The 56,628-nt window shown below is 67.8% G+C and carries 56 protein-coding genes, 1 tRNA gene and 2 pseudogenes (2 of these 59 running past the window's edge); 18 read left to right on the top strand and 41 right to left on the bottom strand.

The genetic code is table 11. From position 1 onward, the window contains the following. The 15 genes from PUW82_RS00890 to PUW82_RS00960 all read right to left on the bottom strand — a co-directional run. Positions 1-1,469 carry the 5' portion of a heavy metal translocating P-type ATPase gene (locus PUW82_RS00890; RefSeq protein WP_114587691.1) on the bottom strand. 451 nt of this gene lie to the left of the window's left edge, so only the first 1,469 of its 1,920 coding nucleotides appear in the window; the start codon lies at positions 1,467-1,469; its stop codon lies beyond the left edge, outside the window. Then, entirely contained in the window at positions 1,466-1,825 is a 360-nt protein-coding gene (gene cmtR / locus PUW82_RS00895; protein WP_114587692.1) for a Cd(II)/Pb(II)-sensing metalloregulatory transcriptional regulator CmtR, read from the bottom strand. The genes PUW82_RS00890 and cmtR (PUW82_RS00895) overlap by 4 nt, the downstream gene beginning before the upstream one ends. Positions 1,826-1,948: 123 nt before the next feature. Beyond that, complete coding sequence (ccsB, locus tag PUW82_RS00900; RefSeq protein ID WP_228176922.1) at positions 1,949-2,959, bottom strand: c-type cytochrome biogenesis protein CcsB; 1,011 nt, start codon at positions 2,957-2,959, stop codon at positions 1,949-1,951. 80 nt (positions 2,960-3,039) lie between these two features. Then, positions 3,040-3,222: a M23 family metallopeptidase gene (locus PUW82_RS00905; protein ID WP_274179338.1), complete on the bottom strand. Its 183-nt coding sequence runs from the start codon at positions 3,220-3,222 to the stop codon at positions 3,040-3,042. 91 nt (positions 3,223-3,313) lie between these two features. Then, positions 3,314-4,936: an apolipoprotein N-acyltransferase gene (lnt, locus tag PUW82_RS00910; RefSeq protein WP_274179339.1), complete on the bottom strand. Its 1,623-nt coding sequence runs from the start codon at positions 4,934-4,936 to the stop codon at positions 3,314-3,316. A 3-nt stretch (positions 4,937-4,939) separates the two neighbouring features. Further along, positions 4,940-5,278, bottom strand: coding sequence for a cytochrome c oxidase assembly protein (locus tag PUW82_RS00915; protein WP_274179340.1), 339 nt, complete (start codon positions 5,276-5,278; stop codon positions 4,940-4,942). After that, positions 5,211-5,465: a hypothetical protein gene (locus tag PUW82_RS00920; protein WP_274179341.1), complete on the bottom strand. Its 255-nt coding sequence runs from the start codon at positions 5,463-5,465 to the stop codon at positions 5,211-5,213. The genes PUW82_RS00915 and PUW82_RS00920 overlap by 68 nt, the downstream gene beginning before the upstream one ends. Before the next feature lie 120 nt (positions 5,466-5,585). Next, positions 5,586-7,274: a cytochrome c biogenesis protein ResB gene (gene resB, locus PUW82_RS00925; RefSeq protein WP_210006391.1), complete on the bottom strand. Its 1,689-nt coding sequence runs from the start codon at positions 7,272-7,274 to the stop codon at positions 5,586-5,588. Continuing rightward, complete coding sequence (locus tag PUW82_RS00930) at positions 7,255-8,019, bottom strand: cytochrome c biogenesis CcdA family protein (protein WP_210006392.1); 765 nt, start codon at positions 8,017-8,019, stop codon at positions 7,255-7,257. Before PUW82_RS00930 ends, resB (PUW82_RS00925) begins: the two co-directional genes overlap by 20 nt. After that, entirely contained in the window at positions 8,016-8,618 is a 603-nt protein-coding gene (locus PUW82_RS00935; RefSeq protein WP_274220486.1) for a TlpA family protein disulfide reductase, read from the bottom strand. The genes PUW82_RS00930 and PUW82_RS00935 overlap by 4 nt, the downstream gene beginning before the upstream one ends. A gap of 58 nt (positions 8,619-8,676) precedes the next feature. Further along, positions 8,677-9,339 (bottom strand): DsbA family protein, encoded by a 663-nt coding sequence (locus PUW82_RS00940; RefSeq protein WP_274220487.1) that lies wholly within the window; start codon positions 9,337-9,339, stop codon positions 8,677-8,679. Positions 9,340-9,428: 89 nt separating this feature from the next. Continuing rightward, a complete protein-coding gene (locus tag PUW82_RS00945; RefSeq protein WP_210006395.1) occupies positions 9,429-9,881 on the bottom strand; it encodes a hypothetical protein in 453 nt (150 codons plus the stop codon). Positions 9,882-10,151: 270 nt separating this feature from the next. Beyond that, a complete protein-coding gene (locus PUW82_RS00950) occupies positions 10,152-10,436 on the bottom strand; it encodes a hypothetical protein (RefSeq protein WP_210006396.1) in 285 nt (94 codons plus the stop codon). A 240-nt stretch (positions 10,437-10,676) separates the two neighbouring features. After that, the gene (locus PUW82_RS00955) at positions 10,677-11,702 is read right to left on the bottom strand and encodes an arsenic resistance protein (protein WP_274224799.1); all 1,026 of its coding nucleotides are present in this window, start codon (positions 11,700-11,702) and stop codon (positions 10,677-10,679) included. Next, entirely contained in the window at positions 11,663-12,106 is a 444-nt protein-coding gene (locus PUW82_RS00960) for a MerR family transcriptional regulator (RefSeq protein ID WP_274220489.1), read from the bottom strand. The genes PUW82_RS00955 and PUW82_RS00960 overlap by 40 nt, the downstream gene beginning before the upstream one ends. Before the next feature lie 463 nt (positions 12,107-12,569). Between PUW82_RS00960 and PUW82_RS00965 the strand changes: the two genes are divergently transcribed. The 3 genes from PUW82_RS00965 to PUW82_RS00975 all read left to right on the top strand — a co-directional run bounded on the left by PUW82_RS00965 (position 12,570) and on the right by PUW82_RS00975 (position 16,808). Continuing rightward, positions 12,570-13,394 carry a PRD domain-containing protein gene (locus PUW82_RS00965; RefSeq protein WP_274220490.1) on the top strand — a complete coding sequence of 275 codons (825 nt, stop codon included), beginning with the start codon at positions 12,570-12,572 and terminating at the stop codon, positions 13,392-13,394. Positions 13,395-13,461: 67 nt separating this feature from the next. Further along, on the top strand, positions 13,462-15,348 hold the full coding sequence (locus tag PUW82_RS00970) for a beta-glucoside-specific PTS transporter subunit IIABC (protein ID WP_274220491.1): 1,887 nt from the start codon (positions 13,462-13,464) through the stop codon (positions 15,346-15,348). After that, on the top strand, positions 15,345-16,808 hold the full coding sequence (locus PUW82_RS00975) for a glycoside hydrolase family 1 protein (protein ID WP_274220492.1): 1,464 nt from the start codon (positions 15,345-15,347) through the stop codon (positions 16,806-16,808). Before PUW82_RS00970 ends, PUW82_RS00975 begins: the two co-directional genes overlap by 4 nt. Before the next feature lie 232 nt (positions 16,809-17,040). On the opposite strand, the gene PUW82_RS00980 is transcribed toward PUW82_RS00975, so the two are convergent. Continuing rightward, complete coding sequence (locus PUW82_RS00980; RefSeq protein WP_274220493.1) at positions 17,041-17,625, bottom strand: TetR/AcrR family transcriptional regulator; 585 nt, start codon at positions 17,623-17,625, stop codon at positions 17,041-17,043. 136 nt (positions 17,626-17,761) lie between these two features. Here PUW82_RS00980 and PUW82_RS00985 point away from each other — a divergent pair, with 136 nt between their 5' ends. The 9 genes and pseudogenes from PUW82_RS00985 to PUW82_RS01025 all read left to right on the top strand — a co-directional run bounded on the left by PUW82_RS00985 (position 17,762) and on the right by PUW82_RS01025 (position 27,169). Then, positions 17,762-19,279: an MFS transporter gene (locus PUW82_RS00985; RefSeq protein WP_274220494.1), complete on the top strand. Its 1,518-nt coding sequence runs from the start codon at positions 17,762-17,764 to the stop codon at positions 19,277-19,279. 18 nt (positions 19,280-19,297) lie between these two features. Next, the gene (locus PUW82_RS00990; protein ID WP_274220495.1) at positions 19,298-20,440 is read left to right on the top strand and encodes an FAD-dependent oxidoreductase; all 1,143 of its coding nucleotides are present in this window, start codon (positions 19,298-19,300) and stop codon (positions 20,438-20,440) included. 10 nt (positions 20,441-20,450) lie between these two features. Further along, positions 20,451-21,131 (top strand): hypothetical protein, encoded by a 681-nt coding sequence (locus PUW82_RS00995; RefSeq protein ID WP_274220496.1) that lies wholly within the window; start codon positions 20,451-20,453, stop codon positions 21,129-21,131. Beyond that, positions 21,128-21,670 (top strand): hypothetical protein, encoded by a 543-nt coding sequence (locus PUW82_RS01000; protein WP_274220497.1) that lies wholly within the window; start codon positions 21,128-21,130, stop codon positions 21,668-21,670. The genes PUW82_RS00995 and PUW82_RS01000 overlap by 4 nt, the downstream gene beginning before the upstream one ends. A gap of 41 nt (positions 21,671-21,711) precedes the next feature. Continuing rightward, a complete protein-coding gene (locus tag PUW82_RS01005; protein WP_274220498.1) occupies positions 21,712-23,061 on the top strand; it encodes a flavin monoamine oxidase family protein in 1,350 nt (449 codons plus the stop codon). Positions 23,062-23,069: 8 nt separating this feature from the next. Beyond that, the gene (locus tag PUW82_RS01010; RefSeq protein WP_274220499.1) at positions 23,070-23,411 is read left to right on the top strand and encodes a hypothetical protein; all 342 of its coding nucleotides are present in this window, start codon (positions 23,070-23,072) and stop codon (positions 23,409-23,411) included. Positions 23,412-23,481: 70 nt separating this feature from the next. Beyond that, positions 23,482-24,591, top strand: a complete 1,110-nt coding sequence (locus tag PUW82_RS01015; protein ID WP_274220500.1) for an AI-2E family transporter — start codon at positions 23,482-23,484, stop codon at positions 24,589-24,591. Positions 24,592-24,745: 154 nt separating this feature from the next. Next, complete coding sequence (gene cmtR, locus PUW82_RS01020; RefSeq protein ID WP_269268778.1) at positions 24,746-25,081, top strand: Cd(II)/Pb(II)-sensing metalloregulatory transcriptional regulator CmtR; 336 nt, start codon at positions 24,746-24,748, stop codon at positions 25,079-25,081. A gap of 206 nt (positions 25,082-25,287) precedes the next feature. Next, positions 25,288-27,169: pseudogene (locus PUW82_RS01025) on the top strand (heavy metal translocating P-type ATPase). 182 nt (positions 27,170-27,351) lie between these two features. On the opposite strand, the gene PUW82_RS01030 reads toward PUW82_RS01025, so the two are convergent. The 21 genes and pseudogenes from PUW82_RS01030 to PUW82_RS01130 all read right to left on the bottom strand — a co-directional run bounded on the left by PUW82_RS01030 (position 27,352) and on the right by PUW82_RS01130 (position 45,846). Beyond that, positions 27,352-27,942: a vitamin K epoxide reductase family protein gene (locus PUW82_RS01030; RefSeq protein ID WP_114587693.1), complete on the bottom strand. Its 591-nt coding sequence runs from the start codon at positions 27,940-27,942 to the stop codon at positions 27,352-27,354. A gap of 105 nt (positions 27,943-28,047) precedes the next feature. Continuing rightward, the gene (locus PUW82_RS01035) at positions 28,048-28,986 is read right to left on the bottom strand and encodes a cation diffusion facilitator family transporter (RefSeq protein WP_114587694.1); all 939 of its coding nucleotides are present in this window, start codon (positions 28,984-28,986) and stop codon (positions 28,048-28,050) included. Then, positions 28,986-29,372, bottom strand: coding sequence for an ArsR/SmtB family transcription factor (locus tag PUW82_RS01040; RefSeq protein WP_210006400.1), 387 nt, complete (start codon positions 29,370-29,372; stop codon positions 28,986-28,988). Before PUW82_RS01040 ends, PUW82_RS01035 begins: the two co-directional genes overlap by 1 nt. Positions 29,373-29,544: 172 nt before the next feature. Beyond that, positions 29,545-31,470, bottom strand: a complete 1,926-nt coding sequence (locus tag PUW82_RS01045; protein WP_274221724.1) for a bifunctional copper resistance protein CopD/cytochrome c oxidase assembly protein — start codon at positions 31,468-31,470, stop codon at positions 29,545-29,547. Between the two features lie 85 nt (positions 31,471-31,555). Next, the gene (gene ccsB, locus PUW82_RS01050; RefSeq protein WP_274220501.1) at positions 31,556-32,557 is read right to left on the bottom strand and encodes a c-type cytochrome biogenesis protein CcsB; all 1,002 of its coding nucleotides are present in this window, start codon (positions 32,555-32,557) and stop codon (positions 31,556-31,558) included. A 176-nt stretch (positions 32,558-32,733) separates the two neighbouring features. Further along, the gene (gene lnt / locus PUW82_RS01055; protein ID WP_269268796.1) at positions 32,734-34,341 is read right to left on the bottom strand and encodes an apolipoprotein N-acyltransferase; all 1,608 of its coding nucleotides are present in this window, start codon (positions 34,339-34,341) and stop codon (positions 32,734-32,736) included. 54 nt (positions 34,342-34,395) lie between these two features. Beyond that, positions 34,396-35,334 carry a cytochrome c oxidase assembly protein gene (locus PUW82_RS01060; protein WP_274220502.1) on the bottom strand — a complete coding sequence of 313 codons (939 nt, stop codon included), beginning with the start codon at positions 35,332-35,334 and terminating at the stop codon, positions 34,396-34,398. Beyond that, a complete protein-coding gene (resB, locus tag PUW82_RS01065; protein ID WP_114587697.1) occupies positions 35,331-37,010 on the bottom strand; it encodes a cytochrome c biogenesis protein ResB in 1,680 nt (559 codons plus the stop codon). Before resB (PUW82_RS01065) ends, PUW82_RS01060 begins: the two co-directional genes overlap by 4 nt. After that, a complete protein-coding gene (locus tag PUW82_RS01070) occupies positions 36,991-37,764 on the bottom strand; it encodes a cytochrome c biogenesis CcdA family protein (protein ID WP_114587698.1) in 774 nt (257 codons plus the stop codon). Before PUW82_RS01070 ends, resB (PUW82_RS01065) begins: the two co-directional genes overlap by 20 nt. Continuing rightward, positions 37,761-38,357, bottom strand: coding sequence for a TlpA family protein disulfide reductase (locus PUW82_RS01075; protein ID WP_114587699.1), 597 nt, complete (start codon positions 38,355-38,357; stop codon positions 37,761-37,763). The genes PUW82_RS01070 and PUW82_RS01075 overlap by 4 nt, the downstream gene beginning before the upstream one ends. After that, complete coding sequence (locus PUW82_RS01080; RefSeq protein ID WP_114587711.1) at positions 38,354-38,671, bottom strand: DUF6804 family protein; 318 nt, start codon at positions 38,669-38,671, stop codon at positions 38,354-38,356. The genes PUW82_RS01075 and PUW82_RS01080 overlap by 4 nt, the downstream gene beginning before the upstream one ends. 14 nt (positions 38,672-38,685) lie before the next feature. Further along, a complete protein-coding gene (locus PUW82_RS01085) occupies positions 38,686-39,168 on the bottom strand; it encodes a signal peptidase II (protein WP_274220503.1) in 483 nt (160 codons plus the stop codon). A gap of 64 nt (positions 39,169-39,232) precedes the next feature. After that, positions 39,233-39,385 carry a TFIIB-type zinc ribbon-containing protein gene (locus PUW82_RS01090; protein WP_210006405.1) on the bottom strand — a complete coding sequence of 51 codons (153 nt, stop codon included), beginning with the start codon at positions 39,383-39,385 and terminating at the stop codon, positions 39,233-39,235. Positions 39,386-39,427: 42 nt separating this feature from the next. Continuing rightward, a complete protein-coding gene (locus tag PUW82_RS01095; RefSeq protein ID WP_274220504.1) occupies positions 39,428-40,144 on the bottom strand; it encodes a copper resistance CopC family protein in 717 nt (238 codons plus the stop codon). A gap of 13 nt (positions 40,145-40,157) precedes the next feature. Beyond that, a complete protein-coding gene (locus PUW82_RS01100; protein ID WP_240309648.1) occupies positions 40,158-41,150 on the bottom strand; it encodes a flavin-containing monooxygenase in 993 nt (330 codons plus the stop codon). A gap of 26 nt (positions 41,151-41,176) precedes the next feature. Beyond that, positions 41,177-41,845: a DsbA family protein gene (locus PUW82_RS01105; protein WP_114587702.1), complete on the bottom strand. Its 669-nt coding sequence runs from the start codon at positions 41,843-41,845 to the stop codon at positions 41,177-41,179. A gap of 88 nt (positions 41,846-41,933) precedes the next feature. Further along, on the bottom strand, positions 41,934-42,380 hold the full coding sequence (locus PUW82_RS01110) for a hypothetical protein (protein ID WP_162815388.1): 447 nt from the start codon (positions 42,378-42,380) through the stop codon (positions 41,934-41,936). A 208-nt stretch (positions 42,381-42,588) separates the two neighbouring features. After that, positions 42,589-44,469: an alkaline phosphatase gene (gene phoA / locus PUW82_RS01115; protein ID WP_269268770.1), complete on the bottom strand. Its 1,881-nt coding sequence runs from the start codon at positions 44,467-44,469 to the stop codon at positions 42,589-42,591. Positions 44,470-44,823: 354 nt separating this feature from the next. Then, positions 44,824-45,126 (bottom strand): annotated as a pseudogene (locus PUW82_RS01120) (Dyp-type peroxidase); the annotation flags it as partial. Positions 45,127-45,438: 312 nt separating this feature from the next. After that, positions 45,439-45,645 carry a hypothetical protein gene (locus tag PUW82_RS01125; RefSeq protein WP_274220505.1) on the bottom strand — a complete coding sequence of 69 codons (207 nt, stop codon included), beginning with the start codon at positions 45,643-45,645 and terminating at the stop codon, positions 45,439-45,441. A gap of 110 nt (positions 45,646-45,755) precedes the next feature. After that, positions 45,756-45,846 (bottom strand) — tRNA-Ser (locus PUW82_RS01130). Positions 45,847-45,917: 71 nt separating this feature from the next. Here PUW82_RS01130 and PUW82_RS01135 point away from each other — a divergent pair. Continuing rightward, the gene (locus PUW82_RS01135; RefSeq protein ID WP_274220506.1) at positions 45,918-47,291 is read left to right on the top strand and encodes an MFS transporter; all 1,374 of its coding nucleotides are present in this window, start codon (positions 45,918-45,920) and stop codon (positions 47,289-47,291) included. Between the two features lie 38 nt (positions 47,292-47,329). Here the strand turns inward: PUW82_RS01135 and PUW82_RS01140 are convergent, their stop codons facing one another. Then, on the bottom strand, positions 47,330-48,181 hold the full coding sequence (locus tag PUW82_RS01140) for a helix-turn-helix transcriptional regulator (RefSeq protein ID WP_274220507.1): 852 nt from the start codon (positions 48,179-48,181) through the stop codon (positions 47,330-47,332). Between the two features lie 100 nt (positions 48,182-48,281). Between PUW82_RS01140 and PUW82_RS01145 the strand changes: the two genes are divergently transcribed. From PUW82_RS01145 to radA, 3 genes are all read left to right on the top strand, one after another. Further along, on the top strand, positions 48,282-49,049 hold the full coding sequence (locus PUW82_RS01145) for an SDR family oxidoreductase (RefSeq protein ID WP_274220508.1): 768 nt from the start codon (positions 48,282-48,284) through the stop codon (positions 49,047-49,049). Positions 49,050-49,138: 89 nt separating this feature from the next. After that, entirely contained in the window at positions 49,139-50,095 is a 957-nt protein-coding gene (locus PUW82_RS01150) for an L-lactate dehydrogenase (RefSeq protein ID WP_274220509.1), read from the top strand. A gap of 116 nt (positions 50,096-50,211) precedes the next feature. Then, positions 50,212-51,579 (top strand): DNA repair protein RadA, encoded by a 1,368-nt coding sequence (radA, locus tag PUW82_RS01155; RefSeq protein ID WP_274220510.1) that lies wholly within the window; start codon positions 50,212-50,214, stop codon positions 51,577-51,579. Between the two features lie 69 nt (positions 51,580-51,648). On the opposite strand, the gene PUW82_RS01160 is transcribed toward radA, so the two are convergent. The 3 genes from PUW82_RS01160 to PUW82_RS01170 form a co-directional block, all read right to left on the bottom strand. After that, positions 51,649-52,056: a dehydrogenase gene (locus PUW82_RS01160; RefSeq protein ID WP_274220511.1), complete on the bottom strand. Its 408-nt coding sequence runs from the start codon at positions 52,054-52,056 to the stop codon at positions 51,649-51,651. 278 nt (positions 52,057-52,334) lie between these two features. Beyond that, positions 52,335-53,009, bottom strand: a complete 675-nt coding sequence (locus PUW82_RS01165) for a hypothetical protein (protein WP_274220512.1) — start codon at positions 53,007-53,009, stop codon at positions 52,335-52,337. Between the two features lie 45 nt (positions 53,010-53,054). Beyond that, positions 53,055-53,567, bottom strand: a complete 513-nt coding sequence (locus PUW82_RS01170) for an amino-acid N-acetyltransferase (RefSeq protein WP_274220513.1) — start codon at positions 53,565-53,567, stop codon at positions 53,055-53,057. Between the two features lie 99 nt (positions 53,568-53,666). Here PUW82_RS01170 and PUW82_RS01175 point away from each other — a divergent pair, with 99 nt between their 5' ends. Both PUW82_RS01175 and PUW82_RS01180 read left to right on the top strand, forming a co-directional pair. Then, positions 53,667-56,165 (top strand): circularly permuted type 2 ATP-grasp protein, encoded by a 2,499-nt coding sequence (locus PUW82_RS01175; protein WP_274220514.1) that lies wholly within the window; start codon positions 53,667-53,669, stop codon positions 56,163-56,165. Next, on the top strand, positions 56,162-56,628 hold the 5' portion of the coding sequence (locus PUW82_RS01180) for a transglutaminase family protein (RefSeq protein ID WP_274220515.1). Its footprint extends 418 nt past the window's final position; only the first 467 of its 885 coding nucleotides appear in the window; it begins with the start codon at positions 56,162-56,164; its stop codon lies beyond the right edge, outside the window. The genes PUW82_RS01175 and PUW82_RS01180 overlap by 4 nt, the downstream gene beginning before the upstream one ends.

The following is a 56,628-nucleotide window of genomic DNA, read 5'->3' on the forward strand; positions in this document are numbered from 1 at the left end:
GCGGCGGTGCGGGCGTTGTCGCCAGTGAGCATCGTCACGCCGATCCCACGCCGGTTCAGTGTGTCAATGACTTCGGGAACCTCGGGGCGCAGCTCGTCCCGCACTCCGATCGCTCCGGCGGGCTGGTCGTTGCGGTGGACGATCACAACGGTCATGCCCTCGGACTCCATCGCCTGCACCTCGTCGGCCAGCGTGCCAGCGTCCAGCCAGCGTGGACTCCCTACCGCGAGACGAGCACCGTCGAGGGTGCCGACGATGCCGTGGCCCGCGGTCTCGCGGACGTCGGTAGCAGCCGGAGCGCCGGGAACCGCGTTGTTGGTTATCGCTGCGGCGAGGGGATGTGTGCTGTGACCTTCCAGGCTCGCTGCCCATGCCAGCACGTCATCCTTGGTCGCGCCGGTGGTGACGACACGGGTCACGGTGGGCTCATTGCGAGTCAGGGTGCCGGTCTTGTCGACGGCGAGGTGGCGGATGCCACCGAATCGCTCGAAAGCGGCCCCGGACTTTACGACCACGCCGAACTTGGAGGCTGCGCCGATCGCAGAGACGACGGTGACCGGGACGGCGATCGCCAGAGCACATGGCGAGGCTGCGACCAGCACGACCAGGGCGCGGGTGATCCACAGCTCGGGGTCGCCGCTCAGCAGCGACCCGAGCGCGCCGACCAGCACGGCGAGGATCATCACCCCGGGCACGAGGGGTCGGGCGATCCGGTCGGCCAGGCGGGCGCGGTCGCCCTTCTCGGCCTGGGCCTGCTCGACCAGCTCCACGATCGTGGTGAGCGAGTTGTCGGTGCCGGCGGCGGTGGCCTCGACTTCGAGGACGCCGGTGGTGTTGATCGACCCGGCCGACACGTCGGTGCCGGGCTCGACCTCGACCGGGATCGACTCGCCTGTGATCGCCGACGTGTCCAGGCTGCTCCGCCCGGCGCGCACGATGCCGTCCGTGGCAATCCGCTCGCCCGGCCGGACCACGAGCACGTCACCGACGCGCAGTTCCTTCGCCTCCACCTCGACCGTGGCGTCGCCGCGCTGGACCCGTGCGGTGTCGGGCACCAGCTTCAACAGTGCCCGCAATCCTGCGCGGGCGCGGTCCATCGCCTTGTCTTCCAACGCCTCCGCGATGGAGTACAAGAACGCCAGCGCGGCGGCCTCCTCGACATAGCCGAGGATCACGGCGCCAGTGGCGCTGATTGTCATCAGCAGGCCGATGCCTAGCTTGCCCTTGGTGAACAGCTTACGCAGCGCGCCCGGCACAAACGTGTACGCGCCCAGCAGCAGACCGATCCAGAACGACACCAGGCCCGCGGTCTCCGCGCCGGTCCACTCGCAGACCAGGCCGGCGGCGAACGCGACGCCGGAGGCGATCGGAATCAGAACGCTCGGGCTCCGGTACCACGGCCGGTCATCGTCATCATCGTCGTCGTCGAGGTCGACGTGCTCGACTTGCGAACCCGTGACCGCGCTCATGCCCGAACCTTCCCCGCCACGCAACCCTCGACCCCGCAGTCCGGGTCCATGCACGGCACGCTCTCGTCGACCGCTAGCGTCACATCCACCAGCGCCGTCAGGGCGCGGGCAAGGTGCGGGTCTGCGACCTCGTAGCGGGTCTGCCGGCCCTCTGGCTCGGCAACCACGATCCCGCACCCCCGCAGACACGTCAGATGGTTCGACACGTTTGAGCGGGTCAGTCCCAGCTCGCGAGACAACACCGCCGGGTAGTTCGGTCCGTCTAGGAGAGTCAGAAGGATGCGAGAGCGGGTCGGGTCAGCCATGGCGCGCCCCAGCCGGTTCATCACGTCGAGTCGATCAGCATGAGTCAGCATGCGATGAATAATACACTGCACAATGAACTAATCAAGCTGGACAATCGGGCAGGCGATCGTCGACTGTTGAAGCAGCATCGGATCCGCCTTACTGGAGCCGGTCGGCTGAATGGCTGGGTATGGTCAGCTAAGGCCGGAGTATGCGTGAAGTCCTTTGAAGAACATGTTGACGACGGTGAAATTGAACAGCACAGTGGCGAACCCGGTGATGCACAGCCAGGCGGAGCGGGTGCCGCGCCAGCCTCTCGTTGCGCGGGCGTGAATGTACCCCGCGTACAGCACCCAGATCACAAAAGTCCACACTTCCTTGGTGTCGAACCCCCAATAGCGTCCCCAGGAGTCGTTGGCCCAGATGGCGCCGGCGATCAGCGTGAAGGTCCAAAACACAAACCCAACGATCACGAATCGGTACGCGAGGGACTCGAGCGCGTCTGCGGTGGGCAGCGTCGCCAGGAACCGCGGGCCGCCATTTCGAGCTGAGGTGGTGTCGGCCCGCCGTTCCCGGCGGGTTTGCATGAGCTGGGTGACTGCGAGGCCGCAGGCGATCGCGAACAGGGCAGTGGCGAGCGAGGCGACGAAGACGTGGATGACCAGCCAGATGCTCTTGAGCGGGTCCATCAGCGGGACGACCTCAACGTAGAACGCAATGGTCGCCCCACCCAGCAGCAATACGATCATGCCGATGAGGAACGCTCCCAGGAAGCGGAGGTCGTAACGGCGCAGAACCAGCAGGTATACGGCGACGATTAGGAGGGTACCCGTCAGCGCGAACTCGTACATGTTCGCCCACGGCACCCGCCCAGCAGCGATCCCGCGCAGAACTGTGCCGGCCAGGTGGAACAGGAACGCGAGGACCGTCAGTGACGTCCCGATCCGCGCCCACAACAGCCGTTGCCGATTCGCGGGCGGCGTGCGAACGCTGTCCACCGGCCCACTCTGCCTGCTCTGTGTCGACCGGTCCGCTCGTGCGGCAGCGCCGACCAGGGCCGGCTCCCGCTGTGGGACGCTGGCGGGGACGGAGCGCCCGGCGAGGTCGATGGTGTACGCGATGAACGCAAGCAGATAGGTGGCGATCGCCGTCCACACCACAAGCAGTGAGATGCCGTCGAGGGACAGCGGGTCGGGTCCAGTCATGACAGAGTCGTCCTCTTCGTCGTATCGGTCAGGGGGTGCCCGCAAGCGGGGTGGTGCGGTAGATCCGTGCTGCGCATAGGTCAGCCCGCGTTTGCTTCCAGCAAACGCGGCGTGTCCACGGCGGTTCTGTCGAGGTAAACCTCGAAGTGCAGATGGTTCGCGGTGGAGCGTCCCGTGTTGCCAACGAGTCCGACCAGCTGCCCGGCCGTGACGGTCTGCCCGGCGGCAACCTGCCGGCTACCGGTCCCGCACTCCTCCGCCATCCAGCACCAGGCAGTGTGGGATCACTGCCCGTCGCCAGCGTTCGCAGCGACCCGGCAAGTCGACCTCCGGCAGGCCTCACCCGTGGCGTGTTCATGGCTGACTCCCCGGGTAAGTCGGACGATCTGTGCCGTCCGCACGCGTGCGGGCACGGTGGGAGAACCACGCCGCGGGGAGAGCGCCGGCGGCAGCGAGGACGATGAGAGCGGTGAGCCAGGGCCCGAGGATCACCGCGGGGGTGAGTCCGGTGCGCAGCGGAACGGTGCTGATCGACGCGCCAGCGGTGTCGACACCGATGCTGTCGACGGTGGTGCCGTCCGGGGTGATGACCTGACTGGTGCCCACCGTTGAGACGTTGACGACGGCGCGGCCGGTTTCGATGGCGCGCATCCGGGCGAACGCGAGCTGCTGCAGGTTCTCGTCGGTGCCACGGAAGTCGGCGTTGTTGGTCTGGAACACGAGGATCTCCGCGCCGGCGCGGGCGGCCTCCCAGATCACGGCGTCGTAGATCACGTCGAAGCAGATCGCCAACCCCACCCTGACATCCCCAACCTGCACGATGGGTGGGTTGGTGCCCGGGGTGTACTCACGTTGGATGAGTCCCACCAGGTCGGGGACGATCAGCTCGTAGAACCACCGGTCGGGCACGTACTCCCCGAACGGGACCGGGTTGACCTTGTCGTGCCACTGCCGGTCCGTGGGATCCGCAGTCCACAGCAGGGACGTGTTGAAGACATCGTCGCCGCGGGTGGTGGCGGCGTTCATCAGCAGCGGGGCCTCGGCCGAGCGCACGACCCGGTCCAACGCCTTGGCGGCGGCGAGATCACTGAGCGGGTCGCCGTCGACGCCGCCCTCCGGCCAGGCCAGCAAATCCATCGGCTGCCCGTACAGCGGCACAGTGGCGGCGGTCTGCGCGGCCAGGACGTCGCCAGGCGCCTTGTCGTCGAAGTACCCGGTGGGGCCGTTGCCCTGCACCCATCCCACGCGGAACTCCCCGGCCGGCGCGGTGGGGAACTGCGGTGTCACGACCAGGAGAACAGCGACGCTCACGGCAGGGTGCAACCCGAGCATGAACCGGATGGCGCCGGCGCGGATCCACTGCACCACTGAGGCGCACACCACGACGATCAGCAGGGACAGTCCGGTCACACTCGTCCACGACGCGACCTCCGCGAGCGGCCCACCCACCTGGGTCATTCCGAGGCGCGCCCACGGGAACCCGGAGTACGGCCACGCACCCATCACCACCTCCCGGGCCGTCCACAGAACCGCGATCAGCGGCGGTACCACGAGCATCTGCACGAGGCCGCGGGCCGGATAGCGGGCGATCCACCGGTAGGCGAGCGCGATCGGCACCGCGCCCCCGCCGAACAGGACCGCTTCCAGCCCGGCGAGGGCAAGCCACGGCACCGGGCCGAGGAACTCCCCCACCCACACCAGATGGATCGTGTAGAACACGGCGCCGAAGACAGTGCCAATCAGCAACGCCCCGCCGAAGCTGCGGCCGATCAGAGCCACCAGGGCGACCGTGACACTCACGAACGCCAACGGCCACCACCCCACCGGTGCGGAGGCGAGATCCAGCAGCAGGCCGGCTGCCGCGGATGCCAGCACCGCCGCCCACACCGGCAGCGACCATGCCGCAACGGGGCGGCGCGGCGGCGTCTCCTGCTCCGGCGCGACGGCCGGGGCAGGTGTCGGCAAGGGCGTGCGCATCGGTTAGCTGTCTTTCTGGTGGAGGCGGGTGAGGTAGTCGTTGTAGGCGTCAAGCTCAGGATCGCCGTGCGCGTCGGCGCGACGGTCGGTGGCGACCGCCTGGGCGGTGTCGGCGCGGAACCAGCGATGCATGCCAAAGATGAGCATCAGCAAGGTGGGGGCCTCGCCGTACGACCAGGCCAACCCGCCGGCGAGGCGCTGGTCTTCGATCGGGTCGATGCCCAGCGCGCTCGTCGGGCCGGCGAACCCGTCGATGAGGGTGGGGTGGCCATCATCAGGAAGACGCCGAAGAAGGCGTGCAGGGCGGCTTCGGCGAACACACATCCAAGGCGCGGTCGCCATGGCTCATCCGCACCGGCAGCCGGTCCGAGAACAGGATCGGGATGGTGAACCGCATCCCAGCGACCAGGAACCCGACCTCGCCGAGGAGGGTGTGCCCAGTAACCATGTGCAGGATCGGGTCGGCGAAGTCCGCCACGTAGAGGCCGTAGAACGCCAGCAGGTATATCGACACCGCCAGCCACGACATGCGCGCCACGCAATACCAGAGCACTTGGGCCGTGGTGCGGGGTGGCACGCAGCAGCGGAGCAACGGCCGGCGTGAGGAACCCGCCCGGAGTCGGCGGCGAGTCCGGGATCCACACGGTCGTCACGGCTCGTTCTTCTTCGGCTGATCTACGTGGAGGGCGCGCGCGTGGCGGGTCGCGAGCTCGTCGACGGCGCGTGCCAGCGCCGGGTCTTCGCCTCGGGCGAGGCCGGCGTATTCGACGTGCACGCCGTCCGGGGTGGTGCGGGCTTTCGCCCAGAGCCGGCGGCGGGGCACGAACAGGCCGGCGAACAGGCCGAGGGTGGCGAGCACGGAGAACGCGAGCACCCAGCCGCTGCTGGGGTCGCGTTGGATCTGCAGCGACGCGAACCGCTTCACCGGCTCCTCCGCCGTGACTTCCTCCCAGGTGATGGTGCCCCACCCGTTCGGCAGATCAACAGTGGCGCCGGGGGTGAGCTCAAGGGAGTCGGCGGCGGTGTCGCCACCAGTGTGCTGGGTAAGCCCGTCGACCTCGAGCGTGTACACCGACCTCGGGGTGCCGTCGTCGATGCCGAGATCCCCGCTGAACACGTTGAGGGTGATCACCGGGTTGACCACGTCCGGGTAGACGGAGGTGAACGCGCCGGAGGGCAACACCCCCTGGGTGGGGTAGAAGAACCCGATCAGTCCGACCTGCTCAGGCAGCCCGTCCGGGACCTTGATGATCCCCAGCGAGGTCATGTTGGAGTCCTGCGGCAGGAACGGCTGCGATTCGCTGTACACGACCTCGCCTGCGGCGTCGCGGATCGTGAGGGTGGGGGCGTAGCCGTTTCCGAGCAGGTAGATCCGGTCGCCTTCGACGGTGATCGGATAGTTCACGATCACGCTCTGCGCCCGGTCATCCTGCCCGGGCTGGCGAATGGTGACGTCGGCGGAGAAGTCGCCTGCCTGGCCTGCGCCAGGGGTGCCGGGCAGCCGGTAAGAGACCTGGAAGTCATCGAGGGTGAGCGAGTAGGGCGCAAGCCCGGTGCCGTCGACGAACCGGCCGGGGTTGAACGAGGAGTAGTCGCTGAGCGCGTTCACAAACGTGGTGCCCTCCACCACCACCCGCTGCCCGGTATATGCGAACGACCCGCCGATCGCCACGGAGACCAGCACGCCGACGAGGGCGACGTGGAAGATCAGGTTGCCGGTCTCGCGCAGGTAGCCGCGCTCGGCCGACACCGACGCGGCGCCGCGAGCGTCGTAGCGCTCCACCCGGTATCCGGCCTTCCGCAGCTGCTCTGCGGCAACGTCGATCGCGTGCGCGGCCGGGTCGGTCTGCCCTCCCTCTCTCGGCAGAGTCAGTTCCCGGAACTCCGAGAGCCGCGACAGCCGCGCCGGAGTGCGCGGCGGGCGAGAACGCAGCGCCTTGTAGTGATGCTTGGCGCGCGGGATCACGCAGCCGATCAGGGAAGTGAACAGCAGCAGATAGATCGCGGAGAACCACGGCGACAGATACACGTCGAACAGGCCGACCGCATCCGCGAGGGGAAACACGTCGGGGTTGTCCCGCTCCCACTGGATGACCCCGTTGGGGTCAGCGCTGCGCTGCGGGAACAGCGACCCGGGCACCGCGGCAATCGCGAGGAACAGCAGCAGCACCAGCGCAGTGCGCATACTGGTCAGCTGCCGCCACGCCCACCGCAACCACCCCGCAATGCCCAGCGCCGGCTGGGCGATATCGGTCGCGGAGTCGCTGTCGGCGTGGTCGCCGGGGCGCGGCGGGTCGGCCGTGACCTCGGTGCCGGTGTCAGAGCGGGAGGGGGACATTGATCACCACCTGCTGCAGCTGCGACATCAGCGCCGTCCACAGTCCGCTTACCATCAGTAGGCCGAGGACGATGAGCATGGCCCCGCCGATGATGTTCAGCGCGCGAATGTGTTTCCGCAGGAGCGCCACCGATCGGGATGCCCACCCCCACCCAGCCGCGAGGATCAGGAACGGGATGCCCAGGCCCAGCGAATACGCCAGACCGAGCAGGCCTGCGCGGGCGGGGTCGCCGAGGTTCCACGACATCGAGATGATCGCCGCGAGCGTCGGGCCAATGCACGGCGTCCAGCCGACGCCGAGCGCGAACCCGAGAAGCGGCGCCCCGATCAACCCCGCACGACCCTGCGCGCGGGGGCGAAGGCTGCGCTGCGCGATCCCGAAAAAGCCGAGGAACACCAGCCCCAGGGCGACGATGACGACCCCGAACACCCGGGTGAGGATGCCTGCGTACTGCAGCAGCAGGTATCCGAAGGTGCCCCCCAGTATCGTGACGGCGACGAAGACGACCGTGAACCCGGCGATGAATAGCGTCACGCCCAGCAACAGGCGGGCGCGCTCCGCAGTGGCGGTGCGCCCGCCTTTGACAGTAGGGGCTGTGGTTGTGGCGGTACTGCCGAGGTAGCCGAGGTAGCCGGGCACCAGCGGCAGCACACACGGGGACAGGAACGAGACCAGCCCGGCGAGGATCGCGATGGGGATCGCGACCCACAGGGCGCCGTCGACGATGACCGCTCCCGGGTTCATGGGCTGTCCTCGGCGAGGGTGTCGGATATCAAGGTGGACAAGATCGAGGCGCTGGCCAACTGCCCGATAATTCGCGCAGCGACCCGTCCCTCCCGGTCGATGACCAGAGTGGTGGGGGTGGCCTGGATCGGAGTGACCTGCGCGAAGGCGAGCTTCACTTTGCCGTCGTTCACGTCGATCACGCTTGGGTAGGTGACGTTGTTGTCGCGGGCGAAGGACAATGCGGTCGCGGGCTGGTCGTAAGTGTTTACCCCGAGGAACGCGACACCCTGCTCCTGGTACTCCTGCCACACCTCCTCAAGCAGAGGCGCCTCGACGATGCACGGCCCGCACGCGGCGTACCAGAAGTTCACCACCAGCACCCCGCCCCGGTAGTCGTCGCTGGACACCGTCTCCCCGGTCTCGGTGACGCCCTCGAACACCACCGGCTCCCCACGATCAGCTTCGGGGATCTCAACGACCCGGAAGTCGCCGGCGATATAGCCCTTCTCGTTCCCGTCCCGGTACTGCTGCGCGAGCGAATCGCTGGACACGCACCCAGCGAGCACACCGACGACCAGCAGGGCCAAGACGGCAGCGATCAGACCACGGAGGTTCATGGCCGCTCGACCTTGGTCAGTGCGGCCACCTGGAACACAACCGACGACCCCGTCCACATCACCGGCCACCGTTCACCGCGGCCTGAATGGCGCTTTCGAGGTCATCCCATTCCTGCAGCTCGGCGATCTCACCGTCCACGAAGAAAGTCGGAGTGCTGCTCACCCCGAGAGCACGGCCCTCCTCGAAGTCGGATCGCACGCGCTCCTCCGTTGCCGGGTCGGAGACGGCCGCATCGTAGGCGGCCATGTCCAGTCCGAGTTCGGCGGCGTAGTCGCGGAACAGCGCGGCGTGTGACTCTTGTGCCTCGCCCCACTGTTCCTGTGTCTCGAACAGCCGGTGGTACATGTCCTCGAACCGGCCCTGCTGCGCCGCCGCCTCGGCGGCCAGGGCCGCGTTCTTCGAGTTGAAATGGCCTGGCAGCGGGAAGTACCGGACGACGTACGTGATCTCCCCAGCGAACTGCTCCCGCAGATCCTCCACGATCGGGTAGAAAGAGCCACACGCCTCACACTCGAAGTCCAAGAACTCCACCACGGTGACGGCACCCTCACCTCCGTCATCGAGAACATGCGAACTCTCTCGCAGGACTTCCGGCGGCGAGGATCCGTCCCCAGAGGCAGGGGTTTGACTGCGGTCGATAAGGACATAGATCAACGCGGCCACAACCAGCACGGCTACGACGGCAGCGGTGATGAGGGTCGCTTTCAGAGGGGTTTTCACGGATACTCCAAACCAAGACACGGCACAGGGACGATCCCGGGCACGCAGCCCGGGACGAAACACCACCCCACGGGGCGGCGTGCCGAATGTCAGGTTCGAGAAAGACCCAGCTGCGTCAACGACAACACGACCGGATTCGTGCGCAGGGCCGGCATAAGAAGCAGCGCAGGCCCCCGCGACACCTCAGTGAGAACGAGCGGCATCCGTCGACGCCATAGCCTCCGCAACGCCACCATAAACATGAGGCCACACAGAACACCGAATACGCACAACGCCGCACCGGCCAGCGCGTCCGACCCCGACCGTGCGCCGCTGGCGACTTCCTCGTGCTCTACAGGGGCGTCGGCCACCGGTTCTACATGCGGGTCCATCAGCCCGGATACCACCAGCGGGATAGGCGGCGATCCTTCCGACTCCGTATGGGCAGTCGCCGTCAGACCGATCATCAGCAGCAGCGCCAGACCAACGCTGGTAATGAGCCTCATTATCAACCAGCGCTCACTCAGCGTCACAGGACGCTGAATCCGGGCCGAAGAAACCATTCCTCACAGCCTACCGTGCAGACCTAAGCCGCTCAGAGCCGCAACGTCGATGCTGGCGAACGGGCAAAGGGAGCGGGAGCCTTGACCGTTACAGTCAGCCTCGACTCGCCCGCCGGATCCGGTGCGTGGCGGTGTCCGTGATCGTCGGCGGCAGCCGCGGTGGCAATCGGCAAGTACGTCCGACCTAAGGCGAGGAGGGCCTGCATGTCGAAGCCGTGCAGGCCCCCCGCCCCGTGGCCGAGTGCATCGTCTGCCGCGCCAGGCTGTGCGCTACTGCTCCCTGGGGATGAGGGTGAGGCCGCTGTCGTCGACGACGAGGATGTCGCCGTTGTTGGCGATGGCGACCGCTTGCGCGGCACCGTGGACCGTTCCGACTTCGAACCAGTTCTGTGCCCCGGCGGTTGTGGCCCAGATTCTCCCCTGAGTGCCGATACCGACCACTCGATTGTGATCCGGGGAGGCGCTGAGCCCGGCAAGGAGGGGAGCATCCGGCCACGCGCGGAATGTGGCGGCCCCGTCGGTGCTGACCAGCATACCTTCCGAGGTGGATGCCATCACTCGTCCCGCTGCGTCGACAGCGAGCGACATGGCGTAGACGGGTGCCCCGGTGGGCCGCCAAGAGACACCCCCGTCGGTGCTGGTGAGCGCTTGGTTGGCGTCTCATACTACGCCCCCCTAGGGTATTAATCGCAACAGGACGGGTATTAACCTCGCACCCGGCGTACAGCGTTCGACCTAGAAGCGGCAATCCAGGCCGCTCTCCAAGACTGATCGAGCCGTCCGGGCCGGTACTGGTCAGTCGGTCGTCACTGTAGGAGCGCTCTGCCGAGCAATGCGGGGCACCAAGCGTACGAGCACGACCATCGCGACGAGTTCCACCAACGTCTGAGTGACGACGGCAAGCGGCGCGATGCTCAACGAGGCAGGCAGGGCTAGCGCGAGTGGCAGCACGACAAGGGAGTTCCGGGTGGCCGCCGAGAACATCACGGCACGAGTGGGGGGAACGTCGAGCTGCGCGAATCGAGCAGTGAGGAGGCCTGCCGCGACAGCGACTACGACGAATGCTATGTAGAGCGGCACCACTCGCAGCAGCGTCAGCGCCTGGGAGCCGACCGCGGCGATCTGCGATCCGACGACCACGGCCAGCGTCGCCATCATCAGCGGGACCATCGCCCCCGCCATCACCTGTTCTAACGCGCGCCCGACGCGGTGTCGTCGTGCGACCGCCTGCACAACCGCTGCGGCCGCGAAGGGGAGGACGATCAGCAGCAGGAATGCCTCGACGAACGGCACTACGTCGATCACGGCGAGCACATCGCCCCCGGCGAACAAGAACAAGAACACCGGCAGGAGAGCGATCTGGACAAGCATCAGCAGTGGCGCGGCGGCCAGCAGACGTGCGCGAGCTCCGCCGGCCAACCCAGTGAACACGATCACGTAGTCGATGCACGGCGTCAGCAGAACAAACAACACCCCCAGCAGCAGCCCCTGGTCATCCGCAACGAATCGAGATAACCCCCACGCGAGCACAGGCACGACGATGAAGTTGGCGACCAAGACCGTCCCAAGGAAGCGGATATCTCGAAGCGCCCGCCCGACCTCGATGAGCGGGATACCGAGGAACGTCGCGAACAGCAGCAACATCAGCACCGGCTCGATGGAATGCTCCAAAGCGGGCGCGACCTGGGGCGCCGCCAGTCCGAGGGCCGTACCGACCCCGATCGCAACGACGTAGAGCGCGATCTGCCGGCGATCCCACCACTCGACGAGTGGGCCGAGCCTCACCGGTCCCCTCCGCCTGTCAGCGGGTCCGTGACACATGAGGCGCCCGGTCGCGCGAGCACACATTCTGTCCGGCAGCGATCGCCGCTGTCGGGACAAGCCGTTACCCGGGCCGTCGCCTCCACCAGCCGCTCTCGAAGCTTCATCAGAACCGCCAACCGCTCGTCGACGTCACGCAGACGCTCATCCAGCTTCGGCCGCAAGGTCTCGCGAACCTGAGTGCAACTCTCCGCCTCCACCACGTCGAGCAACTCGACGATCTCGGGCAGCGACAGGTCGAGCTGTTTCGCCCCATGCAAGAAAGTCAGCCGGTCGACGGCGCTCTCGTTATAGTCGCGGTATCCGTTCGCCGCGCGCGCGGCCACGATGAGGCCCACCGACTCGTAGAACCGAAGGGCGGTCGCCGGCACGCCGGAGCGACGGGACAGCTCAGAGATACGCACGCGCCTGACACTAAACCTTCGAGTTGAGTCGAAGGTCAAAGCCAGGACCGAAACTGTGCCCCGAAACCGATCCTCCCGAAAGAGGGTTACGAGACGGCCCTATGTTTCGGGAGGTCGATTCCAGGAACATCGACCCCGTGCCGCAAACGATCGTTTCCGGCGGGATGTGTGACCGTTACATAGATGGCCCGTGACAAATGTCGGCCGATACTTGATTCTGAAGGACATCCGCGGTGAGACCGTCGCCGTGTGGATTCGCGATCGGCGCGCGTCGCTCATCCCACTCGGTGGGTACGGAGTTCGACTCCGACGCTCACGGACTCGGATGGCAGCGCTGACGGTCAGGCAGGCTTTGCGCTCCGAACGGCCGGGAGCGTACACTCGTCTCGGCTTGTTACCGGACACCTGGGCAATACCGATCCGTCGGAGCTGACGGATACACCCGTTGCAAAGGTATTGCCCCATGATTGTTCGCCGCGTTCTCAACAACAGCGTCGTCGATGCGCTTGATGACGCTATGCGCGAAGTCATCGTGCTCGGCCGCGGCATCGGCTTCCGCGCCGAGCCCGGCGACAGCATCGACCCCGCCGCTATCGAGAAGGTCTTCCGGCTCGATGACAGCTCGCAGGGGTCGCGTCTGGCTCAGGTCGCGGCCGATGTGCCCGCCGAGATCCTTGCCGTCACCGACGAAGTAGTCACTCTCGCCCGTGGCCGTCTGACTGAGAAGCTCAGCGACTCCGTGTACGCCGCTCTCGCCGACCACCTGTCTTTCGCCGTACACCGTGTGCGCGAGAACATCGATCTCGCCTCGGCTCTCGAAGCGGACGTGAGGCGGTTCTATCCCAAGGAGTATGCCGTCGCCACAGACGCGCTCGCTCTGGTGCAGGAGGCCACAGGGGTGACGATGCCGGTCGCCGAGGCTGCGAATATCGCCCTGCACCTCATCACCGCCGAGGTGGGCGGCGGCGACGGTTCGGCCGCGGCACTCACGACGTTTACTCAAGACGTGCTCGATATCGTGCGACTGCACTTCGGCATCGTCTACGCCGACGATGACCCCGCCTACTCCCGATTCGCGACGCACGTCCGCTACTTCGCGCAGCGGGTGCTCGCCGGTACCGTCATCGATCGCGACGATGACGAGCTGATGGCCTTGCTGCGGCGCCAGCTGCCGCACGTGTTCGCCGCGATCGACCGCATCGAGGTTTACGTCCGAGATGCCCACAACCACGCGATGACCTCGACCGAGAAGGTCTACATCGCGATGCACGTCAGTCGGTTCGTCTGATCCGATTGCCCCCGGCGCGCTCAGGGACCCCCGCGTCAGCCGTCACTCACCCGAGAAAGAACGCACCATGTCCTACGACAAGGATGCCCGCGCCATCATCGACGGCGTGGGCGGTGCCGACAACATCGTGTCGGCCTATCACTGCATCACGCGCTTGCGTTTCACGCTGCGCGACAACACGAAAGCGCACGTCGCGGCCCTTACCGCCGTGCCCACCGTCGTCGGGGTCAACGACACCGGTGGCCAGTACCAGGTGATCATCGGCGATAAGGTGCCCGACGTGTTCGCGGCGCTTGCGAAGGCCGAGCCGCGCCTGGGTTCCGAGACGGCCGCGGCTGGCCCGAAGCAGAAGCTCTCGCAGCGCTTCTTCGATTTCATCGGCGGCGTGTTCGCCCCGCTGTTGCCGGCGATCGCGGGAGCGGGTCTGCTCAAGGGAATCCTCGCGCTGCTCTCGTTCGCGGGGTGGATCGATCCGGGGTCGAACACCTACTTGGTGCTCAGCGCGATCGGTGACGCCGTGTTCTTCCTGTTGCCGGTGCTCGTGGCGATGACGGCCGCGCGCAAGCTCGGCGCCAACCAGTACGTCGCCGTTGCCATCGCTGGCGTGCTCATCTATCCGGCCTTGGTCACGGCGCTCGCCTCGGGCGACCCGGTCGACTTCCTCGGCCTGCCAGTTACCCCCACGACCTACTCGTACACGGTCATCCCCAGCCTGCTGGCGATCTGCCTCATGTCGTGGGTTGAGCGAGGACTGAATCGCATCATCCCCCGCGTCGTCCGCATGATGGTCGTACCTCTGATCACGCTCGTCGTCGTCGTGCCGATCACTCTGCTGCTGCTCGGCCCTCTCGGCTCTTTCGTTGGCAGCGGTATCTCGGGTGGCATCAACTGGGCGCTCGAAAACGGCGGTCCGCTTGCGGGCGTCGTGATCGGCGCGCTGCTGCCGCTGATCATCATGACTGGTATGCACTATGCGCTGGTGCCCTTCATTCTCACCAACCTGGCGCAGACCGGTGCCGACAAGTTCCTGCCGCTCACCTACGTGCAGACGTTTGCAACGTCTGGCGCCGCCCTTGGTGTGGCGATCCGCGCGAAGTCGAAGACCCTGAAGTCGCTCGCCTTCTCGACCGCATTCACCGGCCTGATGGGCGTCACTGAGCCCGCGCTCTACGGCCTCGTCGTGCCGCTGCGCCGCCCCCTCATTGCGACGATGCTCGGCAGCGCAGCGGGCGGCGCAATCAGCCTCGGATTCGGTGTCAACGCCTATGTACTGGCAGGAAACGGCGGCATCCCCGGACTGCCTGGGCTCGTCGGCGAGACCTTTGGGTGGGCGCTCGTGGGCATCGTCGTGGCGTTCGTGCTTGCGACGGTTCTGACCCTCGTCCTCGGCTTCGACGAGTCGGCCTACGCCGCGTCGGCGAGCGTCGCTCCCGAGCAGGCCGACGCGTCCTCGACCACGACCGATCAGGCAGCGGACGCGGGCGAGGCTGTCGAGGTCGTCTCACCCGCCGCCGGCGAGATCGTTCCCCTATCGACGGTTCCCGACCGGGTCTTCGCGGACGGCGTGATGGGCCAAGGTGTCGCGGTGCGGCCTACGGCATCCGACATCGTGGCGCCCGTCTCGGGCACGGTCGTGGCCTTATTCCCGACGCACCACGCATTCGGTGTCCGCACCGACGCCGGCGTCGAAGTGCTGGTCCACGTCGGCATCGACACCGTCGCGCTCGAGGGTCGCGGGTTCACGGCCCACATCGCCCAGGGCGACCGGGTCGTCGCCGGGCAGCACGTGCTCACCGTCGACTTCGATGAGGTCGGCAAGACCAAGGACACCTCCGTGATCGTTGTCATCACCGAGGCCGCCGGCCGCGAGCTGCGAGCGACCCGTACGGGAATGACGTCGCTGGCCTCGCCGCTGTTCACGATGCAGGCAATCACCGAGGAGGCCGCCCGATGAGCACCGTGTTCCCTGACGGCTTCTTGTGGGGCGTCGCGTTCGCCGCGAACCAGGCTGAGGGCTCGTACGACGCCGACGGCAAAGGACTGTCGCAGGCCGACGTCGTCCCGTTCGGCAAGGACCTTGATTACGTCGACCTGCACGAGGCGATGAGTCCATCGCCCGAACGCATCGCCAGAGCGGTCGAGACCCCCGGTATCGCGGGATATCCCAAGCGCAACGGTTCGCAGCACTACACCCACTGGGAGGAGGACGTCGAGCTTTTCGCTGAGCTCGGCATCCGCGCCCTGCGCATGTCGATCGCGTGGACGCGCATCTTCCCGACCGGCGTCGAAACCGAACCCAACGAAGCAGGACTCGCATTCTACGAGCGTCTGTTCACCCGGCTGCGCGAGCGCGGCATCGAACCGGTCGTGACGATGTCGCACTACGAGATGCCGCTGCATCTGGTCACCGAGTACGACGGGTGGGCGGGTCGTGAGGTCGTCACCCACTTCGAGCGGTACGCCCGCACGATCATCACCCGCTACCGGGGCCTCGTGAAGTACTGGCTGACATTCAACGAGATCAACACGACGACGATCGAGCCGTACACCGGGGGCGGGGTAGTCAACAGCGGCGTGGGCGACCGAACGCAGCGGGCGCACCAAGCTCTGCACCACCAGTACGTCGCCAGCGCGCTCGCGACGACCCTCGTGCATGAGATCGACCCCGACGCGCAGGTGGGCTGCATGCTCGCGCGGATGTTGCATTACCCGGCATCGTCCGACCCGCGCGATGTCCAGCAGGCACAGCACGACAACGACTTGAACCTGTCGCACACGGATGTTCAGGTGCGCGGAGCATACCCGGGCATCGTGCGGCGTTTCTGGCGTGACAGCGGCATCGAGGTGCGGATGGCTCCGGGCGATGAGCAGATCCTCGCCGCCGGCACGGTCGACTTCTTGTCGTTCAGTTATTACATGACGCTCGTGTCCGCGGTCGATCCGTTGAAGTACGGCGCGACGGGCGGAAACCTGTTCTCGACGATCAAGAACCCGCACCTCCCAACCAGCGAGTGGGGCTGGCACCTCGACCCGGTCGGCATCCGGATCGCGCTCACTGACCTGTGGACGCGCTACCAGGTGCCGCTGTTCATCGTCGAGAACGGACTGGGCGCTAGCGACACGGTCGAGGCCGACGGCTCGATTCGTGACGACTACCGCATCGACTACATGCAGAAGCACCTGACGCAGGTTGCCGAAGCCGTGGCCGACGGCGTCGAGCTCATGGGATATACCTGCTGGGGTGGCATCGACATCGTCAGCGCGTCGACCTCGCAGATGACGAAGCGCTACGGCGTGATCCACGTCGATCTCGATGACCACGGTCAGGGCACGGGCGCGCGCACCCCGAAAGCGAGCTTCCACTGGTACCGCGAGCTGATCGCGAACAACGGAGCGCAGCTCGTTATCGACTGAGCCGACTAGCCTGAACGGCCGCACGCAACCCGCGGCGGCCGTTCAGCGTCAACGTCTCGTCGGTTGCTTCGGGAAACCACTGATGCTCTTCAATAGCGGTCGAAGGTTCGTCCTGGGTGTGACCGATTCGCGTGCGGGATCACCTCGCGGAGCTGCGCGGTGTCGGGGCCGTCTGGCGTTCACAACGGTGGGGATGAGCGGCGTGGCGCGAGCTGAACGGATACGTGGTTGGTCACGCGCCGAGCTCGCCGCCGTTGGCGAGGTGGAGGAGGATGTCGCGAGCTTGTGCGACTGCTTCGGGTGTTTCGTCTCCGTATGCGGCGGCTGCGGCGAGGCCTTCGGCGGCGCGTCGGATGATCATGATGCGGGCTGGGTCGAGGCCGTCTGCGGCGAGGTGCTCGTTCCACCACTGGGTGTCCGCTGCGGCGATCTCGGCGACCCGCGGGATCTGGTAGACCCCGGCCCAGGTCGGGGCGGCGGTGAAGTACTGAACGGTGGCTTCGGAGCCGGAGGTCATGGCCCGAACGTATGCGCGCAAAAGCTTCCCCGGGGTGTTCTCGGAAAGGTCGAGGTGGTTCATCACGTTCTCACGGAGCTGCTGCTGCGCGTCGTCGACGAGCGCGACGAGGAGAGCCTCACGGTTGGGGAAGTGGTGCAGTAGCCCACTCTTGGAGACGCCGGCACTCTTGGCGATGTGGTCAAGCGACACCCCGGTGCCTCGTTCGCTCATCGCCTCAGTCGCGGCCGCGAGCACGGCTGCGCGGGTGCGTTCGGCGTTCCGGGTGGGTCGCTCCTCTGCGCTGACTGCTTCTGTCACGGCGAACTCCGTTCTGTCGGGCATCCCCGTCGACAATCGTGCCTGACGGGCTGGCAGTTCAGGCTGAACCTGTCGAATCCCTGTAAGCAGTCTACCCACGTCGTTTAACCGACCAAATAGTCGGTACAGTGGCGTTGTGACTTCGACGACTTCTCAGCCGGTGACGGCGCGCAGCTGGGCCGCGCTCGGCATCCTCACCCTTGCCGTGCTGTTGCTGGCGATCGACGGGACCGTCCTCGCGTTGGCGGTTCCGGCGCTCACGGCCGATCTGAATCCGACCGCGACGCAGCTGTTGTGGATCGGTGACATCTACTCGTTCGCCTTGGCTGGCCTGCTGGCGACAATGGGGAACCTGGCGGACCGGATCGGACGGAAGCGGTTGCTGCTGATGGGCGCCGTCGGTTTCGGGTTGTCGTCGGTCCTGGCGGCGTTCGCTCCGACCCCGGAGATGCTGATCATCGCTCGCGCGATCCTCGGTATCAGCGGAGCGACGATCATGCCCTCCACCCTCGCGATCGTGCGCAACATCTTCTCCGACCCGGCGCTTCGCACCCGCGCGATCGCGGTGTGGGCAGCTGGTGCGACTGCCGGTGCCGCGGTGGGCCCGATCGTCGGCGGGGCGCTGTTGGAGCACTTCCACTGGGGGAGCGTGTTCCTCATCAACGTCCCGATCATGGTGCTCGTCCTGATCGGCGGTCTGATCCTGCTGCCGGAGTCGAAAGACCCGAACGGCGCACGAATCGACCTCGTTTCGGCGCTGCTGTCGTTTATCGCGATCGTGTCGATCGTGTACGCCATCAAGCACGTCTTCGCGAAGGGCCTCGACTGGACCGTCCCGGTCGCGGTCGTTCTCGGGCTGCTGGCGGGATGGCTGTTCCTGCGCCGTCAGCGCCGCCTCACCCGGCCGCTGATCGACATCTCCCTGTTCCGGTCCCCGGCGTTCAGCGGCGCGGTGATGGCCAACACCGTGTCGATCTTCGCGTTCGTGGGGCTGCTGTTCTTCTTCTCCCAGTACCTCCAGCTCGTGCGCGGCCTCGGCCCCCTGCAAGCGGGTCTGACGGAGCTGTCGGCGACGATCGCATCGATCGTTGTCATCGCGTTCGCGGGATTCATGCTCGGCAAGCTCGGCCGCGGACGCGCCATCAGCGTCGGGCTCGGCTTCGGCGCGCTGGGACTTGCCGTCCTCGCCCTCGCCGAAGGCATGTCGGGCCTCGTCGGCATTGTCATCGGCTTCGCGATCGTCGGGTTCGGCGCGGGCCTGGCGATGACCCTCACCACCGACGCGGTCGTCAGCGCTGCGCCCCGGGAGCGTGCCGGTGCCGCCTCTTCGATCGCCGAGACCGCCTACGAGCTCGGCGCAGCGCTGGGGATCGCCGTGCTCGGCTCGGTTCAGCTCGCCCTGTACCGGTGGAACCTGCCCGCGATCGCCGATCCGGGTATCGATAGCAGCGTGAATGAGTCCCTCGCCACCGCTGTGTCACAGCTGGACACCACAAACCCCGCGGTACTGGCCGCGATCGAGCAGGCACAGCACGCTTTCACGGTCGGGATGCAGTGGACCTCGGTGATCGCCGCGATCTTGCTCGCCATCGCCGCCGTCATCGCCTGGATTGCAATTCCGTCCCACAAGGGACAAGCCACCGTTGACCACTGACATCGGAGCAACAGACTTATGAAGATTCTCATTGTTGGAGCCGGTATCGCCGGCAGCGGGGCAGCGCACATGCTCGCCCACGACGGTCACGACGTCCGTGTTGTGGACGCCGTCGACGCTCCCTACAGCGGCGGCTATCTGCTGCAGTTCGACCGCACTGCGGTGCAGATGATGCACCAGATCGGAGCGCAGGACGTCGTTGACGAGCTGAGCGCACCGTCCTCGAAAGTCACCGTCCTGCGAGGCGAAAAGGTCCTCACCACGTTGCAGCTCGACGGGTACCGCCTCGCCCGCCGCGGCGACCTCGTCGGCGCGATCTCTCGTTACGCGGCAGAGACGGTTCCGATGCACTTCGGTCGCAAGCTCACCGGCATCGAGCACACCCTCGACAGCGTCACCGCCCACTTCGCCGACGGCAGCAGCGAGAACTTCGACCTCATCATCGGCGCCGACGGCCTGAACTCCACCGTCCGCAAACTCACCCTGGAAGTGGACCGGTCCTACATGTACGAGAACGGGCGTCAGAACGTGTGGGTGGATGTTCCCGGCCGGATCGACGGCACCGAGAAGGCCGCGATCCTCCTGAGTGGCGGGCTGGCAGCGCAGGTATTCCCCTACCCCGACCGGGACGAGATGCTCGTGCTGACCTCCTTCAACCTCGGTCCCGGCCGCCACGACAGTAGTGAACTTCTGCCGCGCGCTGCGCAGCTACTCGCGGGCGCCGGACCCACCCTCGCTCCCTTCGTAGAGCACGTGCGAAACGCGTCCCCAGACGATGTCCGCGTGACACGGTTCGCTCAGGTGCGCGCACCCCGGTGGCACGCACGCAACGTCGTGCTGCTCGGGGACGCGGCGCACTGCATCGACCCGCTCTCCGGGGCTGGCGCGCACGGTGGGCTGGTGGGGGCGGCAATTCTCACGCAGGAGCTGCGACGGAGCCCGCACGACATCTCCGGCGCGGCCACACGCTACCGGGCGCGACTGCGTCCCTTCGTGCGATCGGCGCAGCTGCTCACGGCGGGTCTGCTCGAGCGGGCGACCGCCCGCGGAATCGGCCAGCGTCTCGCTGCCGACCGGTCGCTGCTGGGCGCCGCCCTCAGCGTTCGCCGGGCCGATGTTCCCCGCCGTACCTACACCAGTCGACCCCGCCCTCAGGGCTGACCCGAGGAATGTGATTTCCGGTATGGACCTACAGCTCGCCGACTCGACCGTTCTCCTGCTCGGCCCCGGCGATGAACTCGACCGCGCGATCCTGCGCGCACTGTCATCGGAGGGGGCATGGACCTACGCGACCACAACCAGCTCGTCGACCACGGACCTTACCCAGCACGGCGACACCGCTAGTCACTGGGTGGCAACCGAAGACGACGTAAACGAATTCACCGTCGCCCGAATCAACAACTTCCTCACCGCACGCGGCCGCCCTGCGACCTCGATCATCCTGCATGTAGACGCCATCAGCGCACTTGCCTCCCGCGGACCGATCAGATGGTGGCGATTCCGATCCGAAGCAAAGAGCGTGATGCGCTCAGCCAGTGACGTGCTCCTCGGAGCCGCCCCCTCCGAGGAGAGGTCACTGCTGCTCGTTTATCAGCTCAACGACGACACTGAACTGCCTGTCGCCTCCCGCTGGCTGCAACGCATCATGTCGACGACCATCAAGCGCGCACGACCGGGGGCACGAGTCAACAGCATCCTCGTGGGCGCCGGCGACGTCGACCCCGACGCAGCCACCATGATCTCGGTGCTGAGCTCTCCCATCAGTCGTCGCATCACCGGCGCGCTCATACCCATGGACGACGGCGCCCTCGCCCGCGACTTCGCGCAATTCGACCTCGAGGAGCTCCGATGAACCGTCACATTGTGATCACCGGCGACGCCGCCGAGGAGCTCCCCCGCACCGCCGACGCCCTCCGGCGAGGCGGCAATGCCGTCACCATCGGAGACCTCACCGCGCTCGACGCACACCTCCCGGTGACGTCGTTCATCATCGTCGCCCGGTTCACCGCGGGAATGGAATGGGACACCTGGTGGGCGCAGGACGCGCACAATCGGGAAGCGTTCGAAGCCGTTCTACCTCACCTCGCAGCTGCTTCTAACGGCATGCTCATCGGACTGAGCACCACCACCGACCGGTCAGAGCGAGCGGAGATCCGGGCGGGAATCAGCAGCCTCCTCTACCGCTTCCAAGCCCGGGCCGCCGCCGACCGCGGCATCGATTTCTCGATGAACGGCATCGAACTACCGGACCGGTTCGACCAGGACCTCCTCAACCGCCGCCTCAGCGAACACGCAAACCGCCGCGGCCTGCTCGCCAACGAAGCAGTCGTCCGATTCGAGGACCTCACCGATCAGACCATCGCCCAGGCGATGACCGCTGACTTCATCTGACCCCCGCACCGGCCTCCCAGCCGCACACGAACGGAGCAGCCATGACCACCACCCCCACCCGCACGGTCGACGTCGCCATTATTGGCGCGGGACTTGCCGGCCTCTCCGCCGCCGACCAGCTCACCCAAGAAGGACACGACGTCGTGGTCTTCGAGGGCCGAGACCGGGTCGGGGGACGAATCCACACCATCAATATCGCCGGCGTCGACGTTGACGCCGGCGCGACCTGGGTCGCCGCCGACCACACCGCCGTCCGCGATCTCCTTACCCGATTCGACGGACACACCATCCCGCAAACCCCGCACGGCAACAGCGTCATCTCACTGGGTGGACGCCGCCGTGTCGCGGGCGTTCGGGCGCTCGCCCCATGGGCCGTGCTCGATATCGTGCGCATCGCAAACGCACTGCAGAAGATGGTCGATCCGCTCCCGGTCACCGAGATCTGGGCTCACCCGCGCGCCGCCGAATACGACGCGGTGTCTCTGGGGGAGTGGCTCGCATCCAAACGAGCCCTCAAATCGACCCGCACCTTCATCGGCATGATCAGCCTGATCCGCCTCGGCGCACCCGCCGGGGAACTCTCCCTCCTGCACGCGCTGCGGTACATCAAGACCTACGGCGGCATCTGGCGTGTCCTGTCCGTGGAGGGAAACCCGCAAGACCGCGTCGTCGGAACGGTGCACTCGCTCACTACGCGACTGGCTGACACCCTCGGTTCTCGCGTGGTCCTGAACGCTCCCGTAAGGAACGTCACCGCGACGGACGACCATGTGACCGTGGAAACGAGCAGCGAGACTATTCACGCGCGCTACGTCATCGTTGCCGCCGCACCCTCCCACCGCGCCGCGATCCAGTTCACCCCCGCTCTCCCCGAGCAGCACTACGGGCTTTCACGCGCATGGCAGCCGGGCGCACTCAGTAAAGCGTTCGTCGCCTACGACCGCCCGTTCTGGCGAAGCGACGGCCTATCGGGCGAGGCCGTCTCCGACGACAACACCGTGCTCCTCACCTTCGACGTCAGCCCAAGCCCCGACGGGCCCGGCATCCTCATGGTCTTCTGCGACCCACGTGAGTTCGATGCGTACGACCGCGACGAACGCTCCCGCCGCGTCATCCGCCACCTCGCACGCCTCTACGGTGATCAAGCCCTGCGCATCACCGCATACGAAGACTTCGCGTGGGGAAACGACACCTTCGCGCCGGGCGGTCCGACCCCGGCCGTCGCCCCGAAAGCGTGGACCGCGTTCGGGCCGTACCTTCGCGAACCCGTGGGACGAGTGCACTGGGCCGGCACGGAAACGGCTGACCAGTACTGCGGGACCATGAACGGCGCCATCCTGTCCGGCCACCGTGCCGCATCCGACGTCCACGACCTCCTCACCAGCCGATGACGCACATGATGACCGCCCCCACGCGCACGACGTCCCACTACACCGATCCCGGACGACCCGCCCGCCAAGTGGCGCCCTGGATCCACGCCGGCCTGGCGGCAGTTCTCGCCGTCGCAGCCACAGTGCTGTACTACCTCCTCGCGGCAGGGTTCTTCATCACCGACGATCAACCCGACGGTTCACCCGCGGAAACCTGGGCCTGCGTCGGCGGAATGACTCTGACTGCGACCACGCTGATCCTCGCCTACCGCCCCATCGTCGACGGCCCCGGACGGACCCTCGCCTTTGTCGCCAGCGGAATAGCGGCGCTCTCCCCACTTGTCGGCTTCCTCGTCCACTCCTGGAGCTGACCACACAGAACACGCATAGCCACCGGCCATATGGTCGGTAATGCCGCACGCGCGGCCGGTAGGAGTAGTCATGCGATCCAAGTTCAAGACTGTGACCGAGCCGAAGCCGCCGCAGCAACCGGCGAGCGTGGGAGAGTCCCTTCCCTACGGGGTGCAGTTAGCTGCGGCATGGGCGTGGCGGGTGGTCATCATCATCGTCGCGCTCGCGCTGCTAGTCCTCGCGCTCGTCGAGCTGCGGGAAATCGTGATCCCCGTGCTGGTCGCGATCGTGCTGTCGGCGCTTTTGGTGCCATTCCGCGACGTCCTGATGCGCAGGCTCCGCTTCCCTCGGTGGGCGGCGATCACGACAGCCGAGCTGGGTGTGATCGCCGCGGTAGGACTCTTGCTCTACCTCGTCATCACTCAGGTCACGGCCGGATTCGGGGGCATCCGTGACCGAGCCCTCGGCGCGCTGGACTCGTTCAGCAGCTGGCTCGAAACCTCCTTCCACGTCGGCGGCGACCAACTCTCCGGAATGGTCGATCAGGTGTGGCAGGCGCTCCAGGCCAACGCCGGCAGCATCCTCCCCAGCGTTCTCTCCGCCGGCAGCACCATCGGGCACATCCTGGTAGGCGTTCTGCTCGCCCTGTTCACCACCCTCTTCATCCTCATCGACGGGAACCGCATCTGGGCGTGGGTCGTCCGGCTGTTCCCCAAGCGCGCCCGCCCCGCGCTCGACGGTGCAGGACGTTCCGGCTGGGGCACCTTGCAGTCCTTCGTCAAAGTGCAGATCCTCGTAGCCGTCATCGATGCTGTCGGGATCGCCGGTGGCGCCGCACTCCTGGGCGTTCCCTTCGCCATCCCCATCGGTGTTCTCGTATTCCTCGGCTCGTTCGTCCCCGTCGTCGGAGCCGTCGTCACCGGCGCCTTCGCTGTAGCCGTCGCCCTGATCTACAACGGCTGGATCATCGCCATCGTCATGCTCGCAGTCGTCCTCCTGGTCCAGCAGTTCGAAGGTCATGTCCTGCAGCCCCTCATCATGGGCAGCGCCGTGAAGGTCCACCCTCTCGCCGTCATCCTCGCCGTCGCCGGAGGTTCCATGCTCGCCGGCATCCCGGGAGCATTCTTCGCCGTACCCGTCGTCGCCGTGCTGAACTCCGCCATCTCCTTCATCGCCAGCGGCAGATGGCGTACCCCCTAGCCGCCTCCAGCTCCTGAGCGGGCGGCACCGCGGAGGCGGACGTGGCTAAGCCGCTGATCGGTACAAGCTCGCGCCTCGGCCGTGCCGAAAACAATCGTTTTCGGCAGACTGGTAGATCTATGTTACTGGTCAGCGTTCGCTGTATATTCATCTGGTGCTGACTGTTGCTTCTCGTCTCGATGTGATGAACCGTCTGGGTCGCGCGATGGCGGATCCTTCTCGCTCGCGGATCCTTTTGGCGCTCTTGGACGCGCCCGGCTACCCAGCGGAACTCTCGCGTGACCTCGATCTGACGCGTTCGAATGTCTCCAACCATCTGACGTGTCTGCGGGGGTGCGGTTTGGTTGTTGCGACGCCGGAAGGGCGTCGTACGCGATACGAGATCGCAGACCCGCATCTCACCGTGGGCCTGCGGCACATGCTGGAAGCGGTCGTCGCGGTCGATAAGGGCGTTCCGTGCACCGATGAGAAGTGTGAGTGCTGCGCATGAGTGAAGAGTGCTGTGGCCCGGACGAGCCCCGCAAGACCCGCACCATTCAGCGCATCGAGCTGACACGTCCCCGTGCTGCGGGAGGCGCGTGCTGTGCTCCCGAGCCGGTACACAACACCGTCCCGACCCAGGCTCACGAGGAAGGCGACGCGTGCTGCGGTCCGGCCCTGCCTTCGAAGGGCAGCAGGGGTGACGATGAGCACGAGGTGCGTCCGCCGTGGTGGCGCGATGTCGCCCTGCTCCCCTCCGTACTCTCCGGACTATTCCTGATCGCTGGCTACGCGCTCGAGTGGGCGGGTATCGAGCTCCCCGCCCTCGTGCTGCAATGGGCTGCTCTGCTGGCCGGAGCCTATACGTTCGTCCCCGGTGCGATCCGCCGGCTGATCCGGGGACGGCTTGGTGTCGGGCTGCTGATGACCATCGCCGCGATCGGTGCGGTACTCCTCGGCCACGTTGGTGAGGCTGCGACTTTGGCGTTCCTGTTCTCGCTGGCGGAAGCTCTCGAGGACCGGGCGATGGATCAGGCGAAAGAGGGTTTGCGTGCGCTGCTGTCCCTGATTCCCGAGACCGTGCGTGTCTCGCGTCTCGCTGGCGACACGACGATCCCGGCCGCGGACGTCCGTGAACTCGACATCCTCGTCGTCGGGGCGGGTGAGCGTGTCGCGACCGATGGTGTTGTCGTCGAAGGCCGATCGAGCCTGGACACCTCCGCGATCACGGGAGAGTCCATCCCCGTCGACGTGTGCCCCGGCACTGCGGTCGCGGCAGGCTCGGTGAATGGTGCATCAACGCTGCGGATCGAGGCGACCGCGGATGGGCGCGACAACTCGCTCACCCAGATCGTGTCCCTCGTCGAGCAAGCCCACGCCCGCAAGGGCGACCGCGCACGGCTCGCCGACCGGATCGCCCGCCCCCCTGCTCCCCGTAGTGCTGATCGCCGCGGCCCTCGTTGCCGTGTTCGGGTTCATCGTGGGAGATCCGGCGACCTGGATCGAGCGTGCACTCGTCGTCCTGGTCGCCGCATCTCCCTGCGCTCTCGCGATCGCCGTGCCGGTCACGGTGATCAGCGCTATCGGCTCCGCGTCCAAGTTCGGCGTCGTGATCAAGTCCGGGGAGGCGTTTGAGCAGCTCGGCACCATCCGTGCGGTCGCGCTGGACAAGACCGGAACCCTCACCCGCAACGAGCCGGCCGTCGTCGACGTGCGCCCCGCAGCCGGCATTTCACGGGCCGAGCTGCTGACCTGGGCGGGAGCAGTCGAAGCGACAAGCAGCCACCCGCTTGCCGCCGCGATCACCGCGGCCGCACCCGGTGCAGCTGCGGCCGCGGACGTGGTCGAAGACGCCGGCCACGGAATCACCGGCCGCGTCGACGGCACCCTGGTCCGCGTCGGGAACGCGCGGTGGCTCGCCCCCGGTGCACTCAGCTCGGCCGCTGATGAGATGGGCGAAGACGGCATGACAGTGGTCGTCGTTGAAGCGGGCGGCAAGATTGCCGGACTCATCGGCATCCGTGACGAACTGCGCCCGGAATCCGCAGAGACCGTGCGACTGCTGCAGGATGCCGGTATCGGGATCACGATGCTCACCGGGGACAACGAACGCACCGCTCGCGCGATCGCCGCACAGGCGGGCATCGCCGACGTCCGCGCAGAGCAGCTCCCCGCAGACAAGGCCGCCGTCATCGAACAACTCGCAACCGCGCGCCCGACGGCCGTGGTCGGTGACGGCATCAACGACGCCCCAGCCCTTGCCACCGCCACTGTCGGGATCGCCATGGGACTGAAAGGGTCGGCTGCTGCGATCGAGTCCGCCGACGTCGCCTTCACCGGGAACGATCTCCGCTTGATCCCCGGCGCCCTCGCCCACGCCCGTCGCGGCCGCCGAATCATGACCGCGAACATCGTGCTCGCCCTCGCGATCATCGTCGTCCTCTTCCCACTCGCGCTCTTCGGTGCGCTCGGGCTGGCCGGCGTGGTCCTCGTGCACGAGATCGCAGAGGTGTTTGTGATTCTCAACGGCGTGCGTGCCCCGCAACGCCCTGCCGCTCTGCGCGCCCGCGCCGCAACGCCCGAACCCGCCCGCGTCTGACCCCCCCCTCGGCGACAACCACGTCACCGATCTGGAGCCTCCATGAGGACGAACACGACAATGAGCACGAGCACCACAACCACTGAGCCGTGAAGACACCTGCGCCGCGGTCCCGGCCCAGCAAGGTCGTTCCGAGGACATGTGCCGGCTGTCGACAAAGCCGAGTGGACCAAAGCCCCGGCTCAAAGAAGAGTAGCTAGAACGTCCAGACGGACCTGCGCGACGGCAGCGATAGTCATATACGCCACGATGGTGATCAGTGTTAACCATGGCCAGAGTCGCTGTCCGAGCCGTGCCGTTCGAGCACCGAAGATGCCGGTCCGGGCGTTCCTACCCGTGGTGAAAACAAATAGCGGAATGGTGATGACCCAAACGACCATGCACCACGGGCAGAGAGTGCCAAGCACATAGATGCTCTGGCCGATCAGCCAGAGCACGAATGCGAAGGCGCCTGCGACACCGATATTGAACACGGCCCAGTACCAGCGGGCGAGGTTGGGTGCGGCCCAGAGGGTTACACCAGCACAAAGCACGAGTGAGAATCCGATCAACCCCAGGAAGGGATTGGGGAAGCCAAGAACAGCACCTTGCGCGCTATCTAGGTTTGCAGAACACTGCACCAGAACGGACAGGTCGCAGCCCACGCTCGCGTTCGGGTTCTGCAGCTTCTCGAGCTTCTCTATGGAGAGCGCGAGTGAAGCGGTAAGGCCGATGACGCCGACGCTCGCCAGAAATCCAGCGAACAACGGCTCGCGTACAGGTTGTGTGGTCATTCGAAGCTCCCCGTGAACGAGCGCCGCTGAAACGCGGCTGTACTGCTACCTCTGATCATCGCGTTGAGGTAGTTGAGGTCGGGTGATGTTGCCGCTTTAGCGCCGTCACGCATGAGTGACAGAGGCTTGTTCTTCTTCCTGGATGTGATCCGTTTCGATCTGGAAGGTGGAATGCAGCACGGACACTTCGAAGTGCTCGGCGACGCACTTCTTCACGTCGAGCAGTACGTTTGCGGCATGACCGTCAGTGAAGCATTGGTCTTCGACTACCACGTGCGCGCTGATGGTGGGAAGCCCCGTCGCGACGGTCGAAGCGTGCAAGTCATGGATGTCCTTGACGTGATCGAGTTCAAGAATGTGCGCGCGGACGTCGTCCAGGTCTAGGCCGGGAGGGGTGAACTCCATCAGCACACTCGTGGTTTCCCGGAGAAGTTTGAATGCCCGGGGAACGATGAGTGCCGCAATCAGCAGCCCGGCGATCGCATCAGCTTGAAGAAAACCGGTGGTAGCGATAACGATCGCCGCCACGATGACGCCAAGCGATCCGAGAGCGTCGTTAAGAACTTCAAGGAACGCGGCTCGCATGTTGAAGTTCACGCCGCGGCTTGAAGAGAGCAGGACGATCGCGATGATGTTTGCCGTGAGACCGATGATGCCGAAAATTAGCAGCTCGGCGGCAGGGACCTCCGGTGGTTCAAACAGACGTCGAACGCCTTCGACGGCCGTATAGGTTCCGACGACCAGCAGCAGGGCTGCTTGTCCGAGCGCGGCGATGACCTCAATGCGCCGAAAGCCCCAGGTGCGTTTGGCGTTGGCCGGACGCAGCATGAGGGTCGCGGCGATGAGGGCGACCAATAGCCCGGATGCGTCAGTGATCGCATGCGCAGTGTCGGTGAGAAGCGCGAGGCTGCCGGTGACCACGGATCCGACTGCCTGGGCCGCGACAATGACCGCGGTGATACCGAAAGCGATCCACAGCTTCCTGCGGTGATCGCCGGGCTGGCCGGCTTCCGGGGCGGGGCCGTGAGTGTGTCCAGCGCCCATTACCGGAGCTCCGTTCTCTCGCTGTGTAGGTGGTGCGGTTGACGCAGGTGTGCGTGCAGTTCGGCGTGGGTCCCTGTGGCGCTCAGCAGGGTCTGAGCCGCGTTGATCAGCGCGGCCGTCGCATTCGGCTCCGTCAGGGCGTACCAGGATGACCGCCCCTCTGGGCGGACGGTGATCAGGCGACACTCGAGCAGGAAGCCCAGATGCTTGCTCACGGTGGACTGTGCCAGGCCGACGTGCTCAACCAAGTCACGCACCCGATGCTCACCGGAAGCAAGGTGCTGCAGCACGGCGAGCCGAGTGGGGTCCCCCAGCGCATCGAACAAATGCGCATACACGCTGGTAGCACCTTCGTCCAATATCACCTCGTCCATATTCATCGTCATGCGGCGATGATATCGCCTATAGGGGTCACCTGCCTCTGAATCACGGAACCGGGAAGGGTTATCGTTTCGCCACGGGACGTTCCCGCCGTCTGGAAAAAGCACAGTCCTGCGGCCGCGGTCACCTGCGCGTGCGAGCGTCGCGCTCGGCGAGCTGTTGCAAATGCGCGTTGTACTACTGCAGTTCCGTCTCCCCCATGCGGTCCGCGTGGCGGTCGCGGCGCTTCGTCTCGCGGTCGTCGCTACGGCTCCACTGGATCGCGACCGTGATCGCGAGGATGAGGGTAGGGATCTCTCCGATCGACCAGGCGATCCCCCCGCCGGTGTACTGGTCCTCGAGCGGGCTCGCGCCCCAGGTGCGGCCCATCGCACCGAACCACTCAGCGACGATGAGTCCCGACTGCACCATGATCGCGATGCCGAAGAACGCGTGCATTGCCATGATGCCGATCAGCAGCAGCAGCCGGCCTGCATACGGCAGTCGGTACGGCACCGGGTCCACGCCTACCAGTGACAGCACGAAGAGATACCCGGTGATAAGGAAGTGCGCGATCATCCACTGATGCCCGAGGTGGTCGTAGAGCGACCAGCGGAACAGGTCGGTGTAGTAGAACACCCACAACGACCCGATGAACAGCCCCGCGGCGACGAACGGGTTGGTGAGGATCCGGGCGACTGGGGAGTGCGCAGCCCAGAGGATCCATTCGCGGCCACCGCGTGTGCCGTCGTCGCGCTTGCGAATCGCGCGGGCCGCGAGGGTGACTGGGGCCCCGGCGACCAACAGCACCGGGATCGCCATCGTGAGCAGCATGTGCCCGACCATGTGCATGCTGAACAGGTAGTCCTGGTAGACGTTGACGACGCCGCCAGTGACCCACACCAGCAGGCCCATTCCAGCGACCCACATGATCGTGCGATATGGCGGCCACGCATCGCCACGGCGGCGCAGCCGCCGCACCCCGGCGAGGTAGAAGAACACGGCGAAGCCGGCGATGACCGCCCAGAGCAGGTCGATGTTCCACGCGGTGAACCACCGGTCGACGGTGAGCTCGGAGGGCAGCGGGGCGCCAGTGAGTCGTTCCGCTGGGGACGGATTTACCGGAAGCGGTGTGGGGTTTGGTGGGGGCGTGCGTGCGAGCGCAGCCGCGGCGCCGCTGGCCATGCCCATCACCGCCACCTCGAACACGATGAGCGTCCAGAAGGACCGGCTGCCACGGTCAGAGTCACGCATCGTTCCGACCAGGCGGGCGCGATACCAGACCCCGAAGAAACCGAGTGCGACCAGCGCAATCACTTTCACGGCGAGGATCACACCGTAGGGCGACATCATCGCGGTCCACTCCCGCAGGCCGATCGCGGCGCGCACGGTGCCGGACACAGCCACGAGCACGAACGCGGCCAGCGCGATGCTCGAATAGCGGGCCACGACATCGGCGAGGCGGACCCGTGTGAGCACAGGACGAACCATGACGAGCAGCAGCAACCCTCCGAGCCACACCGCGGCGCCGATGACGTGCAGGATGAGCGCTGTCATTGCCTCATGGTGGAACGCATCGTCGCCGGAGTGCCCCTGCGTGCCCATCGGCACCAGAGCGGCGACCGCGAAAACGGTTACGAGGAGGGTGCCCGGCCAGGACCGCACCGCGAACGTCAACACGGTCAGCGAGGCGCCGGCGACCGTAGTGATGAGCCAGGTGCGGCCCACCTCGGTCTCAACGAGGAACCGGCCGATCTGCGCGCCGAACACCGGTCCGGCGTCCAGCGCGGGGTTGAACACATTGACGAAGGTGAGGAACCCCGTCGCTCCGGAGGCCACGGTGAACACGGCGGCAGCGATCGAGGCAGTGTCTAGGGCGACGTCGATCTCCCGCTCCCCGGCCCGCAGAGTGAACAGGGCCGTCACGAGCACACCGACCATGCCTGCCGCGGCGAGGTTCACAATTAGTTTCGCGACCGGCAGGCCCCACCGCACGACGGGGCCAGCGTCGCCCAGCTGAAGCCCTGCCGCGCCCCCGCCGAACGCCAACCCCGCAATTAGTGCGACCAGCGCGGTCACGGCCAGGACCGTGGGGCCCGCAGCGCGGAGGGCGCGCGGACTCAACCCGAGGACGATCACGTCCTGGTCGGTGGTACGGGTGGCTGTCGGGGTCACGGCGGGCTTTCGGCTCTTGCGGGGTGGACGGGGGTCAGCTCAGGCCGGAGTAGGCGTGGAGTCCCTTGAAGAACATGTTGACGATGGTGAAGTTGAACAGCACCGTGACGAACCCGATTATGGACAGCCAGGCCGAACGGGTGCCGCGCCAGCCCCGGGTCGCGCGAGCGTGGATATACCCGGCGTAGAGCACCCAGATCACAAAGGTCCACACCTCCTTGGTGTCGAACCCCCAATAGCGTCCCCAGGAATCGTTTGCCCAGATCGCGCCGGCGATCAGCGTGAAGGTCCAGAACACGAATCCGACGATCACGAACCGATACGCGAGGGACTCAAGTACCTCCGCAGTGGGCAGAGTCGCCAGGAACCGGGGGCCGGCCGCACGTGCGTCCTCTCGGGACGCCACAGTGGTGCGGCGCTCCCGGCGGGCCTGCAGCAACTGGGTGACGGCGAGGCCGCAGGCAATCGCGAACAGCGCGGTGGCCAGCGACGCGACGAACACGTGGATGACCAGCCAGACACTCTTGAGCGGATCCATCAACGGGACGACCTCGACGTAGAACGTGATCGTCGCCCCGCCCAGCAGCAGCACCACCATGCCGATCAGGAATGCGCCCAAGAAGCGGAGGTCATAGCGGCGCAGGACGACGAGATAAACGGCGACGATCAGGACCGTGCCGGTCAACGCGAACTCGTACATGTTCGCCCACGGCACGCGTTGTGCGGAAACTCCCCGCAGGATGGTGCCGGCCAGGTGGAACAGGAACGCGAGAACCGTCAGCACCGTCCCAATCCGCGCCCACAGCAGGCGTGACCGCTGGGACGGCGGAACCCGGATATCCCCCGGCGGGACGGGCACAGGTTCCCCCACCTCGGAGTGCGCGGCCACGCCGACCAGCGCAGGCGCTCTGGCGGGGACGGAGCGTTGGGCGAGGTCGATGGTGTATGCGATGAACGCGAGCAGGTAGGTGGCGATCGCCGTCCACACCAGCAGCAGCGAGATACCGTCGAGGGAGAGCGGGTCGGGTCCGGTCATGGCGGGGGTTTCCTCTTCATCATCAGGGGCGGTCCGGTCGTGTGGAGGGTCAGCCTGCGTTCACTTGCAACTAGACCAGCAAGTCCACGGCGGTGCCGTCGATGTACACCTCGAAGGGCTGATTGCAGCCGAGCGCATTGCCGGTGTTGCTTGGCTGCCGATCAGGCCGCCCCGGTCTATGTCGCATCCCGATCTCCGATCGCTCGGGCGGCCTGTGGGCCGCGTCGCTGCTTCGGCCGCCGGTCGCTGTGGTCCGCCGTGCCACGCAGACGGCCCCGGTGTAGGAGGCCAAGCGCGCCCAGAGCGACAATTACCGAGACAGGGAGCGTCCCGGTGACCCACGGGCCCACCACGACGGCCGGGGTGAGCCCGCTGCGCAGCGGAACGGTGGTGACCCGGTTGGCGGCGATGTCCACGCCGATGCTGTCGATGGTGGCGCCGTCTGGTGCGATGACCTGACTGGTGCCGACTGTGGAGACATTGACCACGGTGCGGCCGGTCTCGATAGCCCGCATCCGCGCGAAGGCGAGCTGCTGAATGTTCTCGTCGGTGCCGCGGAAGTCGGCGTTGTTGGTCTGGAACACATACAGCTGCGCGCCGGCGCGGGCGCTGTCCCAAATCACGGTGTCGTAGATCACGTCGAAGCAGATCGCCAGCCCCACCCCGACGTTCCCGACCTTCATCAAGGGCGGGTTAGTGCCGGGGGTGTATTCGCGTTGGATGAGGCCGACAAGGTCGGGGGCAAGGAGCTCGTAGAACCACCGGTCGGGCACGTACTCGCCGAACGGGACCGGGTTGACCTTGTCGTGCCATTGCCGGTCCGCGGGATCCGCGGACCACAGCAGCGAGGTGTTGAACACGTCCGCGCCTCGTGTGGTGGCGGCGTTCACGAGCAGCGGCGCACCCGCGTCTCGCACCAGCCGGTCCAGCACCGCGGCGGTGGCGGAAGCTGTGAGGGGATCGGAGTCGACGGAGCCCTCGGGCCACACAATGAGGTCCATCGGCTGCCCCATCAGCGGCTCGGTGGTGGTGGTCTGCGCGGCGAGCATGTCGCCGGGGAGGCGGTCGTCGAAGTAGCCGGCGGGGCCGTTACCCTGCACCCATCCGACGGTGAACGTGCCGGCATCCGTAGTGGGGAACTGCGGAACCGCGACGAGGAGCAGCACACCAGCCGCGGTCGAGAAGGCACCGCGCGGAAAGCGAATGCCGCCTGCGCGGAGCCACTGCAGGAGCGCGGCACAAACGGCCGCGAGGAAGAAGGATAGCCCGGTGACACCAGTCCATGACGCAAGTTGCGGCAGGGGCCCCTCGACTTGGGTCATGCCCAGCCGCGCCCAAGGGAATCCCGAGTACGGCCATGCCCCCATCCCGACCTCGCGAGTCGCCCAGAGCCCGGCGACCAGCAGCGGAATCCCGACCAGCTGCCCTGGCCCTCGGGCGCGGAACCGCGCGGTCCACCGGTAGGCGAGGGTGATCGGGATAGCCCCGAGTCCGAACAGCACCGCTTCCAGGCCTGCCAGCGCAATCCATGGCACCGGGCCAAGGAACTCGCCCACCCAGACCAGGTGGGTGAAGTAGAACACGACTCCGAACATCGTGCCCACCAGCAGCGCGCCGCCGATGCTGCGGCCCATCAGGGTGGCAAGGGCGAGGACGACGCTGACGAAAGCGAGCGGCCACCACCCCAGCGGCGGCGACGCGAGATCCAACGCAAGCCCGGCGGCCGCGGCGACCGGCGTCGCCGCCCACAACGGCAGCAGCGGCCTCGAGTTGGGGTTGTCCATCGACGGACGTGCCGGGGCGGCGACAGTGAGGAGGGGCGTGGTGGGGGACATCCGTCAGGTGTCTTTCTGGCGGAGGGTGGCGAGGTAGGTGTTGTAGGCGTCCAACTCGGGGTCGCCGTGGGTGTCGGCGTACCGGGCGGCGGCGGCGTCTCGGGCAGTGTCGTCGCGGAACCACCGGTGCATGACGAACATCAGCATCAGTAGGGTGGGGGCCTCGCCGTAGGACCAGGCGAGCCCGCCCGCGACCCGCTGGTCTTCGATCGGGTCAATCCCCAGCGCCAGCGTAGGCGCGGCGAAGTGGTCCACGAGCAGGCTGGTGGCCATCATCAGGAACACGCCGAAGAACGCGTGTAGCGCGGCTTCGGCGAACACGTCGAGAGCGCGGCCGCCGTGGCTGAGCCGGACCGGCAGCGGGTCGGCGGAGAGCACCGGGATGGTGAACAGGATCCCCGCTACCAGGAACGCGATCTCGAGGGTGATGTGCCCTTGGGGGGTGACGAGGATGCGGTCGGCGAAGTCGGCGAGGTAGAGCCCGTAGAACGCAAGCAGATACAGCGGCAGCGCTACCCAGGGGCTCAGTGCCCACCGCGCGGCCCGGCTGCGCAGGCCGGCGTGGGCTGCGCGGAGGACGAACCGGCCGGCGCCGTGGTGCGGAGCGGCGCGCAGCAGCAGGGTGCCGGGGGAACCGAGTACGAGCAGCGGCGGGATCGCCATCATCAGGGAGAGTTGCTGGAACATGAACACCGACAGCAGCGCATACCCGTACGCTTCGACTCCGAGCCCGGTGACCGCCGCCAGGAGGAGGCACCCCAGCAGGAAACTGACGGTGCGCCACACGGGCCAGCGACGCCCCCGCGTCCACAGCCGGATCGCGCCGATCAGGTACCCGGCGGCCAGGAGCGCGGCGAGAGTGGGTAGGACCGGGAACGGCAGCGGCACGGGTGTCAGGAACCCGAGCAGGGTCGGCGGAGTGTCAGGAATCCACTCGTTCACCGCTCCCCCTCCGCGGTCTCGACCGCGTAGGCGGTCGCGTGCTGCGCGGCGAAGTCGGTGACGGCTCGGGAGAGGGCAGGATCCTCACCGCGGGCAAGTCCGGCGTACTCGACCTGCACACCCTCCGTGCTGAGCCGGGCCTTCACCCAGAGCCGGCGGCGCGGCACGAAAAGGCCGGCGAACAGCCCGAGGGTGGCGAGGATCGAGAACGCGAGCACCCAGCCGCTGCTGGGGTCGCGCTGGATCTGCAGCGACGCGAACCGCTTCACCGGATCGGTGTCGCCTGCGATCTCCCACGTGACCGTTCCCCATCCATTCGGCAGGTCCACCGTGTCGCCGAGGGTCAGTTCCAGGGAGTCGAGGCCGGTGTCGCCGCCGGTGTGCTGGGTGAGTCCGTTGACATCGAGCGTGTACACCGACCGGGGTGTGCCGTCGTCGATGCCGAGGTCCCCGCTGAACACGTTGAAGGTGATCACTGGGTTAATGACGTCGGGGTAGATCGAGGTGAACGCCCCGGAGGGCAGCACCCCTTGGGTGGGGTAGAAGAACCCGACCAGGCCGAGCTGCTCGGGCAGCCCGTCCGGGATCTTGATGATCCCCAGCGAGGTCATGTTGGAGTCCTGCGGCAGAAACGGTTGCGACTCGCTGAACACCACCTCCCCCGCCGCGTCACGGACGGTGAGGGTGGGGGCATACCCGTTGCCGAGCAGATAGATGCGGTCGCCTTGGACGGTGATCGGATAATTCACCACCACGCTCTGCGCCTGGTCGTCTTGTCCGGGCTGGCGGATCGTGACATCGGCGGCGAAGTCGCCGGCCTGCCCCGCGCCGGGGGTGCCGGGCAGTCGGTAGGAGACCTGGAAGTCATCGAGCGTGAGCGAGTAGGGAGCAAGGCCCGTGCCGTCGATGAATCGGCCGGGGTTGAATGAGGAGTAGTCGCTGAGCGCGTTGACGAACGTGGTGCCCTCCACCACGACCCGCTGCCCGGTGTATGCGAACGACCCGCCGACCGCGACGGAGACGAGCACACCGACCAGGGCGACGTGGAAGAGCAGGTTGCCGGTCTCGCGGAGGTAGCCGCGTTCGGCCGACACCGACACCCAGCCGCGGCCGTCGTACCGCTGCACCCGGTAGCCGGCCCGGCGCAGCTGCCGCTGAGCCACCCCGATCGCCTGTTCGACAGGGTCGGAAGCCTGGCCAGCGGGAAGGGTCGCCTCCTGGTAGTCGGAGAGGCGGGACAGGCGGGCGGGGGTACGCGGGGGCTGGGAGCGGAGCGCCTTGTAGTGGTGGCGGGCGCGGGGGATGACGCAGCCGATGAGGGAGGTGAACAGCAGGAGGTAGATCGCGGAGAACCACGGCGACAGGTACACGTCGAACAGGCCGACCGCGTCCGCGAGGGCGAAGACGTCAGGGTTGTCGCGTTCCCACTGGATTACACCGTTGGGGTCGGCGCTGCGCTGCGGGAACAGCGAGCCAGGGACGGCGGCGATCGCGAGGAACAGCAGCAGGACGATGGCGGTGCGCATGCTGGTCAGTTGCCGCCACGCCCACCGCAGCCACCCCGCCAGACCGAGCGCGGGCTGGATGATCTTGGGGCCGTCGGAGTCCGCGTGGTCTCCGGGACGAAGCGGGTCGATCGGGTTCTCCCTGGTGGTGTCAGAGCGGGAGGGGGACATTGATCACCACCTGTTGCAGGGCGGACATCAGCGCCGTCCATAACCCGGTCACCATGAGGAGTCCGAGGAGGACGAGCAGGCTGCCGCCGATGATGTTCAGGGCGCGGATGTGGCGGCGGAGAAACCCGACCGTGCGGGACGCCCACCCCCAGCCGAGGGCGAGCAGCAGGAACGGGATGCCTAATCCGAGCGAGTACGCCAGGCCGAGCAGCCCGGCGCGGGCGGGGTCGCCGAGGTTCCACGACATCGACAGGATCGCCGCAAGCGTGGGGCCGATGCAGGGGGTCCAGCCGACGCCGAGCGCGAACCCGAGCAGGGGCGCGCCGATCAGGCCGGCGCGACCCCGGATGCGGGGGCGGAGGGTGCGCTGGGAGATACCGAAGAACCCGATGAACACCAACCCGAGCAGGATGATCACGATCCCGAAGATGCGAGTGAGGATGTTCGCGTACTGCAGCAGCAGAAACCCGAACGTGCCGCCGAGGATCGTGACGGTGACGAACACCACCGTGAACCCGCCGATGAACAACGCCACCCCCACCAGCAGCCGCCTCCGCTCCCCCGCCGTGGTGCTCGCTCCAGCGGCCGACGTCGATGTGGGGCTGTGGGCGCTGGCGGCGCCGCCAAGGTAGCCAAGGTAGCCGGGAACCAGCGGTAGCACGCACGGGGAGACGAACGAGACCAGCCCGGCGAGCACGGCGAGAGGGAGCGCCACCCATAGCGCGCCGTCCACGACCACCGAACCGGGGTTCATGAGGACTCCGCCAGGGCGTCGTCAACGAGAGTGGACAGGATGGACGCGCTGGCCAGCTGCCCGATGACCCGTGCCGCAACCCGCCCGTCCCGGTCGAGCACGAGGGTGGTGGGGGTGGCTTGGATGGGGGTGACCTGCGCGAACGCAAGCTTGACGCGCCCGTCGTTGACGTCGATCACACTCGGGTAGGTGACGTTGTTGTCCCGCGCGAACGACAGGGCGGTGGCGGGCTGGTCGTAGGTGTTCACGCCCAGGAACGCGACGCCCTGATCCTGGTACTCCTGCCACACTTCCTCGAGCAGGGGCGCCTCGACGATGCATGGTCCGCACGCGGCGTACCAGAAGTTCACCACCAGCACCCCGCCCCGGTAGTCGTCGCTGGACACCGTCTCCCCGGTCTCGGTGACGCCCTCGAACACCACCGGCTCACCCCGGTCGGCGGTCGGGATCTCGACGACCTGGAAGTCGCCGGCGATGTAGCCCTTCTCGTTCCCGTCCCGGTACTGCTCGGCCAGGGTGTCGTTGCTGGTGCAGCCGGTGAGCGCGATGGCTGTCAGCAGCAGCGCAGCGATGAACGGCGTGGGGCGTCTCATGCGCGTTTGACCTTGATCATCGCCCCGGCGACCAGGAACACGATCGCGGCGACCGGTTGCGCGGCGGTCCAGACCGGCCCGTTGAACGGGAACGGGAATACCGGGTTCCACAGCACCGCGATCGACGCGAATACCGGCGCCCACCACCACTGCCGCGCCTGGATCGCGAACCAGCCGACAATGACGGCGAGGATCGCTGCCACGAACAGCGGCACCAGGTACCAGTCACCGCCCTGCAGCAGCGGTGCGAGGAATAGCACCGCTGCTGCGAGCAGGCTTGGTGCGAGAGCGTTGCGCTGGTACAGGGACGGCATCCGCTTGTTGTCGGTCACAGCCCACCCACCGAGGAGTTCGAGCCCAGGTGCGCGCTGGCGTCGCTACGGGTGGTGGCGCGGTGGCTGCCCCAGACCCCGATTGCCAGGATCAGCACTCCGATTCCGAGGGCGACGTCGGCGAGGTTGCCGATGAACCAATTCCCATAGGCGAGGAAGTCGGTCACGTATCCGCGTCCGAAGCCCGGTGGGGCGAGCAGCCGGTCGATCACGTTCCCGAGTGCGCCGCCCAGGATGAACCCGATGCCGGCGGCCCACCATTCGGTGCGGGCTCGCAGCGCAGCGATGAACAGCACCACGGTCGCGGCCACGCCGAGCAGGGTGAGCAGCCAGGTGGCTCCGGACCCTAGGCCGAGAATCGCGCCTGGGTTGAAGGCCAATTGCAGCCCCAACACGTCGCCCAACAGCGGGATGCGATCGGTCTCGCTCAGCTCGGACAGGGCCGCCGCTTTGCTGGCCTGGTCAATCAGCACCACCACGCCCGCGGTGACGCTAGCGACCGCGAACCGGCGGGCCTGGGCGGGTCTTCTGGGGGGTGCCGTGTCAGAAGCCGAAGAACTCACCGACGAATCCCTCCCGCTTGCGGCGGCTCGTGCGGCCATGCTGATCCCGCTCCCTGCCGTGCGGGCGGTAGTCGATCTCCACGCCGGATCGCTCGGTGATGAGCAGGTCGGTGGCGTCGACGGGGCATTTCATGATGTTCTCCTTCGGATGCAGGGGCTCGGCCCCGGCCCAGGTTCACGTGTCGATGGGACGGGGTGCCTGCCCCGTCTCATTTGGGTTCCCCGTTGCGGCGGCCGCCGCAGCAGCAGCAGCGCGGTCGCGGCGGCGGCGTTCCCTTCCCGCCATCAGCACGACCACCAGCGCACCTCCGAAGACGACCACGCCGCCGATCACAGCCATGACTGGCAGGAATTCCCCACCGCCGGAGGGGCCCGTGTGCACATCCGACCCGGCCGTGCCGGCGGTGGTGGCGGTCGGAGACGGTTCGGGGGTCTGCTCCGTCGTTGCCGTGGGGTTCGGTGTGCTGGTAGGGATGGTGGCGGGTTCCACCGTGTACGTGTACTGGTCGCTGATCGGGTGCCCGTCGCTGGAGACCACCCGCCACAGCACGGTGAACACGCCCGCAGAGGTCTCGGGTTCAAGCTCCTGAGTGACGGTGGTTCCGTCGACGACCGGTTCACCCTCAGCGATGTTCCGCCCGTCCGGGGAGGTCACCTCGATCACCACGGCGCTGGTCGCGGTAAGCAGCTCTCCACCGAAAGCGAGGGAGACCTCCGCCGGGGAGATGCCGACCGTCGAGCCGGATTCGGGAGTCGAGGAGATCAGATTGTCGTGCGCGGCGGCGGGGACCGCGCTGGCCAGCAGCAGTCCGCTGGCCGCGAGCAGCGCCGTCAGACCGGCGATAACGGGAGAAGCGGTTCTGCGAGACCAGGGTGTGGGTGTTCTCTTCATGGACGGTGCTCCTTCAGGGGCGGTGGATGATGTGGTGAGCAATTGTGGTGGCGTCCCGCCAGACACCGGCGATGGTGTCGGCGCCGCGGCCGCCGTACTGCGGCATGCCCGCGACGAACAGTCCCGGCATCCCGGTCAGGGTGCGCCTGGATGTGTCCTTGCGCGCCGCATCCGGGAGCCACCCGTCGCCGGGCAGGTAGCCGGTGGCGAGGATCACCGAACCGGGCTGGGCCTGGCTGCTATCTGAGAAGCTCACCGTCGTCCCGGCCGCGGAGGTGACCGCCGGGCGAAGGGTCACCCCGTCGCGGCGCAGCTGCTCGTAGCTATCGCCGAATACCGGCTCGGCGCGCCGCTCACGCGACAGCCATGACACGCTCTCCCCCGCCGCTGCCGTGTACCCGGCAGTCGGCCGGAGACGGCGGGGTGTCCGGACTGCAAGCGTCACCCTGTGCGACGCGGAGAACTCCCGGGCCAGCTGCACCCCGCTGTTGCCGCCGCCGACGATCAGCACATCACTCGTGGGAATCTGCCGCGGGTACAGGTAGTCGCTGCTGTGCAACACGACACCGGGAACGGTCAGTCCTGACGCCCACTTCGGCACCCGCGGATGCGCAGCGGCGCCGGTCGCGCACACCACGTTGCGGGTCTGCACCTCCCCCGCCGTGGTGGTCAGCAGCAACGTGGACCCGTTGCCGCGATGCTCCACGCCGACCGCACGGATGCCCCAGACCGTCTCTACGCGAAGCCCCGCCTCGACGAACGTGAGGTAGTCGATCATCTCGTCGACCCGGGGATGCCGCCGCTGATCCCCCGGCAATCGCCGCGTCGGCAAGCTGCTGTGCCGGGCATCGCTGAGCAGCATCATCGAATGCCACCGGGACGCCCACGACCGCTGACCTTCCGGCGCAGCGTCAATTACCACGAACTCGTGTTGCGGTCGCAGCCCTTTCGCGCTTAACGCGGCGGCCACGGCAAGACCGGCCTGCCCGGCGCCGACGATGATCACTCGCCGGTGCGACAACCCCGCGGGCATCAGGATTCGCCGTTCACCGCGGCCTGGATCGCGGCTTCCAGGTCACCCCACTCCTGCAGCTCCTGCAACTCGCCGTCGACGAAGAAAGTTGGCGTGCTGCCCACCCCGAGCGCGCGGCCCTCGTTGAAGTCCAGCTCCACTCGCTCTGCCGTGGCCGGGTCTGCGACCGCGGCATCATACGCTGCCATATCCAGCCCGAGTTCTTCGGCGAAGCTGCGGAACAGATCAGCGCGGGACTCTTGTGCCTCGCCCCACTCCGCCTGCGTCTCGAAAAGCCGGTGATACATGTCCTCGAAACGGTCCTGACCTGCAGCGGCCTCTGCCGCGATCGCCGCGTTCTTCGAGTTGAAGTGCCCGGGCAGCGGGAAGTAGCGGACCACGTATGTGATTTCCCCCGCGTACTGTCCCCTCAGGTCTTCGACGATCGGGTAGAACGCGCCACACGCCTCGCACTCGAAGTCGAGAAATTCCACCACGGTCACCGCCTCCGGGCCGCCGTCGTCGAGGACGTGGGAGCTCTCCCGGACCACTGACAGGGTCCCCGGGCCGGCGCCTCCCTCCGGCGGTGCGGCCGGACTCCGGTTGACGAGGGCATAGATGATTGCGGCTAGCACCAGCAGGGCGGCGACCGCGACGGCGATCAACGTCGCTTTGACAGGGGTTTTCATCGGGTACTCCGAACACTTCACACGGCACAGGACAGAACCCGGGCACAGCCCGGGACGAGCGCCGCCCAGACAGGCGGCGTGCCGGATTTCAGGTTCGGGAAAGACCCAACTGAGGAAGAGACAGAGCGCTCACACGCGGGCGAGCAGGAGAAGCAAGAAGCGACAAAGCGTGAAGCGGCTGCCACTCAGGCACAGAAGGAGGACGGGAGCGCCACATCAACCTCGCCAGCACCAAAAAGACGAGGCCACACAGTACGCCCAGAACACACAGAGCGACTCCTGCCAGCGCGTCAGGTTGGAGCGTTACCTCGGCAATCACCGAGACCTCCGAGTCCGGCGCGGCGGGGTCGATGTGCGGATCCACCAAAGCACTGATCACTAGGGGAACCGGCGCGGTTCCTTTACCTTCAAGATGGCTAGCCGCCGCGATCCCCATCATCAGAAGCAATGCCAAACCGACACTGGTAATGAAACGCATTATCAGCAGACGCTCACTCAGCATCACGGATCGCGGAGTCCGGGCCGAGGAGACCATCTCTTACAGCTTACCCGCGCGCGTGAATGTCAGTTGCGGTGTATGCGCCGGAAGCGGCGCGTGCGAACGACGGCGGCGGAGGCGGTTGGAGACGTTGGTGCGGGAGAGCTCCAGATCGCGGACAAGATCCGGGGCGCAGCCGGGGGCACACACCCGGATACGACGATGCCGGGAACCTCCCAATGAGGTTCCCGGCATCGCGAAGGGATCAGACCGTGCGGCGGCGACGGCGGGATGCCAGGTGAGCACCCAGGGTGACAGCCAGGAGGCCGGCGACGAAGAAGCCGATCGGGAGCGCCCCGCCCGTGCGGGCCAGGGGGTTGTTGGTGTTGCTGCTGCCACCGGCTGCTGCGGCACCGGTCTCGGTGGGCAGCGGCTCCGGCGTCGGGTTCGCCGGCGCGGCGTCCGTGACGGCGAACTGCGCGGTAAGAACCGTCCCGGTCTGGGCGCCGGTGAGGGTCACGGAGTGAGCACCCGCCTCCATCGGCGCGGTGACTTCGTAGGTCACGGTGCCGTTGAGAACATCCCGCGCGCCAAGGTCGACAGGCTCAGACGCCAAGGTGGCGTCGGTCTGCCAGTCCGCGTTGAGCCCAGCCGCGGTGACCGAGAAGGTGGCACCCGGCTGCACCTCTGCCGGCGCGGAGATCGTGGCGTTGGCCGACAGCGACGCAAGATTGCGCTCGAGGGCCAGGCCGTTTGCCGCCGTGAAGAACAGGTCGGTTTGATCGGTCAGCCCCACCACATTCGCAGCGCCGGGGCCGTAGCCGGCGATCCGCACCTGCGCTCCGGTGTGCTGCTGCGATCCGCCCTGGGCGGAGGTGCCGTACGCGACGATCATCTCCTGGCCATCTGCTGTGAGCAGGTGCGTGTTCAGGCCGGGAATCGGCGAGCCGACGATCTGGCTGGTGTGTGCGTGGTCTGCCGTGACGACGACGAGGGTGTCCTTGCGCTCCTGGGCGAAGGCGAGAGCGACCTGCACTGCTTCGTCAAGGTCGACCGTCTCGCCGATCTGCCCACACGCGTTGGCGGCGTGGTCCTGCTTATCGATGCTCGCGCCCTCAACCTGGAGGAAGAATCCGTCCTCGCCGTCCAGCAGGGAGATTGCCTTCTCCGTCAGCGATCCGAGCGAGAGGTCGCTCGCGAGACGGTCGGGGTTCTCCGTGCAGGCCACTGCGGCGGGCAGGGAACCACCCGAGGTGAGGTCGGTCGCCACGGGACCCTGCCAGCGGACGGGGAAGTTACCTTCGGTGAAGAGTCCCAGCAGGGGCTGATCCGCATCGGCGACGGTGACCGCATCGAGGCTCGCGGCGTCACCGACTAGCTGGAAACCGCGGGCTTCCGCCTGCTCGAAAAGGGTCTTTCCCTCCCACGGGCCGGCCTTGGCGGTCTGCTCGAAGGAAGCCGAACCGCCGCCGAGCGTCACGTCGGGACGCACGTTGAGCATCTGCTCGCTGATGGACCCGAGGCCGCCGTTCTCCAACGCCTCGGAAGCGCAGCGCTGGCTGGTCTCGTTGGGACCATAGCAACCACGCGCGGAGATGTGCGCGACCTGGGCGCCGGGGGTGGCGTCCTGGATCTCCGAGGTGGAGACGTTCCCTGTCTTCATTCCGTTCGCGCGAGCGATCTCCAGGAGAGTGGCCTGCGGCGCGTTGGCGACGTCGACGCTGAGGCGGCCGTTGACGGTCTTGGTGCCGGTAGACCACGCACTCGCGGTCGAGGCCGACTCGGGCGCATAGTTCGGCGCACCCGTATCCGTCAGGGCGTAGGTCGTGTACTGGCCGGTCAACGGCAGAGCGTCGATACCAGCGAACTCACCTGCAGCGCCCTCGGCGTAGTTACGGGCAATCGTGATCTCGCTGTCGCCCATCCCGTCGCCGATGAGCAGGATGACGTTCTTTGCGGGGCCGTCAACAATGGAGTCCCGCAGCAACTGGGTCATGTCGCCGTCGTTGCGGGTGGCTCCGCCGTTCTCAGTAAGGTCATCAGCCATCGCTGAGGCGGGCAACGCGCTCATCGAGACGAAGCCAACCATGGTCACAGTGGCGCCCAACGCAGCGATGACGCGCCGTCGGCGAATGAACGATTTCATGCGGGGGAAGCCTCTCGAGTAAAACGCGCCGCATGGGACGGGACGCGTGGACCAATACAGAAAACCTGCCGTGTCGGGCCGTGGGCTGGCTCGTGAGTGAACACCCGATGAAACATCGAGCTCAGCAGACTCGATCGTGGCGAAGAGTCGGACGCAGCATCTGGGTGAGACCCACAGAAGACGGAGTGTGAGTGGCCCGGGTGGGCGGCACTTCCGTGCGCGCTCACCCGGGCCGGTCACCTTCGGCGCACCACCACCTCTGGCGACCGTGGGACGTCGGGAGGGAAAGGTGACGCCCCACCTGCCTGCACCTCAGAAGCGATGCGGCAGCTTTTCGTCCCGGCGTTTGCCGGTTCAGTTCAAAAGTGTGTCCCCGATGTATCCGCCTTCGGCGCAGCCAGGTGGGATGGCGAAGACCGCAGAACCGATCGGGACGGTCCACTCGTTGAGGAGGTCGAGTTCGTCGAGGCGTTTCTGCAGCGGAGTGAACTGGGTGTCGACGTCGGCTTGGAAGGACACGAAAATCAGGCCCGAGTCGGACACGGACCCGTTTCCAGGTGGGATGTCGTAGTTGTATGCGCGGCGGAAGATCCGTTGACGGCCATCTTCGAACCGGGCTCGGCGCATGTGGGAGAACTCCGGGATCACCGGGAACCCAGGTATCGACTCACGTTTCTGGTAGCGCTTCCGAACGACCGGCGCACGGTATGCCAAGAACGATCGTTTCTGGCACGTTGCCACAACTGCGTCGTCGTGGCTCTCGCGCCGATTGGTGCGACTGGGAATCGACCCAAGGTCAGCGCACCTGGCACCTTGGATACATGCGCTCGACGAGGCCCTCCCCCGTTCCGACGGCCCGCTGCTGCGCGCAGAGCTTGCAGAGCTGAGACGATACGAAGATCACGGCAGCGACCTGCACTAGGCATCTTCTTGCGGGCATGCGGGCATGATCGCCCCCGTGCTGTGGTCCTAGCGCCCTGGCCGAGGCGGGAGGAGGTCGACACACTCGCCCCGCAATGGAGTGAGGATGGCTTCTGCAGCGCGCTCAAGCTGCTCGACCTGCTGGCCCTCCAGGAGGTCGAACACGCGGGTGCGGATCTGCGCGGCATACCCAGGCTCCACCTCATTCACGAGAAGCGCTCCGGCCTGGTTCGATTCAGTGGCGGAGTCGATCACCTCCGGCTCCTGCCCAATCGGTCCACGGCCTCAACTTCAGATGTGCACCAAAAGTGCACCACGCACGCCTCACAGATGCAGAAAACCCCCGGATAACCGGGGGTTTTCACTGGCGGTGACGGTGGGATTTGAACCCACGGTAGGGGGTTACCCTACACAACTTTTCGAGAGTTGCACCTTCGGCCGCTCGGACACGTCACCGCCGACCAGTTTACGACATCCGAGGGGATGCTGCGAACCACGGTGTCCGCGGCCGGGCGTAACGTGGCCTCGTGACGCGATCATCGGCCCCGCAGACAGCACTCATCATCGCGATCGCGTCGCTGGCGTCATCCGTCGCGTTCCTCGACAGCACCGTCGTGAACGTCGCTCTGCCGGCTATCGAACGCGAACTCGGCGGCGGACTGGCGACGCAGCAGTGGACGGTCGACGCGTACCTGCTCACGCTGTCGTCACTCATCCTGCTCGCGGGCTCGGTCAGCGACGCTTACGGCCGACTGCTCGTGCTGCGCATCGGATTGATCGGATTCGGCGTCGCCTCGATCGCCGTCGGTCTCGCCGGCGATCCCCTGTTCCTCATCATCGCTCGGGCCGTCCAAGGCGCGGCGGGCGCGTTCCTCGTGCCGAGTTCCCTCGCCCTCATCACCTCACTGCTCTCCGGGCACGAGCGGTCCCGTGCCATCGGCACGTGGACCGCCTTCACGACGGGCGCGACGCTCGTCGGCCCATTGCTCGGCGGCATCTTCGTCGACCTGCTGTCGTGGCGCTACGCCTTCCTCATCAACGTCATCCCGGTCGCCGTGACGCTGTGGCTCGTCACGCGACTGTCCGTTCGCGACGAACGCCGAGCCGACGCGGGCATCGACGTCCTCGGTGCGGCGATGTGCACGGCGGGTCTCGGCGGCATGGTCTTCGCGCTCATCGAGCAGCCGAACCTCGGCTGGTCCTCCCCCGCGATCTGGATGCCGCTGGCCGCGGGTGCCGCGCTGTTCGCGGCGTTCCTGGTGCGGCAGCGCACGGCGCGGCATCCGATCCTCCCCCTCGACCTGTTCCGCGCTCGCAACTACTGGACCGGCAACCTCAGCACGCTGTTCGTGTACGCCGCACTCTCGCTCAACGGCTTCGTCGTCGGCGTCTACCTGCAGGAGGGCGCGGGGCTCAGCGCCACGCTGGCGGGGCTCGCGTCCCTGCCGACGACGGTGCTGCTCATCGCGCTCAGTCCGTGGGCGGGGTCTCTCGCCGAGCGTCTCGGCGGGCGCCTGTTCATGACCGTCGGCCCCCTCGTCATGGCGGGTGGCGCGCTGATGCTGCTGCTCGTGGGTGAGGACTTCGACTACTGGTGGCAGGTGCTGCCCGGGCTGCTCGTCTTCGGTCTGGGACTGGCGGCGACCGTGTCGCCGCTCACCGCGACGATCCTCGGCGCGATCGACGCCGACCGCTCGGGCATCGCCTCGGCGGTCAACAACGCCGTCGCCCGCGTCGCGGGGCTCGTGGTCATCGCGTTCCTCGCCCCGATCGTCGGCGGCACCCTCGACCTCGGAGGGTTCCACCGCGCCGCCATCGTCACCGCGGCACTGATGGCGCTGGGCGGACTCATCGCCTTCGCCGGCATCCGTCGCGTCCCCGAGCCGACGCCCGCCTCCTGAGCCCCGCCCGGCACCGCCCGCGGAACCCGCCGCGGGGCTCAGCCCGGATGACGCTCCGCGGCGAGCGGGCCGAGCACCGCCAGCATCCGCAGCTTCTCGGCGCCCGGGCTGCCCGGCTGCGGGGTCAGGGTGAGCAGTGCCTGCGAGCGGTCCTCGGTGAACAGCACCTGGCAGTCCACCTCGATCTCGCCGACGGCGGGATGCAGCAGCACCTTGTGGTCGGCGAAGCGCTCGGCGACCTCTTCGAGGTCCCACAGCCGGGCGAACTCCGCGCTGCCCGCGCGCAGCTCGGCGATCAGCCGCGCCGCGCGTGATGCCGGCCCGGTCCGCCCCGCGACGACCCGCAGATTCGCGACGATCGCTCGGCTCTGACGATCGTGGTCCGACGCCGGGTACACCGCGCGCTCGGTCTCGGGACGCATGAACCAGCACCACGCACCGCTGCGCTCGGGTCCCGTGAGCGACTCGCGGGGACCGAACAGCGCCCGGGCGAGGTCGTTCTGCGCGAGCGTCTCGTCGAGCTCCGAGACCACGAGCGCGGGGATGTCGTCCAAGCGGTCGAGCACACGCTGCAGCGCCGGCGCGACGTGGTCCGCCGATCCCGACACCTCGGGCGGCGTGTGCCCGGCCAGGCGGTGCAGGTGGTCGCGCTCGGCGCGTGAGAGCCGCAGCGCCCGCGTCAGCGATGCGAGCATCTGCGGGCTGGGCTGCGGCCCGCGCTCTTGCTCGAGCCGGGTGTAGTAGTCGACGCTCATGAGCGCGAGCTGCGCGACCTCTTCCCGACGCAGACCCGCCACCCGGCGGCGCACGCCCCCGGGCAGACCGACGTCCTCCGGGCGCAGGCGCTCACGGCGAGCGCGCAGGAAGCTGGCGAGAGCGGGTCTGTCCACGCCCCCATCATGGCGGGACCGTGGCGGCGGAACCAGGGACCGCCGATCCCCCGATGAGCGCTGCCTGGAGCGGATCGGATGCCGCGACGAGAGTCGTCGCATGAACATCACCGATCGCACCATCTTCATCCCCGGAGCCACGAGCGGCATCGGACGCGCCCTCGCCCTCGCGTTCGCCGAACGCGGCAACACCGTCATCGTCGGCGGCCGCCGCACCGAGCTGATCGACGAGCTGCGCCGGTCGCACCCCGCGATCGACGGGGTCGTCATCGACGTCGCGGACGCGGCATCCGTCCAGCGCGCCGCCGACGAGGTGCTCGCCCGGCACCCCGACCTCGACACCGTCGTGGCGATGGCGGGCATCATGGCGGCGGAGGACTGGACCAGCCCCGCCGGGTTCCTGGCGAGCGCGGAGCGCACCGTCGAGACGAACCTGCTCGGACCCATCCGCCTCATCGGGGCCTTCATCGAGCATCTGCTGACGCGACCCGACGCCACCATCGTCACCGTGTCGTCGGGGCTCGCGTTCACGCCGTTGCGCGTGACCCCGAGCTACAACGCGACGAAGGCCGCGATCCACATGCTCAGCGAGTCGCTGCGTCTGCAGTACGCCGGCACGTCGGTCGACATCGTCGAGCTCGTGCCTCCCGCGGTGCAGACCGACCTGCTGCCCGGCCACGCCGACAACCCGCAGGCGCAGCCGCTCGACGCGTTCGTCGCCGAGGTGATGGGAATCCTCGAGCGCGACCCCGACGTGCGCGAGGTGCTCGTCGACCGTGTTCGGTTCCTGCGCCACGGCGAGGCACGGGGCGACTACGACGAGGTCGTGCGCGTGGTCAACGCGACCGATCCGCACGGTTCGCACTGACCCCGTGACGGAGCGTGCGTCGGACGCATCCGGCACACGCTCCGTCGGCGCTCTGGTGGCGCATAAGCGGTGCCTGCCAGACTGTCAGCATGAGCGCGATCGAGAACTCCAAACTGACCGTCGTCGGCGCGGGTGCCGTCGGATCCAGCGTCGCCTACGCGTCCCTGATCCGTGGGTCGGCCCGTCACGTGGCCCTGTACGACATCGCCACCGAGAAGGCTGAAGCCGAGGTGCTCGACCTCGCGCACGGCGCGCAGTTCACCGGCTCGAGCGACATCATCGGCGGCTCCGACATCTCCGTGGCCGCGGGGTCGCACGTCGTCGTGATCACGGCGGGCGCGAAGCAGAAGCCGGGTCAGACCCGCACCGAGCTCGCCGGCGTGAACGCGAACATCATCGCCTCGATGATGCCGCAGCTGCTCGAGGTCGCCCCCGACGCCACGTACGTCATCGTCACGAACCCCTGCGACGTCCTCACGGTCCTCGCGCAGGAGGCGACCGGCCTGCCCGCCGAGCGCATCTTCGCGTCGGGCACGGTGCTCGACACGTCGCGCCTGCGCTGGAAGATCGCCCGCCGCGCAGGCGTCTCGATCTCGAGCGTGCACGCCTACATCGTGGGCGAGCACGGCGACACCGAGTTCCCGCTGTGGTCGCACGCGACGATCGGCACGGTCCCGATCCTCGACTGGGTGCCCCTCGACGGCCAGCCCAAGTTCACCGCCGACGAGCTCGACCAGATCGCCGTCGACGTCCGTGACGCCGCGTACAAGGTCATCCAGGGCAAGGGTGCGACCAACTACGCGATCGGCCTGTCGAGCGCGCGCATCGTCGAGGCGATCCTCCGCGACGAGGATGCCGTGCTCCCCGTCTCCACGGTGCTGCACGACTTCCACGGCGTGGACGGCATGGCCCTGTCGGTCCCGTCGGTGGTCAACCGCCGCGGCGCGTTCCCGGTGCGCGAAGTCGAGTTCTCCGAGCGCGAGCTCGAGTTGTTCCAGCACTCCGCGAGCGCGTTGAGCGAGGTCGCGGCATCCCTGCGCCCCTGATCGACCGCGGCGCTGCCACGTCCTGACACACGTCGGCTGTATCCGGTCCGTCGAGGTGTGCAGCCGCGCGTGCCGGCGCGGCGAGGGATGTCGGTGGTCCGACCTAACCTGGACGCATGGCTTCCCGTCGCCCCTCCCCCACTACGGCCTTCCGCTGCACGGAGTGCGGCTGGACGACCGCCAAGTGGGTCGGCCGGTGCGGTGAGTGCCAGCAGTGGGGCACGGTCGTCGAGGCCGCGACGCAGACCGGCATCACGACGAGCGTCACGGCGGTCAGCCCCGGTGCCGCACGGGCGGCGCGCCCCATCACCGAGATCGACACGAGCGAGGCGCCGCGCCGGTCGAGCGGCGTCGGCGAGTTCGACCGCGTGCTCGGTGGGGGCGTCGTGCCTGGCGCGGCGATCCTGCTGTCGGGAGAGCCCGGCGTCGGCAAGTCCACCCTGCTGCTCGAGGTCGCGGCCCAGTCGGCCCGATCGGGACGCCGCGTCCTGTACGTCAGCGCCGAGGAGTCGCTGGGGCAGGTGCGCCTGCGCGCCGAGCGCACCGGTGCCCTGCATGACGCGCTGTACCTCGCGAGCGAGACCGACCTCGCGACGGTCCTCGGCCACATCGACGACGTGCAGCCCGAGTTGCTGATCGTCGACTCCGTGCAGACCGTGTCGTCCTCGCTGTCGGACGGCGTCGCCGGACAACCGAGCCAAGTGCGCGAGGTCGCGTCGACGCTCATCCGCGTCGCGAAAGAGCGGAACCTCCCCGTGCTGATCGTCGGGCATGTCACGAAGGACGGCTCGATCGCCGGTCCGCGCGTGCTCGAGCATCTGGTCGACGTCGTGTGCCAGTTCGAGGGCGATCGCCAGACGTCCCTGCGCTTCGTCCGAGCACTGAAGAACCGCTTCGGGCCCACCGACGAGGTCGGATGCTTCGACATGACCGGCGACGGCATCGCCGAGGTCCCCGACCCGAGCGCCCTCTTCCTCGGTCACGGCGACCCGGTGCCCGGCACGTGCGTGACGATCGCGCTCGAGGGGCGCCGCGCCCTGCCGGTCGAGGTGCAGGCTCTGACGCTGAAGACCGGCGCGCCCAATCCCCGGCGGGTCGTCAGCGGCGTCGACAGCGCCCGCGTCGCGATGATCCTCGCGGTGCTCGAGAAGCGCGGCGTCGCGGTCACGAGCGATCAGGACGTCTACGTCTCGACGGTGGGCGGCGTGCGGCTGGTCGAACCGGCCGCCGACCTCGCCATCGCGATCGCGATCGCCGGCGCCGTCGGTGACCGCGCGGTCTCTCGGCAGGTCGCCGCGTTCGGCGAACTCAGCCTCGCCGGCGAGATCCGACCCGTGACCCAGTCGGCGCAGCGCCAGTCCGAGGCGAAGCGCATGGGGTACCGCGCGGTCGTCGACGCGTCGTCGCGAACCATCGGCGGGGCCATGCGCGATCTGCAGGTGCGCCAGCCCCCGGCATCCCGCGAAGACGCCCCCGACTTCTGACCCCGAGGTCGGAGCGGCGACGCCGCCTCACCCCGCGAGGCCGCACCCCGCCGCGCTGCGCCGCGGGGGTCAGGCGTCGAGCGCGGCGATCAGGTCGGCGGGTGCGGCCTGCATCGGGTGCGGGCCGGCGATGTCGAAGAACACCGTCGTGATGGCGGCCTCGTGGGCGCCGAGGAAGGCGCGCAGGCCGGCGGGCGACTGCAGGGCGACGTGCGCGGGCAGCGCCTCGGGCTTGTGCGCGGCGTCGCTGAACAGCAGCAGCGCGAGGTCACCGGTGTTGGGGTCGCGGTAGGTCCAGATCTCGCCGACGTCGCGCGGGTCGTCGCGGTTCCCGGGGCGCATGAGCGGCACCACGGTCGGCCCGTGGCGCAGCGCGAAGGCGAGGGCGGCCATGTCCTGCGTCTGCAGCGCGTCGGCCAGTTGCGGGTTGCGGAACTCGGGCAGGGGGTTCTTCGCTCCGCGCTTCTTTCCGGCCATCACCTCAGCCTAGAAGACGGCGAGCGCCCGGGGAACGAGAAGGGGCCCTCTCGGATTCTCCATTGGGGACTGAAGAAATCGAGAGGGCCCATCGCTCACCAGAGGTGGGGATCCGTGGTCGTTGCACTGGGGGGTTTCACGACACCCGCTGTGGGGGACAGCGGTGGGCCTCCGGGAGCTGACTCCAGCGTACGGGCGGCAGGGAGGCCTGTCGCCCTCGGCCCGGTGAGAAAAGTCTCACGCGAGCCGGCGACCCGCGACGCGCCGCACCGACGCGCTCAGCGCAGGACGAACTGACGGTCCTGCTGAGCGGCGAGGCCACCGATCTCGACGGCGAGGTTGAAGTATCCGGCGGGGGCAGCGGGGCGGTCGCTTCCGCAGCTGTCGACGGAGGACCGGGTGCGATCCCACGTGATCGGCGTCACGCTCGACACCGTCTGGCCGGGATCGATCTGCACGACCTGGTCGCTCGACTCGCTCTGACAATCGGTCGAGCGCCACCACACGTCGGGGCCGCTCGAGACCGTCAGCTTCTGCGTCGCGGTGCCGACGTTGAGCAGGCACGGCGCGTCGCCCGCGTTCGTCAGCGAGATCGACAGCTGCGGCAGCTCGCCCGCACCATAGGCATCCTTGTCGGTCACGGCCGACACCTGCACCGACTGGGCCGAGCACGGCTCGACCTCCGCGTCCTCCTCGGCGGGCGGACTGTCGGATGCCGCGGGCTCGGCCGCCTCGGCGGACGGCGTTGCCGACGGCGATGCGGGCGCCGACGCGGCATCCGTCGTCTCCGTTAGGGCCGGGGTCGGTCCGCCCTGCGCGGCGGCGCCCTCCCAAGGTCGCCACAGGGCGAGGACGATCGCAGCGACGATCAGCAGCACGACGAGCAGCACCGCCAGGCGTCGCCGACGGTAGACCGCGGGCGAGAGGCGGCGTCGGGGCGGCGTGTCGGTCATGACTAAAGGGTAGGCGGATGCCTCGGCACGGCCGGGTCGGCACGCCTACAGGTGCTTGAGCATGCGGGTGTTGCCCAGGGTGTTGGGCTTGACGTGGGCGAGGTCGAGGAATTCCGCGATGCCCTCGTCGGGGCTGCGCAGCAGCTGCGAGTACACGTCGGCGTCGACGACCTGCTCGCCGATGACCTCGAACCCGCGCCGAGCGAAGAAGTCCACCTCGAAGGTGAGGCAGAACAGCCGCGACAGGCCGAGCGCCCGGGCGCCCTCTTCGAGCCGGTCGACGATCGCGCCGCCCACGCCGCGGTGCAGCCACGCGTCGGTGACGATGAGGGTGCGCACCTCGCCCAGGTCCTCCCACATGACGTGGAGGGCGCCGCAGCCGACGAGCTGACCGTCGGCCTCGGCGACGACGAACTCCTGCACCGACTCGAACAGCACGACGAGATCTTTGCCGAGCAGGATCCGACGCTGCACCCACGGCTCGAGCATCTCGCGGATGCCGCGCACGTCATCGGCCCGGGCGGGACGGACGATGAACTCGGCAGCGGGGGAACTCACGGCTCCACGATAGTCCGCGCCGGTAGGGTTGCTTCAGCCCGAGATCCCACCCGCACGGGGAGTGCCGACGTGAGCGTGCTCCGCGATTACGCAGCCGCAGTGTCCCAGCCGACACTTCCCTTGGCGTCGCTTCCGGCCGGTCTGGACGAGCCCGAGCGCTACGACGAGGTGGTCGATGCCGAGGGCGGGCTGCGCCCGGCGTGGCAGTCGCTGGCCGGTCTCGCGCTCGCCCTGACCCCCGCTGAGCTCGCCCGGGTCGAGGGCGAGATCACGCGCTTCCTCGCCGACGACGGCGTGACGTACATGCATCCCGACGCCGGCGCCGCGCCGTGGCAGCTCGATCCGGTCCCCCTCGTCGTCGACGCCGCCGCGTGGGCTCGACTCGAGGGCGGGCTCGCGCAGCGCGCGGAGCTGCTCAACGCGGTGCTCGCCGACCTCTACGGACCGCAGACGCTGCTCTCATCGGGCATCGTCCCCGCGGCGGCGGTGCTCGGCCACGCGGGTTTCCTGCGCCCCGTCGCGCGGGATGCCGGCGCCGAGCGGCATCCGTTGCTGCTCTCGGGCACCGACCTCGGCCGCGACGCCGACGGCGAGTGGCGCGTGCTGGCCGACCGCGTGCAGGCCCCCTCGGGCCTGGGATTCGCGATGGAGAACCGGCGGGTCATCTCGCAGGTGCTGCCCGATCTGTACCAGCAGAGCGATCCGCACCGGATGGAGCCGTACTTCTCCGCGCTGCACGCCACACTCGTCGGGTCGGCGCCCGACGGTGTGGACGAGCCACGGGTGATCGTGCTGACGCCGGGCCCGCACTCCGAGACGGCCTTCGACCAGGCTTTCCTCACCCGCGGCCTGGGGCTGCCGCTCGTGCAGGGCAGCGACCTCGTGGTGCGGGGCGGCCGCGTCTGGATGAAGCCGACCGGATGGCCGCACCGCGAACCGACGGAGCAGGTCGACGTCATCCTGCGCCGCGTCGACGCCGAATGGTGCGATCCGCTCGAGCTGCGCTCGGACTCGCGTCTGGGCGTCGCCGGACTCACCGAGGCGGTGCGGCGCGGCACCGTGCGCATCGTCAACGGCCTCGGCGCCGGCGTGCTCGAGAACCCCGCGCTGCTGCCCTTCCTGCCGGCCGCATGCGAGGCCCTGCTCGGCGAGCAGCTGCGCCTGCCCGGCGTCCCGACGTGGTGGTGCGGCGACCCGCACGCGCGTGACACCGTCCTGGCGCGACTGCGCGCCGGCGACCCCGGCTTCATCGTGCGCACGATCGACGGCTCGCGGCGCGACCTGACCGGGATGGATGCCGCGGCGGTCGCCGACCGCATCGCCGCCGCCCCGCACCGCTATGTCGGCCAGGAGCTGCTGCCCCTGTCGCAGGCTCCGGTGTGGACGGGCGACACCGCGCACGCCCGGCCGCTCGTGCTCCGCACGTTCACGCTGCGGCACGGCTCGGCGTACCGGCCCCTGCTCGGCGGGCTCGCCACGGTGCGTGAGAACCCGGATGCCGCCCCCACCACCAAGGACGTCTGGATCCTCAAGGCCGCCGAGGGCGAGGCCGATCAGGGCTTCGGCGACATCGCCCCGCTGCCGGGCGGGCGCAGCGCGCCGAGCGTCGCCCCGCGCGCGCTCGACGACATGTTCTGGTCGGGGCGGTACGCCGAACGGGCGGAGGACTCGCTGCGTCTCGTGCTCACCGCGCAGCAGCAGCTCGACCTGGCCGGCACCGGCCGCGCGACGCCGACGAGCGCCCGCGTGCTGCGCGATGCGATCCACCGCCTCGCCGGGGCGGGCACGGCCCGGGCCGACGACGCCGACGCCGACTTCCGTTCGCTGCTGCTCGACGCCGGTCGCACGGGATCGACCGCCCACGCGCTCGCGCGCCTGCGCGACGCCCTGGAGGGTGTGCGCGACCAGCTCTCGGGCGACACCTGGCGCGTCTTCGCGGGCATCGAGCGCGCCTCGCGGGCACTGCGCGCCTCGCCGCATCCGCACCGCACGGCCGAGTCGGCGGGGCGCATGCTCACCGTCGTCCTGTCGCTGCAGGGCGTCACGGCGAACATGATGCGCGACGCCGGCTGGCACCTGCTCGAGACGGGTCGGTTCCTCGAACGCGCGCTGCAGGTGTGCCACCTGCTGCAGGTGACCGTCGAGCGCCGCGAGGTGCGCACCGACCGCGCCGTGCTCGAAGCCGTGCTCGCGGCATCCGAGAGCATCGTGACCCATCGGCGTCGCCACCGGGGCGCCGTCCGCCTGCCCGATGTGCTCGACCTGCTGCTGCGCGACCCCGACAATCCCCGCTCCCTCGCCTTCGCGCTCGCGTCCCTCCGCACGCACCTCGCGGCCGCCCCCGCCTCGACCGGGTCGACGCGACCGGAGCGCCTGGTCGAGGATCTCGAGGCCTTCACGACGGCGATCGACACCGACGCGCTGACCGTCGCGGACGACGGCATCCGTTCGGTGCTCGCCGACGTGCTCCGCGAGCTGACGGCTCAGCTCGAGCAGCTCGGCGACGCGATCGACGAGCTGCATTTCGAGAGCGGCCCGCCGCCCGTGCCGTTGTCGTCGCTCGCACTCATCGAAGAGCTCATGGAGGCCCGCGCATGAAGCGGTACCGGGTCTGGCACCGCACCGCCTACAGCTACAGCGCGCCCGTCGAAGACAGCGTCGGGCAGTTCCACCTGACGCCCCGCGCGCTGCCCTGGCAGCAGGTGCAGGATGCCGCTGTCGTCGTGGCGCCCGACCCGGGCGACATCCGTCGCGAGTTCGACTACTTCGGCAACTGGTCGACGTACTTCCACGTGACCGAGCCGCACGAGGCACTGTCGATCGAGTCGTCGAGCCACGTCACCGTCACGACCCCGGTGTACGACGACGACGCGCTCGCGCAGCCGTGGGAGCTCGCCCGCCCGCTGCAGCATCCCGAGCAGGAGGGTGCCTGGCGCGCCGCCGAGTTCGCGATGCCGTCGCCGCGCGTGGCGCAGTCCGAGGCGACCGCCGCGTACGGAGCGGTGTCGCTGACCCCGGGGCGCCCGATCGGCGACGCCGCGACCGACCTGATGCGCCGCAT

This window comes from Microbacterium thalli, from assembly GCF_028737325.1.
GTDB lineage: Bacteria > Actinomycetota > Actinomycetes > Actinomycetales > Microbacteriaceae > Microbacterium > Microbacterium thalli.

Bases quoted from the DNA above. Each gene is read 5' to 3' on its own strand.
- cmtR (WP_114587692.1), bottom strand. From the start codon at position 1,825: ATGCTGACTCATGCTGATCGACTCGACGTGATGAACCGGCTGGGGCGC.
- ccsB (WP_228176922.1), bottom strand. From the start codon at position 2,959: ATGACTGGACCCGACCCGCTGTCCCTCGACGGCATCTCACTGCTTGTG.
- PUW82_RS00905 (WP_274179338.1), bottom strand. From the start codon at position 3,222: ATGGCGGAGGAGTGCGGGACCGGTAGCCGGCAGGTTGCCGCCGGGCAG.
- lnt (WP_274179339.1), bottom strand. From the start codon at position 4,936: ATGCGCACGCCCTTGCCGACACCTGCCCCGGCCGTCGCGCCGGAGCAG.
- PUW82_RS00915 (WP_274179340.1), bottom strand. From the start codon at position 5,278: ATGGCGACCGCGCCTTGGATGTGTGTTCGCCGAAGCCGCCCTGCACGC.
- PUW82_RS00920 (WP_274179341.1), bottom strand. From the start codon at position 5,465: ATGTCGTGGCTGGCGGTGTCGATATACCTGCTGGCGTTCTACGGCCTC.
- resB (WP_210006391.1), bottom strand. From the start codon at position 7,274: ATGTCCCCCTCCCGCTCTGACACCGGCACCGAGGTCACGGCCGACCCG.
- PUW82_RS00930 (WP_210006392.1), bottom strand. From the start codon at position 8,019: ATGAACCCGGGAGCGGTCATCGTCGACGGCGCCCTGTGGGTCGCGATC.
- PUW82_RS00935 (WP_274220486.1), bottom strand. From the start codon at position 8,618: ATGAACCTCCGTGGTCTGATCGCTGCCGTCTTGGCCCTGCTGGTCGTC.
- PUW82_RS00945 (WP_210006395.1), bottom strand. From the start codon at position 9,881: ATGGTTTCTTCGGCCCGGATTCAGCGTCCTGTGACGCTGAGTGAGCGC.
- PUW82_RS00950 (WP_210006396.1), bottom strand. From the start codon at position 10,436: ATGGCATCCACCTCGGAAGGTATGCTGGTCAGCACCGACGGGGCCGCC.
- PUW82_RS00955 (WP_274224799.1), bottom strand. From the start codon at position 11,702: ATGTGTCACGGACCCGCTGACAGGCGGAGGGGACCGGTGAGGCTCGGC.
- PUW82_RS00965 (WP_274220490.1), top strand. From the start codon at position 12,570: ATGATTGTTCGCCGCGTTCTCAACAACAGCGTCGTCGATGCGCTTGAT.
- PUW82_RS00970 (WP_274220491.1), top strand. From the start codon at position 13,462: ATGTCCTACGACAAGGATGCCCGCGCCATCATCGACGGCGTGGGCGGT.
- PUW82_RS00975 (WP_274220492.1), top strand. From the start codon at position 15,345: ATGAGCACCGTGTTCCCTGACGGCTTCTTGTGGGGCGTCGCGTTCGCC.
- PUW82_RS00990 (WP_274220495.1), top strand. From the start codon at position 19,298: ATGAAGATTCTCATTGTTGGAGCCGGTATCGCCGGCAGCGGGGCAGCG.
- PUW82_RS01000 (WP_274220497.1), top strand. From the start codon at position 21,128: ATGAACCGTCACATTGTGATCACCGGCGACGCCGCCGAGGAGCTCCCC.
- PUW82_RS01005 (WP_274220498.1), top strand. From the start codon at position 21,712: ATGACCACCACCCCCACCCGCACGGTCGACGTCGCCATTATTGGCGCG.
- PUW82_RS01010 (WP_274220499.1), top strand. From the start codon at position 23,070: ATGACCGCCCCCACGCGCACGACGTCCCACTACACCGATCCCGGACGA.
- PUW82_RS01015 (WP_274220500.1), top strand. From the start codon at position 23,482: ATGCGATCCAAGTTCAAGACTGTGACCGAGCCGAAGCCGCCGCAGCAA.
- PUW82_RS01030 (WP_114587693.1), bottom strand. From the start codon at position 27,942: ATGACCACACAACCTGTACGCGAGCCGTTGTTCGCTGGATTTCTGGCG.
- PUW82_RS01035 (WP_114587694.1), bottom strand. From the start codon at position 28,986: ATGGGCGCTGGACACACTCACGGCCCCGCCCCGGAAGCCGGCCAGCCC.
- PUW82_RS01040 (WP_210006400.1), bottom strand. From the start codon at position 29,372: ATGACGATGAATATGGACGAGGTGATATTGGACGAAGGTGCTACCAGC.
- ccsB (WP_274220501.1), bottom strand. From the start codon at position 32,557: ATGACCGGACCCGACCCGCTCTCCCTCGACGGTATCTCGCTGCTGCTG.
- lnt (WP_269268796.1), bottom strand. From the start codon at position 34,341: ATGGACAACCCCAACTCGAGGCCGCTGCTGCCGTTGTGGGCGGCGACG.
- resB (WP_114587697.1), bottom strand. From the start codon at position 37,010: ATGTCCCCCTCCCGCTCTGACACCACCAGGGAGAACCCGATCGACCCG.
- PUW82_RS01070 (WP_114587698.1), bottom strand. From the start codon at position 37,764: ATGAACCCCGGTTCGGTGGTCGTGGACGGCGCGCTATGGGTGGCGCTC.
- PUW82_RS01075 (WP_114587699.1), bottom strand. From the start codon at position 38,357: ATGAGACGCCCCACGCCGTTCATCGCTGCGCTGCTGCTGACAGCCATC.
- PUW82_RS01080 (WP_114587711.1), bottom strand. From the start codon at position 38,671: ATGCCGTCCCTGTACCAGCGCAACGCTCTCGCACCAAGCCTGCTCGCA.
- PUW82_RS01090 (WP_210006405.1), bottom strand. From the start codon at position 39,385: ATGAAATGCCCCGTCGACGCCACCGACCTGCTCATCACCGAGCGATCC.
- PUW82_RS01095 (WP_274220504.1), bottom strand. From the start codon at position 40,144: ATGAAGAGAACACCCACACCCTGGTCTCGCAGAACCGCTTCTCCCGTT.
- PUW82_RS01105 (WP_114587702.1), bottom strand. From the start codon at position 41,845: ATGAAAACCCCTGTCAAAGCGACGTTGATCGCCGTCGCGGTCGCCGCC.
- PUW82_RS01110 (WP_162815388.1), bottom strand. From the start codon at position 42,380: ATGGTCTCCTCGGCCCGGACTCCGCGATCCGTGATGCTGAGTGAGCGT.
- phoA (WP_269268770.1), bottom strand. From the start codon at position 44,469: ATGAAATCGTTCATTCGCCGACGGCGCGTCATCGCTGCGTTGGGCGCC.
- PUW82_RS01145 (WP_274220508.1), top strand. From the start codon at position 48,282: ATGAACATCACCGATCGCACCATCTTCATCCCCGGAGCCACGAGCGGC.
- PUW82_RS01150 (WP_274220509.1), top strand. From the start codon at position 49,139: ATGAGCGCGATCGAGAACTCCAAACTGACCGTCGTCGGCGCGGGTGCC.
- radA (WP_274220510.1), top strand. From the start codon at position 50,212: ATGGCTTCCCGTCGCCCCTCCCCCACTACGGCCTTCCGCTGCACGGAG.
- PUW82_RS01160 (WP_274220511.1), bottom strand. From the start codon at position 52,056: ATGGCCGGAAAGAAGCGCGGAGCGAAGAACCCCCTGCCCGAGTTCCGC.
- PUW82_RS01165 (WP_274220512.1), bottom strand. From the start codon at position 53,009: ATGACCGACACGCCGCCCCGACGCCGCCTCTCGCCCGCGGTCTACCGT.